Annotated in this window: 38 protein-coding genes (1 of these 38 running past the window's edge); 27 read left to right on the top strand and 11 right to left on the bottom strand. The window is 48.9% G+C overall.

The features are described from left to right. Window positions 1–292: 292 nt before the first annotated feature. The 3 genes from RYZ26_RS16430 to RYZ26_RS16440 form a co-directional block, all read right to left on the bottom strand. Window positions 293–490 (bottom strand): GIY-YIG nuclease family protein, encoded by a 198-nt coding sequence (locus tag RYZ26_RS16430; RefSeq protein WP_317684332.1) that lies wholly within the window; start codon window positions 488–490, stop codon window positions 293–295. A gap of 98 nt (window positions 491–588) precedes the next feature. Next, a complete protein-coding gene (locus RYZ26_RS16435; RefSeq protein WP_317684333.1) occupies window positions 589–1,017 on the bottom strand; it encodes a universal stress protein in 429 nt (142 codons plus the stop codon). Next, a complete protein-coding gene (locus tag RYZ26_RS16440) occupies window positions 1,010–3,622 on the bottom strand; it encodes a TRAP transporter permease (RefSeq protein ID WP_317684334.1) in 2,613 nt (870 codons plus the stop codon). The genes RYZ26_RS16435 and RYZ26_RS16440 overlap by 8 nt, the downstream gene beginning before the upstream one ends. A 235-nt stretch (window positions 3,623–3,857) precedes the next feature. On the opposite strand from RYZ26_RS16440, the gene RYZ26_RS16445 reads away from it, so the two are divergent. Beyond that, on the top strand, window positions 3,858–4,262 hold the full coding sequence (locus RYZ26_RS16445) for a hypothetical protein (RefSeq protein WP_317684335.1): 405 nt from the start codon (window positions 3,858–3,860) through the stop codon (window positions 4,260–4,262). A 141-nt stretch (window positions 4,263–4,403) separates the two neighbouring features. Beyond that, window positions 4,404–7,451 carry an EAL domain-containing protein gene (locus RYZ26_RS16450; protein ID WP_317684336.1) on the top strand — a complete coding sequence of 1,016 codons (3,048 nt, stop codon included), beginning with the start codon at window positions 4,404–4,406 and terminating at the stop codon, window positions 7,449–7,451. A 9-nt stretch (window positions 7,452–7,460) separates the two neighbouring features. Here RYZ26_RS16450 and RYZ26_RS16455 read toward each other — a convergent pair whose 3' ends face one another. Then, entirely contained in the window at window positions 7,461–7,931 is a 471-nt protein-coding gene (locus tag RYZ26_RS16455) for a DM13 domain-containing protein (protein ID WP_317684337.1), read from the bottom strand. 82 nt (window positions 7,932–8,013) lie between these two features. After that, entirely contained in the window at window positions 8,014–8,952 is a 939-nt protein-coding gene (locus RYZ26_RS16460; protein WP_317684338.1) for a LysR family transcriptional regulator, read from the bottom strand. Window positions 8,953–9,120: 168 nt separating this feature from the next. Here RYZ26_RS16460 and RYZ26_RS16465 point away from each other — a divergent pair, with 168 nt between their 5' ends. The 9 genes from RYZ26_RS16465 to RYZ26_RS16505 all read left to right on the top strand — a co-directional run bounded on the left by RYZ26_RS16465 (window position 9,121) and on the right by RYZ26_RS16505 (window position 33,664). Then, the gene (locus RYZ26_RS16465; RefSeq protein WP_317684339.1) at window positions 9,121–10,137 is read left to right on the top strand and encodes a TRAP transporter substrate-binding protein; all 1,017 of its coding nucleotides are present in this window, start codon (window positions 9,121–9,123) and stop codon (window positions 10,135–10,137) included. Between the two features lie 81 nt (window positions 10,138–10,218). Then, complete coding sequence (locus RYZ26_RS16470; RefSeq protein WP_317684340.1) at window positions 10,219–10,758, top strand: TRAP transporter small permease subunit; 540 nt, start codon at window positions 10,219–10,221, stop codon at window positions 10,756–10,758. Beyond that, entirely contained in the window at window positions 10,748–12,073 is a 1,326-nt protein-coding gene (locus RYZ26_RS16475) for a TRAP transporter large permease (protein WP_317684341.1), read from the top strand. The genes RYZ26_RS16470 and RYZ26_RS16475 overlap by 11 nt, the downstream gene beginning before the upstream one ends. A 3-nt stretch (window positions 12,074–12,076) precedes the next feature. Then, entirely contained in the window at window positions 12,077–12,526 is a 450-nt protein-coding gene (locus RYZ26_RS16480) for a universal stress protein (protein WP_317684342.1), read from the top strand. 158 nt (window positions 12,527–12,684) lie between these two features. Further along, entirely contained in the window at window positions 12,685–13,953 is a 1,269-nt protein-coding gene (gene gabT, locus RYZ26_RS16485) for a 4-aminobutyrate--2-oxoglutarate transaminase (protein ID WP_317684343.1), read from the top strand. Between the two features lie 14 nt (window positions 13,954–13,967). Then, window positions 13,968–15,422: an NAD-dependent succinate-semialdehyde dehydrogenase gene (locus tag RYZ26_RS16490; RefSeq protein ID WP_317684344.1), complete on the top strand. Its 1,455-nt coding sequence runs from the start codon at window positions 13,968–13,970 to the stop codon at window positions 15,420–15,422. Window positions 15,423–15,524: 102 nt separating this feature from the next. Continuing rightward, on the top strand, window positions 15,525–18,860 hold the full coding sequence (locus RYZ26_RS16495; RefSeq protein WP_317684345.1) for an NAD-glutamate dehydrogenase domain-containing protein: 3,336 nt from the start codon (window positions 15,525–15,527) through the stop codon (window positions 18,858–18,860). Between the two features lie 67 nt (window positions 18,861–18,927). Next, a complete protein-coding gene (locus RYZ26_RS16500) occupies window positions 18,928–21,045 on the top strand; it encodes a methyl-accepting chemotaxis protein (RefSeq protein WP_317684346.1) in 2,118 nt (705 codons plus the stop codon). 319 nt (window positions 21,046–21,364) lie between these two features. Then, window positions 21,365–33,664, top strand: a complete 12,300-nt coding sequence (locus RYZ26_RS16505; protein ID WP_317684347.1) for a cadherin-like domain-containing protein — start codon at window positions 21,365–21,367, stop codon at window positions 33,662–33,664. 54 nt (window positions 33,665–33,718) lie between these two features. Here RYZ26_RS16505 and RYZ26_RS16510 read toward each other — a convergent pair whose 3' ends face one another. The 3 genes from RYZ26_RS16510 to aspA all read right to left on the bottom strand — a co-directional run bounded on the left by RYZ26_RS16510 (window position 33,719) and on the right by aspA (window position 36,967). Further along, entirely contained in the window at window positions 33,719–34,615 is an 897-nt protein-coding gene (locus RYZ26_RS16510) for a LysR substrate-binding domain-containing protein (protein WP_317684348.1), read from the bottom strand. 15 nt (window positions 34,616–34,630) lie between these two features. Next, complete coding sequence (cuyB, locus tag RYZ26_RS16515; protein WP_317684349.1) at window positions 34,631–35,362, bottom strand: cysteate racemase; 732 nt, start codon at window positions 35,360–35,362, stop codon at window positions 34,631–34,633. 198 nt (window positions 35,363–35,560) lie between these two features. Beyond that, complete coding sequence (aspA, locus tag RYZ26_RS16520; protein WP_317684350.1) at window positions 35,561–36,967, bottom strand: aspartate ammonia-lyase; 1,407 nt, start codon at window positions 36,965–36,967, stop codon at window positions 35,561–35,563. 504 nt (window positions 36,968–37,471) lie between these two features. Between aspA and RYZ26_RS16525 the strand changes: the two genes are divergently transcribed. The 16 genes from RYZ26_RS16525 to RYZ26_RS16600 all read left to right on the top strand — a co-directional run bounded on the left by RYZ26_RS16525 (window position 37,472) and on the right by RYZ26_RS16600 (window position 55,404). Further along, window positions 37,472–38,290 carry a transporter substrate-binding domain-containing protein gene (locus tag RYZ26_RS16525; RefSeq protein ID WP_317684351.1) on the top strand — a complete coding sequence of 273 codons (819 nt, stop codon included), beginning with the start codon at window positions 37,472–37,474 and terminating at the stop codon, window positions 38,288–38,290. Between the two features lie 77 nt (window positions 38,291–38,367). After that, window positions 38,368–39,111 carry an amino acid ABC transporter permease gene (locus tag RYZ26_RS16530; protein WP_317684352.1) on the top strand — a complete coding sequence of 248 codons (744 nt, stop codon included), beginning with the start codon at window positions 38,368–38,370 and terminating at the stop codon, window positions 39,109–39,111. After that, window positions 39,108–39,980, top strand: coding sequence for an amino acid ABC transporter permease (locus tag RYZ26_RS16535; protein ID WP_317684353.1), 873 nt, complete (start codon window positions 39,108–39,110; stop codon window positions 39,978–39,980). Before RYZ26_RS16530 ends, RYZ26_RS16535 begins: the two co-directional genes overlap by 4 nt. Before the next feature lie 13 nt (window positions 39,981–39,993). Then, entirely contained in the window at window positions 39,994–40,752 is a 759-nt protein-coding gene (locus RYZ26_RS16540; protein ID WP_317684354.1) for an amino acid ABC transporter ATP-binding protein, read from the top strand. Window positions 40,753–40,818: 66 nt separating this feature from the next. Then, a complete protein-coding gene (locus RYZ26_RS16545; protein ID WP_317684355.1) occupies window positions 40,819–42,543 on the top strand; it encodes a methyl-accepting chemotaxis protein in 1,725 nt (574 codons plus the stop codon). Between the two features lie 16 nt (window positions 42,544–42,559). Then, complete coding sequence (gene hemA, locus RYZ26_RS16550) at window positions 42,560–43,765, top strand: 5-aminolevulinate synthase (RefSeq protein ID WP_317684356.1); 1,206 nt, start codon at window positions 42,560–42,562, stop codon at window positions 43,763–43,765. Between the two features lie 126 nt (window positions 43,766–43,891). Next, window positions 43,892–45,145: a dicarboxylate/amino acid:cation symporter gene (locus RYZ26_RS16555; protein ID WP_317684357.1), complete on the top strand. Its 1,254-nt coding sequence runs from the start codon at window positions 43,892–43,894 to the stop codon at window positions 45,143–45,145. Window positions 45,146–45,290: 145 nt separating this feature from the next. After that, window positions 45,291–46,055, top strand: a complete 765-nt coding sequence (locus RYZ26_RS16560; RefSeq protein ID WP_317684358.1) for a substrate-binding periplasmic protein — start codon at window positions 45,291–45,293, stop codon at window positions 46,053–46,055. A 143-nt stretch (window positions 46,056–46,198) separates the two neighbouring features. Continuing rightward, window positions 46,199–47,914, top strand: a complete 1,716-nt coding sequence (locus RYZ26_RS16565; RefSeq protein ID WP_317684359.1) for an ATP-binding protein — start codon at window positions 46,199–46,201, stop codon at window positions 47,912–47,914. A gap of 3 nt (window positions 47,915–47,917) precedes the next feature. Beyond that, window positions 47,918–49,285 carry a sigma-54-dependent transcriptional regulator gene (locus RYZ26_RS16570; RefSeq protein ID WP_317684360.1) on the top strand — a complete coding sequence of 456 codons (1,368 nt, stop codon included), beginning with the start codon at window positions 47,918–47,920 and terminating at the stop codon, window positions 49,283–49,285. After that, window positions 49,282–50,514 (top strand): ABC transporter substrate-binding protein, encoded by a 1,233-nt coding sequence (locus tag RYZ26_RS16575; RefSeq protein ID WP_317684361.1) that lies wholly within the window; start codon window positions 49,282–49,284, stop codon window positions 50,512–50,514. Before RYZ26_RS16570 ends, RYZ26_RS16575 begins: the two co-directional genes overlap by 4 nt. Before the next feature lie 247 nt (window positions 50,515–50,761). Continuing rightward, on the top strand, window positions 50,762–52,048 hold the full coding sequence (locus RYZ26_RS16580) for an ABC transporter substrate-binding protein (RefSeq protein WP_317684362.1): 1,287 nt from the start codon (window positions 50,762–50,764) through the stop codon (window positions 52,046–52,048). A gap of 100 nt (window positions 52,049–52,148) precedes the next feature. After that, on the top strand, window positions 52,149–53,045 hold the full coding sequence (locus RYZ26_RS16585) for a branched-chain amino acid ABC transporter permease (RefSeq protein ID WP_317684363.1): 897 nt from the start codon (window positions 52,149–52,151) through the stop codon (window positions 53,043–53,045). A gap of 1 nt (window position 53,046) precedes the next feature. Continuing rightward, window positions 53,047–53,988, top strand: a complete 942-nt coding sequence (locus RYZ26_RS16590; protein WP_317684364.1) for a branched-chain amino acid ABC transporter permease — start codon at window positions 53,047–53,049, stop codon at window positions 53,986–53,988. Then, the gene (locus RYZ26_RS16595; protein WP_317684365.1) at window positions 53,985–54,767 is read left to right on the top strand and encodes an ABC transporter ATP-binding protein; all 783 of its coding nucleotides are present in this window, start codon (window positions 53,985–53,987) and stop codon (window positions 54,765–54,767) included. The genes RYZ26_RS16590 and RYZ26_RS16595 overlap by 4 nt, the downstream gene beginning before the upstream one ends. Continuing rightward, window positions 54,760–55,404 (top strand): ATP-binding cassette domain-containing protein, encoded by a 645-nt coding sequence (locus RYZ26_RS16600; protein ID WP_317684366.1) that lies wholly within the window; start codon window positions 54,760–54,762, stop codon window positions 55,402–55,404. Before RYZ26_RS16595 ends, RYZ26_RS16600 begins: the two co-directional genes overlap by 8 nt. 136 nt (window positions 55,405–55,540) lie before the next feature. On the opposite strand, the gene RYZ26_RS16605 is transcribed toward RYZ26_RS16600, so the two are convergent. The 3 genes in view from RYZ26_RS16605 to RYZ26_RS16615 are tightly spaced (at most 10 nt apart) and all read right to left on the bottom strand, a layout consistent with a single transcriptional unit that may run on beyond the window. Beyond that, on the bottom strand, window positions 55,541–57,007 hold the full coding sequence (locus RYZ26_RS16605; RefSeq protein WP_317684367.1) for an NAD-dependent succinate-semialdehyde dehydrogenase: 1,467 nt from the start codon (window positions 57,005–57,007) through the stop codon (window positions 55,541–55,543). 8 nt (window positions 57,008–57,015) lie between these two features. Further along, the gene (locus RYZ26_RS16610; protein ID WP_317684368.1) at window positions 57,016–57,462 is read right to left on the bottom strand and encodes an acyl-CoA thioesterase; all 447 of its coding nucleotides are present in this window, start codon (window positions 57,460–57,462) and stop codon (window positions 57,016–57,018) included. A gap of 10 nt (window positions 57,463–57,472) precedes the next feature. After that, window positions 57,473–57,671: the 3' portion of an iron-containing alcohol dehydrogenase gene (locus RYZ26_RS16615; protein WP_317684369.1), read on the bottom strand. Its footprint extends 962 nt past the window's final position; the window shows 199 of its 1,161 coding nt (coding positions 963–1,161); the start codon falls outside the window, past its right edge; the stop codon is at window positions 57,473–57,475.

The following is a 57,671-nucleotide window of genomic DNA, read 5'->3' on the forward strand; positions in this document are numbered from 1 at the left end:
CCATTGAGCAAACCGACCAGATGCTGAGCGAGATGAAGAAAACATCTTCAGGCGTCGACTTCGCCATGCTCACCGTGATGGCCAAACAACTGCGCGACATGATCTCGCAGGGGTAAGGCTTTAAAAGGAAATCTGGGTCCCCGTTTTCACGGGGATGACGGTTTGTTTGGTAAGTGTCATTCCCGTGAAAACGGGAACCCAGCTTCTTTACCATCAAACTCACCCACCAGATCAATCCAGTTCGGATTATCTTTTTCAATCAATTCCAGCTTCCATTTGCGCCGCCATTTCTTCATGGCTTTTCCCGCGCGATAGCCTGATCCATGGATGGATATTCTTCCTGATGGACCAACATCTTCACATCATATTCATTGGTAAATCCCGCAACCAATCCGGATTTATGTTCCCCTAGCCGGCGTTCAATATCTGAGGTCACGCCAATATAAAGCGTGCCATTTCGCCTGCTCGTCAAAATATAAACATAGCCCATAAAAACATAGCTCCTTCCATCACCTGGAAAGAGCTATGCATGGATTTAACCGTTTTTTCTGGGTTCCCGCTTTTGCGAGAATGACGGGTGGTTAAAAATCAATCCCTCACCACAAACACGGAACATTTGGCGTGACGCACGACGCGCGCTGCGTTGGGGCCAAGCAGGTAGTCACCGAGTTTGGGGCGGTGAGAGGAAAGGATAATCAGGTCGATGTCGAGATTTTCTGACATGCCCAGAATTTCGTCATAGACCACCCCGTTATCGACCACACGCTGAACGTTGATGTGATCAGGGATATTTTCAGCAACAAATTCTTTCAGTTGCTTCTTCACCTCTTCAGTGGCCGTTTCCTGAAACCCTTTGGGGAAGAAGGAGCCCACGAGGGAGCTCCCGAAATCCGGAACCACAGTCATAACATGTAGACGGGTGCCAAAGGTTTCGCAGATTTGAATGGCCGAAGGCAGCGCCTTTTTCCATGAACTGGGTTCCGCCAGATCAATGGGCAGGAGGATTTCCTTATACATGTTTCAGTTCCTTATTTTGCTGAACAAGAAGATTTTGTGATGAACGACGGCGACGTTGCAGCAGATAAATCACAGCCAACAAGACAAAGGCCGGGATATAGAACAACTGCTTGGCCGGGCGGTCCGTTTTCACCCGGATACTTTCAATGGTGAAATCAGACGCGACACCAAGTTTATCTGCCGCACTGTCAAAGCGCACTGCATCCACCCAGATTTTGCCATCGCGTTTGATGACCGAAATCCCGGCGTTATCCAGACGTTCTGCCGCAGAAGCTTTCGGCCCCATAGGCAGGAAGACGGCCTTGTTGACGTCATCACCTTCAAGACTGATGCCTTCAACAATGATGGTAAGGTCGCCATTTTCTTCAATTTGTTCCACATGCTGGATCAGTTCGTTTGCGGGTTTATTTTCCAGCGGTGGGATGATCATATCCAGCCAGAAAGCAGGTCTGAACAAGGTAAAGGCGATCAGAAGCAATGCCAAAGTTTCCCACAGGCGGTTTTTCACCAGGAAGAAGCCTTGCGTCGCTGCCGCAAAGACCAGCATGGCTGCAATTGCGACTACGATCACCTGGATCAGATGAAGCGGTCCGGTAATGCCGATCATCAACAGTTCGGTGTTGAAGATAAACATAAAGGGCAGGATGGCTGTACGGATATCATACATGAACCCTTGCAGACCTGTGCGGATAGGATCACCTTGGGATATAGCAGCTGCCGCAAAGGCAGCCAGACCCACAGGCGGGGTATCATCGGCCAGAATACCGAAATAAAAGACGAACAGATGCACAGCGATGAGTGGCACCAGAAGGCCACTTGTGGTCCCCAGTTCCACAATCACAGGCGCCATCAATGATGACACAACGATATAGTTGGCTGTCGTCGGCAGCCCCATACCGAGCAAGAGGCTGATCACAGCCGTAAAGATCAGCATCAGCATGACTGAGCCACCTGAAATTAGTTCGATAAATTCTGTCATCACCAGACCGATCCCGGTCAGGGTGACCGTACCAACCACGATCCCGGCTGCAGCAGTTGCAACGCCAATGCCGATCATATTGCGTGCACCGGAGACCAGACCGTTAAACAGGTCCGTTGCCCCCTGAGACAAGGCTTCTTTTGTATCCTGGTTCTGGCGGAAAAAAGCGAGGAGCGGACGTTGGGTCACAACTACAAACATCATGAACAGGGTCGCCCAGAACGCAGAAAGACCGGGGGATAGCCGTTCAACTGTCAGACACCAGACCAGCACAACAACGGGCAACAGGAAGTAGAGACCTGACTTGACCGTTGAGCCAACGGGGGGCAGTTCGTCGATTTGATGTGATGTATCCAGTTCCGGGAACAGGGTTGCATATTTCACCAGCGCGATATAGGCCAGCACGAGGGCTGCAGCAACAACCCATCCGGTTGCAGCACCTGCATAAACTTTGACCCAGCCTAGCGTAGGCGGCAAAATCCAGACAAGGAAACCGAGGACGAGGAAGACACTTAAGGCTCCGATCAGGCTGCCCTTGATCCCCATCTTGTGCTTGCGTGGAAGGCCCTCAAGTCCTGCTTTCATGGCTTCCAGGTGCACAATGTAGACCAGTGCGATATAGGAAATCACGGCGGGCAGGAAGGCATGTTTGATCACTTCGATAAACGGCACGCCGGTATATTCCACGATCAAAAAGGCCGCAGCCCCCATGATCGGCGGGGTGAGCTGTCCGTTGGTGGAAGAGGCCACTTCAACCGCACCCGCTTTTTCAGACGAAAAACCGACCTTTTTCATCAAAGGAATGGTGAAAGTCCCGGTGGTCACCACATTTGCGATGCTTGATCCGGATATCATTCCGGTCATGGCAGAAGACACAACGGCTGCCTTGGCTGGCCCGCCTCTGAAATGGCCCATGAGGGCGAAAGAGACACGAATAAAATAGTTCCCGGCCCCTGCCTGTTCCAGCAAAGCCCCGAATAAAACAAACAGGAACACCATGGAGGTTGAAACCCCAAGGGCAACCCCAAAGACGCCTTCTGTTGTCAGCCAGTAATGGGACATGCCTTTGTTCAATGAGGCGCCACGATGTGCGATCACCTCCGGCATAATGGGACCGGCAAAGGTATAAAGCAAAAAGATACAGGCAACGATCATCAAAGGTGGGCCAAGCGCACGGCGTGTGGCTTCCAGCAACAGGATCATGCCTGTGACACCTACAGTAACATCCATTGTGGTCGGAATGCCCGGGCGGTTTGCCAGATCATCATAAAAAAGGAAAAGATAAGCCGCACAAAAGGCTGCGACACCCGCGATCATCCAATCCTGCAAAGGGATATAGCTTTTGGGAGATCTCTTGGTGGTGGGAAAAGCCGTAAAAGCCAGAAAGACTGCAAAAGCCAGGTGAATGGCGCGTGCTTCGGTATCATTGATCACGCCAAAGCCCAGCATAAACGGCAGGGGTGATGCGTACCAGATTTGAAAGACCGACCAGATAAAGGCCGTAAAAATTAAGACCTGTGCGGCAAGCCCGCTTGGCCTGCGTCCGCCCACATCGACGTCAGCCACCAGCTCTTCCGCTGATAACCTTGCCTCCTGTTCAGTGGCAGATGATGTTTTTTTGAACATGTTCTGTCTCCATGCCAGTCGTTTGTATAAGACTGTATTCGCCTGTGCGCATGAAAAATGCACAGACCTCCTGACACAGGGATATCGTAATGAGGTAGATAACTTTTTCTTAAATGTGAACACAATGTCGCGGAAATAGAGGGATTTTAAACAAGCGATCTATTGTTCAAATCCCGCAATATTTCATTCACAAGGACCCGTTACTTCTTTGGTCGATTTGCAAAAGGAGTATTTGATGAAACATCCCGATATCAACAAACTGAATGACCAGCTTATCCAGCTTTCCGTTCAGGCAATTGGCAAAATCGAATATCAAAGCGCAGGTGCCAAAGCAAATATACCCCTGCAACAGGTCAAAAAGTCCGTTGCAGCCATGGGCGCGCTTTCCTCCCTTCTGGCGCTGTGTGGTTTATACATTCATCACTATCTGCCTTATCATCGCAAATTCTCGCTGGCTGAGCTTTATGGCGCGACCGATTATCGCGAGAAAGAAAAACGCCTTTTAGAAGTGCTGGCCGATGTCTCAAGTATCAATGAACCACTGTTTATCCAGGCCACGCTTTTTGCCAAAAACATCCTGATGCTCTGTGAAATTGAACAATCGAAAATAAAAACTTCAACTGCAAATTCAACGCATTAACCCTTAATTGAGTAACTTAAGATATTCTGTACACATATCGGGATATGTTGTTCGTGATCATTGCTTAGTCTTTCACTATGACGCCTCCATCATAACAAAAATAAGGGGCGCGAACAGAGAGACACTATCAGAGTAAATGACATGATCTTCCGACTTGCGACACTTTTGCTTTTTCTTTTTCTTGGGACATTGATCCTTGTTTCCTCCTTCATTATCTGGACATCGTACCAGAACTCTCAGGAGACATTGGAGATTGAACAGTTAAAACAGGTGGGCAGAATCCATGACCTTTCTGAACAGTTTCTGGATTACAAGCTGCAAAATGAAGTATTAATTCTTGCAGATCTTTCCACCCAGCAGAGCCAGGACATTGCTTTCAACCTGTTCGACAAAGGGCTGGATCAATATCTCTGGAACTTCGCGGTCCGATTTGAACAAACCCCATCAGGTGAAACCACAAATGTCGAATATTTTGGGGAGATAAACCGCAATACTCTGCCTATTCGGGATCTGAAAAACCAATGGCAAATTCTGCCCTCTTCGCAAGGCTGGGTGCTGGTCTTTCAGAAAAAATTGCCGTTCAAGGGACTGAGCCGCAATGATCGCTTCATTCAGGGGGGCATCTATCTGGAAAATAATTCCAAACTGATCAACAGCATCATCGAAGCCAGTGGTGCCCATGCTCATGCGATTTACTATAAGGGTCAGGTTTTATCGGCAACCAAGCTTCTGGAGCCGGGTGTTGAAAAGCTGTTTGAAGAAGTCGTTCGCGATTTCAATCCCATCTTTTCAAACAGCAAAAGCGACTTTGTAGGTGACGTTCTACCCTTGCGAATCAATGATAAAATCAAAAGCAAAGGGCTTTATTTGATCACTGTGACCGTGGCTGAAGGCAGTGTCGCCTGGCGCAAAAACTTTCAGACAACCACCATCTGGAATTTGCAGTTCCTTGGCATAGTTTCAGCCTTGATCATCACGTTGGTGGTGCGCTTTATCCAGCATAAACATTTGAAACATCTGGTCAGTTTTTCATCCCGTGTTAATCAGGGGGATTATGAAACCAAATTTAAAAAAGGCATCATCAAGGAATTTAATGAAGTAGGAGAACTGATTGAAGAGATCGTTTCTCATGTGTCCAGCCAGACTAAATATCTGCAAAGCGTGGTGAAATCCACAACGTCGCCCATTATCGCGTTTGATCAAAAAGGTCAGATCACCATCTGCAATGATGCGGCCCGTAAATTCATGAAAAATGATTGCGACCATCCAGAACAGAAATCATTGAAATCCTGTTTTACCTGGGCGGATTATCCGGATTTCTTTGCTGCTGCCAATGCTTCGCTTCGTGGGATCAAGACCCCGTACCTTGAACTGGAAATGCCCATTCAGGATGAAAAACGTCAGGTTATCTGGAACATTATGCCTGTAGATTACGAAAAAAATGGCGTGGCCAGCGGGATCGCCATGGGCCAGGATGTGACGGACCGTCTGGAAACGGAAAAGCGCCTGTCGTTATCAGCCAAAGTGTTCGACAACACACAGGAAGCCATTTTGGTCACCGACACTAAAGGTAACATCGTAGAGGTCAATCGCGCCTTCACTCAGATCACCGGATATTCCCGCGATGATGTGATCGGGGCCAATCCCCGCATCATGAAATCCAACCGTCATGATGAGCAGTTTTACAAAGACATGTGGGAAAGCCTGCTGACCAACGGCTATTGGCGCGGGGAGATTTGGGACTGCAAAAAAGATGGGGAGATCTATCCCAAATGGCTGTCCATCAATGAAGTGCTGGATAAAAAAGGCAACCGCACCAATTTTGTTTCGGTCTTCACCGATATTTCACGACGTAAAGAAGATCAGGAACGTCTTGAAAAGCTCGCCCATTTTGATCCACTGACTGATCTGCCCAACAAAGTGCTGTTCTATGATCGTTTTGAAAATGCGCTTGCACGTGCCAAACGCAAATCAGAAGAACTGGCCGTGCTGTTTATTGATCTGGATAAATTCAAACAGGTCAATGACTCCATGGGGCATTTCATTGGTGATAAACTGCTGCAGGAAGTTGCTCAGCGCATCTGCACTTGTGTGCGCGAAACAGATACGGTATCACGCCTGAGCGGGGATGAATTCGCCTGTTTCATTACTGATTTTCAAAGTGAGAATTCTATTGAGACTGTGGCCTCGCGCATTGTGCAGTTACTGTCCACACCATTCTATATTGACAGCCACACCATCTATGTGTCTGCCAGTGTGGGCATCGCTGTTTATCCGATTGATGGGGAAAATCCATCTGATCTTTTGCGCCATTCCGACATTGCCATGTATCGTGCTAAAAGTCTGGGGCGTAATAATTTCCAATTCTTCACGCAAGAAATGAATGAACAGGTCCAGCTGCAATTGGAAATGGTGAACGATCTGCACCACGCCCTGACCGAAGATCAGATCATTCCGCATTATCAGCTGAAATATGATATGCGAAACGAGCAGCCTATCGGGGTAGAGGCCCTGGCACGCTGGAAAAGACCCGAGCAAGCCATGATCCCGCCGTCCAAATTTATCCCGGTGGCTGAAGAACATGGGTTGATCGTCTCATTGGGTGAATCCATCTTCCGCCAGATCTGCGCGCAGACAAAAGACTGGAATGATCTGGGGCTAAACGTTCAGAATATTGCCTTCAACCTGTCGGCCCAACAGTTCCGAGACAAAAAACTGACTGATTTTATTTCAGAGACCCTGTCCGCCCATAACTTGTCCGGTGAACAATTTGAAATCGAAGTTACGGAAAATATGATGATGGAAAATGTCGAAGAGGCCATTACCATTTTGAATAACTTCAAGAATATGGGTTTTAAAATCTCGATTGATGATTTTGGGACAGGCTATTCCTCACTGAGCTATCTGAAAAAACTGCCTGTCGATACCTTGAAGATCGATCGGTCCTTCATCCGTGACATTACTAATGATTCAGATGATTCCACCATTGTCTCCACCATCATTTCCATGGCGCAAAAGATGAAAATCTCGGTTGTGGCCGAAGGAGTAGAAACGACGGATCAGCTAAAATATCTGCAGAACCTGGGATGCGAAACTGCGCAAGGGTTCCTGTTTGGCAAACCGGAATGCGGAACGACGGTTCAGAACAGTTTTTTGATGAACCAATCGAAAAAAATAATGCATGGGTAGTCGTGTTGTTTATCGGTATTTTGCTGCTGTGATAAATTCGGAGAAACTTTCACACCAGATGACAACTGTTGTGTAATCCTCCAGATTGACGTCTTCAGGCAAATCAAGAATGAAGCCTTCAAAGGTCTTGATGTCCCCGATAACTTTGGCATCTCCTTTTATGGGCAGAAATTCTTCTTCATGTTCGACAAATTCTTTGACCAGATAAAGCTTGTAGTCCGGTCCTGGTGCAAGGCTTCCTTTATGAAGGATTTTGTCAGAGGTGAAACTGATGGTACCATCGCCCCAATGAAGAAAATCACTGCCTCTGAGGTCGCGGCTGAAGTGGGCGCTGAACTTGGCATCTGTGGACATTTGTTCAAGTTTGGTCACATCTGGTGAATTGGGCGCTGTTAAAATCGGCAGCATATAGATCCCCAAGGCAAAGCCAAAGAATAAGACCGCTGCATGTGAAATGCCGAAGAATAAGATTTTACGCATGTCTGACATAGCCCTTCGTTTTTAATGTCTGGTTCTTTTATAGAATCATCTTTTCATCGCGTGAAAGTCACATTCTTGTGAATTAGTATGGCGGTTCGTCATTTTCAACGTTATGGATAGAGCGAACGATATCAATAAATATGCTGCGCGCGCGGCTGGGCTGCGCTGTTTTGCGGGTGATCACCGCAACGCCCAGTTGGAAATGTTTCAGGTCTGTGCCAATGGCTTTCAGGAGACCTTGTTCAACATAAGGCTTGGCATATTCTTCTGGCAGGAACCCGATATATTGACCGGACAGCAGCAGGGGAATGCGTGATTCATAAAAATATGAAATGGCCGAGGTGTTCATTTCTGCCAGATGTTTATAGACTTCTTCATGGGGGTTCAGTCCTGCATGGACCAGTTTATACTGGTTAATTATCTCCGTGCTAAGGTCTTCTTCTTTGCAGGCATATAAAGGATGTTCCTGCCCGCAATAGAGATAGTTCATGTCAGTGAACAGGTGGATGTAGTTCAATCCATAAAGCTGGCGGTGATAGGGGATGATGGCGATGTTGGTTTTATTGTTCAGAACCTTTCTTTCCATCTCTGCCATATGTTCGACGTCAAACTGGATTTCCACATCCGGGGCGACTTCAGAATATTGTTTGATAATCTCAGGCAGTCTGGAACGCGTATCCGTTGCGATTGAATCGCTGATGGAAATTTTCAGGACACCGGAGGGACTGCCACATAAATCATTGACCGAGCGTCGGAATTTATCAATTTCTTCCAGCAACTGGCGGGTCTGTTCATAGACGATGGAGCCTTCTTCGGTGAGCGAAAAACCGCTGCGACCGCGCTTGCAGAGCTTCATATTCAATCGTGCTTCCAGGTCAGCAATATGGTTGCTGATGGTTGGGCGGCTGATCAGAAGTTCAGTCTCGGCTGCGGAAAATCCACCGCAATCTGTGACGGCTTTAAATATTTTTAATTGCTTTATTTCCAGGTCATTAACCTGACCGAGTAGGTTCTTCTTCATTTTTTCAAGGCTCATATGCGAAAAATGATTGGTTTGATTGTTTTAACATAAGCTCAGGTGTTACGTAAAGAAAACCAAACGTGAAAGTGGAGACCCCCGCATTTTAAAGGTCATTTCCCTGTGAGATAGTTTTGTAGTTGTAATGTTAAGTTTAATTATGAGGACAAAATGCTGACAGGGCTAAAGAAGAAATTTTTAATGTCGACCATGGCGATTGCGATGGGTGTAACTACGTTTGCTGCTGATGTATTGGCGGCTGATCACAACTGGCGTTTTAGCAATCTTTATGGGCGTGGGACTGCTTTTGGCGCCGTTTATGAAAGCCTCGCCAAAAATATTGAAGAAATGACTGATGGTCAGGTTAAAGTACAGGTGCTCTATTCTGGCGAAGGTGTTGGAACTGCAGGTCTGTTAAGTGCTGTAAAATCCGGTCTGGTCACCATGGGGGCCCCTTTCCAATCCATGCATGCCGGTGAACTGCCAGCAGGTGTTGTGGAAATCGGCCTGCCTGGGGGCACTGATGATCCGGCGAAACTGCAGGACCTGTTTCAAAATCAGGGTTGGGATAAAATCCTGACCAAAGCTTATGGTTCACAAGGCATGATGTGGCTGGAACCATACATTCAGCCTGCGGTGTACGTGCTGACCAAAAAGCCGATCAATTCCATTGCGGACTTCAAAGGTTTGAAAATTCGTGCCCCGGGTGCTTATGGTAAATTCTTGCGTAATCTGGGTGCATCACCGGTATCTCTGGCCTGGAGCGAGATTTACACAAGTCTGGCAACAGGTGTTATCGACGGTTCTATCGGCAGTAACATGATTGACCACCGCGACGGCAACCACGTTGAAGTGGCGAAATATATGTACCGCCTGCCATTGGCTGGCGCACAGGTTCTGCCAATTGTTGTGAACCGCAATGCCTGGAACAAACTGAGCGATGAACAAAAGACAGCTGTTCGAGCTGCTACGAAAAAACATGCTGAAGATCAGTTGCGTCTGTCACGTGAATGGGCAGGTGAGGCTGTGAAGGAAATGGAAGCAAAAGGCCTGAAATGGAGCCCTGAGCCGTCCGATGCAGATCGCAAAGCCTGGGCTGATGCGGGTGCTGGCCTGTGGGATGAATATGCAGAGAAAGACAAGTTCAGCAAAGAACTGATCGACGTGCTTCGTAAACAACAAATGTAAGCAGCGTTCCCTGCGTGGGCTGAGGTGTTGTTTTGTCTCCAGCATCTTGGCCCACTTTCTCTCTGAACAAGGCTAAGAAAAATGTTTTCCGAAATACTCAGAACCATCTGCCGGGCCATTGATTTTATTGTCAAAATGACAGGAAAGACAGCGGCGCTGTTGATACCTGTCATGACGGTAACCGTCGCTTTTGAAGTTTTTTCCCGATATGTGCTGAACAAGCCGACGATCTGGGCATTTGATATGTCGCTCTTTCTTTTTGGATATATTGCGGCGTTGGGCGGTGCATATGCTCAGCAGAAAAAGGCACATATCAATGTGGATATCCTTTATCTGCAGGTCTCCCACCAGGTGCGCAGTCTGTTCAATGTTGTTTCCTATCTCCTGGGCATTTTCTTTCTGATTTTGATTGTGCAGATGTGTTTCGGAAAGTTTGAAGAGTCTATCGAATTTGACTATCGCCGCTTAAGTGAATGGGCACCCCCTATGTATCATTTCTGGGTGATGGGTTGTGTTGCCGCCGGATTATTTATCGCGCAGTTAACGCGTGACCTGATTGTAGAAATTTATTTTTTAGTGAAGGGAAAAGCCCTTCTGGAGGAGGTCAGTCATGGGAATTGAGATGTTAACCCTGGTTTTGCTGGGATGCATTCTTGTCTTCTTTGCGATTGGTGCCCCGGTTGGACTGGCCCTTGGTGGCATTGCTATGGTTGTTGGCTATTTCGTGTGGGGGGATGGCATTTTTAATGTCCTGCCAACTACGCTTGAAGCAACCTATTTCAGTTTTATCCTGCTGGCCATCCCGCTTTATATCTATATGGGGCAGTTGCTGACAAAATCGGGCATTGGTGATGCGATGTTCAATTTCTCCCAGATGGTCATCGGTCGAATCAGAGGATCGCTTGCCATCAGTGTGATCGGGGTCTGTTCCATGATCGGTGCGATGGTTGGGATCATCGGGGCCGGGATTATGACCTCGGGCAGTATTGCGCTGAAGCCTATGCTTGATCGCGGTTATAACCGTCGTCTCGCCCTTGGGGTGATTATGGCGGGCGGGGGACTGGGCATTCTTATTCCACCCAGCATTCCGATGATTATGTTTGCTGCTTCGACGCAAAACTCGGTCGGTCGCATGTTTTTGGGGGCGATGATGCCTGCGCTTCTAACTGTTGTTTTGATGATGCTCTATGTGGCGCTGAGCTGTTGGTTCAAGCCAGAACGTGCCCCACTTGATAAAGAAAATGGCTTTGAAGAAAAAATCCCGACCGGGGTTGAAAAGTTCAAGATCGCCCGTGATGGTCTGTGTTCCATGCTTTTGATCGTTGCTGTTCTTGGCAGCATCATTACAGGTATCGCCACACCAACGGAATCTGGTGCAATCGGTGTTGTCGGGGCCATTATTCTTGCCATCCTGTTTAAACGCTTTAAGGTCGATATGTTTTTATCAGCCGGTTTTCAGACTGGTACGTTGGTCAGCGTGGCCATGTGGATCATCTTTGGTGCATCGGTGTTTAGCAACTTCCATCTGCTGATGGGGGTGCAGGGCATGGTTGCGGGCTTTACGGCAAGCCTTGATCTGCCACCAATCATGATCATTATCATGTTTCAGATCATTATGTTGCTGCTGGGCTTTATCATTGATGAATTTATCATTGTGTTGATGTGCGCACCTTTATTTACACCGATTGCTGTTTCGCTTGGGTTTGATCCGATCTGGTTTGGCGTTTTGATGATCATTAATATCCTGATCGCGGTTCAGACACCACCTTATGGATTTGCGCTTTTCTATCTGAAAGGGATCGCCCCGCCGGAAATCGGTATGTCGGAAATTTATAAGTCCGTTACGCCCTTTATCCTGCTGAACCTGACGGTGTTGGTCCTTTGCATGGTCTTCCCGCAAATCGTCTTGTGGCTTCCAAATCTGGTGATGGGGTAAGTGATGAATAAATTAAAGAAAGTACTGCTGCCAATTGATTTGTCTCACCCGAATCAGGTGCACTGTCTTCTGGATAGTGTTGTTGGACTAACCTGTGATCAAGAGATTGAGATTTATATGCTGTATGTGGATCAAAGTTTGGTTCATCGCGCAGGATATCCGCATCTGGATGAGAAAAACTTTGAAGATCACAGTGACAAGGCCGTTCAGCAGATCGAAACGTTTTTCTCTTACCTGCCCAAGCGGATCACAGGTATCGCCTTGTGCCGTGAAGGGGTGGCCCATGACACGATTGTGGAAGTGGCGACAGAATTGAATGTGGATGCTGTGATCCTGATGGCGCAAAAGCCTGGTTTAAGCAGTTATTTCATCGGATCGAATGCAGAACGGGTGGTGCGCCATTCCCCTTGTTCCGTCTTTGTCATTCGGGAGGATGAACCGGCCCATGCGTAATATGTTTTAAGAATGAGCGGGCGTGTCTGCCCCCTTAGTTGGCACCGCTAAGACGGTGTGAGTTTTCAAATTTTTTAAATGACTTGTCGGTATGCGAGGGATGCATATGCCCTTTCTTTGCCTGCTGTCAGACTAACCTGGAAGAGTAGAGAGATATTATGGCTTCAAATAAAGAACTGTTAGAGCGTCGCGTTGATGCGATTTCCCGTGGTGTCGGTTTCGTAACTGATTTTTTTGCATCACGTGCAGAAAATTCGGAGATTTGGGACGTTGAAGGGCGTCGTTTCATTGACTTTGGCGCGGGCATTGGCGTGTGTAACACAGGTCATCGCCACCCAAAAGTCGTGGAGGCTGTCGAAAAGCAGGTCGCGTCTTTTATGCATACCTGCCATCAGGTCACACCTTATGAAAGTTATGTTGAACTGGCAGAAAAGCTGAACAGGGCTGTTCCCGGTCCCAGCAAAAAGAAAACAGCCTTTGTGTCCACAGGTGCAGAAGCCGTTGAAAACGCGATTAAAATTGCACGTGCCTATACCGGGCGTTCTGCTGTGATTGCGGCCAATGGCGGCTTTCATGGTCGCACCTTTATGGGCATGGCCCTGACCGGGAAAGTGGTGCCATACAAAGCGGATTTCGGGAATATGATGAGTGACGTATTTCACTTCCCATACCCCAATGCGGTTCATGGTGTGACAGTTGATGATTCCATCGCAGCGTTGGAAAACCTGTTTAAATCCGATGTGGGGGCCAACCGTGTTGCGGCCATCATTTTCGAACCCACGCAGGGCGAAGGCGGATTTTACGTCGCCCCAACCGAATGGGTGCAGCGTGTGCGTAAAATCTGTGACCATCACGGTATTTTGTTAATCGCTGATGAAGTCCAGTCCGGGTTTGGTCGCACAGGCAAGTTCTTTGCCATGGAACATTACGGTGTGGAAGCGGACCTGACCACATCAGCTAAAGGCCTTGGCGGTGGTATGCCGATTTCTGCCGTGATCGGCAAAGCAGAAGTGATGGATGCCCCTAACCCGGGTGGCCTGGGTGGTACCTACGCTGGAAACGCGGTTGCGGTTGCGGCGGCAAATGCGGTTTGCGACATCATGTCTGATCCAGCTTTCCATGAACGTACAACCGCACTGGGGGAAAAACTGCGCGGTATGTTGAACGAACTGAAAGGCGATGTTCCGCAAATCGTGGATGTGCGTGGTCAGGGCCTGATGGTTGCTGTCGAATTTATGGAAGATGGCAAACCACGTGCGGATATGATCCCGTCCATTATGAAATATGCCAAGGAAAAAGGCGTGATCCTTCTGTCCTGCGGCACCTATGGCAACTGCATTCGCTTTCTGCCACCGCTGACTATTGAAGATGCGGTGTTTGATGAAGCTCTGACCATCATTGCTGATGCAATCAAGCAAGCTGTCTAAGGAAGGTATTGGAAATGCTGAATCTGAAAAATAAAAAGCTGCTTCAGAAGAAATGCTACATCGACGGCCAGTGGGTGGATGCGGATAATGGGGAATTTATGGCGGTGATGAACCCGGCAACGGGCGAGATCATCACTAATGTCCCCAAGATGTCACAAGCAGAAGCCAAGCGTGCCATTGATGCGGCTGAGATTGCACAGAAGAAGTGGAAACGTCTGGCGGGTAAAGAACGATCTGCAATTTTGCGCAAATGGTACAATCTGATCATGGCCAACCAAGAAGACCTGGCCCAGATTATCACCGCTGAAATGGGCAAGCCTCTGACCGAAGCCCGTGGTGAAATTGCCTATGGTGCCAGTTATATTGAATGGTACGCCGAAGAAGCAAAACGCATTTATGGGGAAACCATTCCAGCGCCATCTGATGACAAACGTATTATCGTGATGAAACAGCCGATTGGGGTTGTTGCCTCCATCACGCCGTGGAATTTCCCGAACGCCATGATCACCCGCAAGGTGGCACCTGCATTGGCGGTCGGCTGTGCCGTTGTGATGAAACCGGCGGAACAAACCCCGCTTTCAGCCTTGGCACTGTGTGTGCTGGCTGAAGAAGCAGGTCTTCCTAAAGGTTTGATCAACTGCGTGGTCGGTGACCCGATCGCCATCGGTGGGGAAATGACGGCCAATGACACCATTCGCAAAGTGACCTTTACCGGGTCCACGGCGGTGGGGCGTCTGTTGATGAAACAGTCATCCAGCACCATCAAAAAATTGGGGCTGGAACTGGGCGGTAATGCACCTTTCATCGTGTTTGATGACGCTGATATTGATGCTGCTGTGGAAGGGGCGATGGTGTCAAAGTTTCGCAATTCCGGCCAGACCTGCGTCTGCGCCAACCGGATTTATGTACAGGAAGGTATCTATGATGCTTTTGCTGAAAAACTGGCGGCCAAAGTCACGGCCATGAAGGTCGGCAATGGCGTTGAAGATGGCGTCATGCAAGGTCCGTTGATTGACATGAAAGCGGTTGAAAAGGTTGAAGAACATGTGGCCGATGCGGTGACCAAAGGCGGGGAAGTCATTTGTGGCGGACAACGTCATGAATTGGGCTTCAGTTTCTTTGAACCAACCATCATCAAGCATATTTCCCGCGATATGAAGGTTGCACGTGAAGAAACCTTTGGCCCGGTTGCGCCCTTGTTCAAGTTCAAGGATGTGGATGATGTGATCTCCCAGGCCAATGACACAGAATTTGGCCTGGCGTCATATTTCTATTCCAAGGATATGAGCAACATTTTCAGAGTTGCCGAAGAACTGGAATACGGGATGGTCGGTGTGAACACCGGGATCCTGTCCAATGAAGCTGCCCCGTTTGGCGGGATCAAGCAATCCGGCCTGGGGCGCGAAGGCTCCAAATTCGGATTGGATGATTACCTGGAGCTTAAATACGTTTGCCTGTCTGAGATCTAGGTGAACGTCGGATGGCCCTGCAATCACGGGACGCAGGGCCATCCACCTTTAATAATGAATTCAGCCAGCAAGCTGAAGGTCCGCCTTGAAAAGGAGAAGAGATTGTTTTCTTCAGATTTAAATAAAATCGCCAATATCCTGGGACAACTTTTTACCTCTGCCACAAAGCTTGAAGACGTACAGGCGACATCCAAGGGCATGGAAATCAATTTTGATTTTGGGGACACATCTGTTGTTTCTATCCTGGAAATGGTCAAAGATCATGGTCCGTTTGTAGGCTGTTATCAGGCGGATGAAGCCTGTGATCATTTTGGGATTGTGATTTTCAACCCCGCAGGTGCGGTTGCGTTGTCTCAATTGGTGCCGATTTTAGAAAGTGCCGGGCTTTATGTGCTGGCGGAAAAGCCTGTGGCGATTTCTTTTCAGGGGGATGAGCCTGCCCGGATTGCGCATGATTTGGAAGTTTCCGCTCCAAAAGGTGCAATCGTTGATTTTGAACAAACCAGGCAGAACCTGGTAGCAGCCATTGTAGGCAGTCTTTCCGGGCAGTTGAGTGTGGATGGGTTCAACAAGCTGCTGTCCTGCGGGAAGTTAAGCTATCGCCAGATCGATCTGGTCAGAACCTATTTTAAATATATGAAACAACTTGGCGTTCCATACACGCAGCAGCATGTGGAACGCGTCATTCTGGAACATCATGAATTTGCATATGGGCTGATCCGTTTTTTCGAGGCGAAGTTTGATCCTGCGATGCAATCGGGTGATACGAAAGCGGAGGAGAACAAGCATTATAACATGCTGATGGCTTATGCTTCTCAGGTCGATAGTCTGGATGATGAAAAGATTTTAACCATCTTTTTGAATTTGGTTTCAGCTTCCCTTCGGACCAATTTCTTTCAGAAAGAAACAGACGGGGCGGCCAAGAAATATATTTCTATCAAATTTGACTGTGCTGGCATTGATGTGATGCCTTTGCCACGGCCCAAATTTGAAATTTTCGTCTTTTCCAACAAGGTGGAAGGCGTACATATACGGGGTGGCAAAGTGGCGCGTGGCGGTTTGCGCTGGTCTGACCGTGTGGATGATTACAGAACGGAAATTCTTGGCCTGGTTAAGGCGCAGATGGTTAAAAATGCGGTGATTGTGCCCGAAGGTGCAAAAGGTGGTTTTGTTATTAAGACATCGACAACGTCTGCCAAGGAAAGACAGGCCGCAGGTATTGAGGGATATCGTACTTTCATTTCTGCACTACTGGACATCACGGATAATATTGAAAAAGGAAAAACTGTGCGCCCCTGTGATGTTGTGCGTCATGACGAAGACGATCCTTATCTGGTTGTGGCAGCAGATAAAGGCACCGCGACATTTTCGGATATCGCCAATGAGATTTCACAAACTTACGGCTTTTGGCTGGATGATGCTTTTGCGTCCGGCGGGTCCAACGGTTATGACCACAAGAAAATGGGCATAACCGCAAAGGGGGCGTGGGAAGCGGTCAAGCGCCATTTTCGCGAAATCGGCATTGATACGCAAAGTGATGAATTTACGGTTTGTGGTGTTGGCGATATGGGTGGGGATGTGTTTGGCAACGGCATGTTGCTTTCAAACAAAATCCGCCTGATAGCAGCCTTTAACCACAAATATATTTTCATTGATCCTACCCCGGATGCCAAGAGCTGTTGGGCGGAGCGCAAACGTCTGTTTGAGGCTGATAAATCCGATTGGTCTGAATATGATGAGACCTTGCTGTCTAAAGGCGGTGGGATTTATGATCGCAGCCAGAAAACTATTACTGTTTCGAAAGAGGCTTGCAAGGCGTTGTCTCTGGAAACAGAAACGCTTTCTCCGGCTGATCTGATCAAGGCGATTTTACGCGCCTCTGTTGATCTGATGTGGTTTGGCGGGATTGGCACCTATGTGCGCGCCACATCTGAAGATAACCGAACCGTCGGGGATACGGCCAATGATCTGTTACGCGTCAGTGCTGATGAACTGAAATGCAAAGTTATCGGCGAAGGGGCGAACCTGGCGCTGACACAACAGGCCCGAATTGAATATGCTTTGGCTAAGGGGCGCATCAACACAGATGCCATTGATAATGCCGCTGGGGTTAATTGTTCGGACCATGAGGTCAATATCAAAATCCTTTTGCAGATGGCTGTGGAAGAAGGTTTGCTTTCGAAGTCAGAACGCAACCAATTGCTGGAAGAAATGACGCCGGATGTGGAACGTCTTGTCCTGCGCGATAACTATCTGCAGACACAGGCTGTTACGGTATCGCAGACAAATGCGCTTGATCGACTGGATCGCCACAAACGTTTGATGCAGGTTCTGGCAAAAGGGGAACGCGGGGTTTATCTGGATCGCATGATTGAAGCCTTGCCCGATGACGAGGAATTGACCAGACGTCAGGCTGCAGGCCAGGGGCTGGTGCGCCCGGAAATTGCAGTGTTGCTGTCCTATACCAAAATGGCGGTTTTTAACGAACTGATTAAAACCGACTTCCCTGACCAGCTGATTTTTGAGCGCACGCTGCAAAGCTATTTCCCAATCGCTCTTCAGGAAGGTTTTGCCGATCTGATCAAAAAGCATCCTTTGCGCCGTGAAATCATCACCAACAAGGTGGTGAACAGTATGGTCAACCGGGTGGGCAGTGGTTTTATCAATGATATGCAGGACTATGTCGGCTGTGATGATCGAGAAGTCGCAACGGCCTATGCGTTGATCTGCAAGGTGTTTGATCTGTTTATCCTGTGGGGGAAGGTGGAAGCGCTTGATTTACAAGTCACCTTCGAGGTCCAGCAGAAAATGCTGAACCGGATCAGCTATCTGGTTGAACAAGGCACCCACTATTTGCTGCGCAGACCAAATCTGGCAAGCGATGCCGCTTTCTTTACCTGGCTGGAAGGTCAGAATATTGAAAGCTTCCTTGCGACGTCCGTTGATCAACTGGATGATGCGGAAAAGGCACTTTTTGAAACCGAAGTCGCAAGTTATTGCGACGCCGGTGTACCGATGGATTTGGCAAATCGTGTTGCGACCAGTCGTTTTCTGCTGTTTCTCTTCCCGATTGCGGAAATTGCGCGGAAACTGGAACGCCCGACGGGTGAAATTTCTGAAGTCTTTTATCAAATCGGCCAGGAATTCTCTCTTACCCACCTTGCGAAAACTGCGACCGAACTGGCGGTTGGCAAGGGGCGGTGGGAACGCAGTGCCCTTCATGCCTTAAGCGCGGATTTCTTAAGCTTCCAGTCGGACCTTAGTGTCGCTGTTTTGAAAGATCCCAAGCGCCTGGAAGAAAACACAAAACGTATTCAGGACAGGTTATTGGAACTTACTGCCATGCAATCGCTGGACTTGGCGACCTTGTCTGTCGCTGCGGGGACATTTCGACAAATGGTCTCTCTGAATCCTAAGTGTCTCTCCCTAGACACTTAGAACTTACCCTTCACCTTATCTCCCAAAGGTGAAGGGGATTTTTTATCGTTCGCCCGAGGAAAATGACATGAAACTTAAATATAAAGTACCAATTGTTGCTGTAATATTCTGTGCGCTTTCCAGTATTGCAATCGGAACTCTGTCTTATATTCAAAGCCGGGATGCGTTGATTGACAGTACGTTTGAACGCTTAAAGCTAAGCGCGGATGCGCGCAGCCAGTTACTTTCACGCAATATGGAAAATGCCGTCAAAAGCCTGCAGGGGCTGGTCAATAGTCAGACGATTTATGATGCGGTGAAAAATCTGGATGGAGCTTTGCAGGTCACGGAAAAAGACGAAATTTTAAACGAGTTTGTCTCTGGAAATGAAACGCCGGAAGAACGTGCCCGTATTCTGGGCGAAGCACAAACCAATCTTTACATGTGGCGTCATTCCACCTTGCATCCTTCCTTTCAGGCGATTTGGGAGAATACCGGGATCACGGATGCCTATATCGTCACCCAGAAAGGCGATGTCATTTATACCATCACCAAGTCGGAAGGTTTTCTCGGCAATGTAAAAGAGATGGGGGTCAGCAAGTTTACAGAGGTCGTGAAAGAGGGCTTTTCCCTGAAGAAAGGAAGCTTGTCCTTCCATGATTTTTCCCTGAAGGGGGAGGGGGCAACGGGGGTGCAGGCGGCTTATTGGGTCAGTCCGCTTTTTTCTGCCTTTGCTGCTGACGATGCCACACCAGAAGCGGTGATTATCTTTCGTTTGTCCTCACGCAATCTCGCGAAACTGATCAAGGATCAGGGGGAGCAGGATAGTTTCATTATTGGACATGATGGGGTGATCCGGTCTGATCGTATTTTGGTTGATGGGAAGAACCTGGCAGGTACCCGTCTGGACGCCAGTGCCATGGTTCAGATTGGCAAAGGAAATTCCAACACCATTGAATTTGACGAAGTGAAAATCGGCAGAGAAATTGCGGCCTTTAGCGAAATCGAAATCCTGCACGAACGTTATTACCTTTTGGTCGCACAAAAAAAGGAAACCGCCCTGCAACCGGTTCAGGACATGGGGATTGCCATGCTTTTAACGGGCGGGGCGGTGATGATCATTGTCATGATGATTATGATTTATCTGGGGCTGAAACTGACCAGACCCATTGAAGATTTATCTGTGGTGACGCGCAAGTTGGCAAAGAATGATCTGGATGTGATGGTGCCCGGGATTGATCGACGTGACGAGATCGCAAAGATCGCCAAATCGGTCAATGTATTCAAGGAAAATGCCCTGCGTATGCGGGCAATGGAAAAAGAACAGGAAGAGCTGAAACAAAAGGCCGAAACGGACAAGCGACAGGAAATGCAGCGCCTGGCTGATGGCTTTAAAAGTACAGTTGGTCAATTGATCACGGCTGTTTCGCATGAGATCGAAAATGTGCAGTCCCAGGTCGATGTTATTTCCAAGGAAAGTCTGGGCGTGCAGTCTCAGGCGCTGGAAGCCAGTTCAAGCGCGGACAGTTCCAGTGAGAATGTCTCGCTGATTTCTGCAGCTATGGAAGAATTGGTGGCATCGGTAAATGAAATCTCCCATCAGGTGACCATGGCGTCTGAGATGGCGCAAACCACCAATGGGGCATCCAAGGAAGGTCAAAACCGGGTTCAGAAATTGGCGCAGATAACGTCTGAGATCACCAGTGTGGTGACGTTGATCCAGGATGTGGCGGAACAGACAAACCTGTTGGCCCTAAACGCAACAATTGAAGCGCAACGTGCGGGTGAGTCTGGTAAAGGTTTTGCTGTGGTTGCGGCCGAAGTCAAAAAACTGGCGGGCCAAACGGCACAGGCGACCAATGATATCAGCAGGCAGATCAATGAAATTCAGCATGTCAGCAACGAAGTGGTTGATGTGATTTCTTCGATCACCGGGTCCATCAATACACTGGAAGAAATGAACAATGCCGTTGCCTCTGCAGTGACCCAGCAGGAAGCCACGATGAACGAGCTTTCGAAAAACACGCAGGAAGCCAATGTGGATGTTCAGGACGTGCGCAGCCGGATTGAATATGTCAGTGAAAGCACGGCCAAAACAACTGATAGCGTTGGCAGTGTCCTGAATAAATGCGCCGAAATTTCCATGGCCTCGCGGGAACTGGATGCGGAAGTGAACAAGTTCCTCAATAATATTGAATATTCATGAGCCTTGAAGATAGAGAGATGAGTGTTGCAACAAAATTTACCCCGTCAGGCCAGTGGCGAAATCGAAACGGCACATCCATGGAGACCTTGCAAGATAGTAAATAAATCTGGCAGGAAAAATCCGTAGGCTGAACCCGACCTGACAGTCGCCGCCTCAAAGCGGGTTTTGTCAGATCAAATCGGGACTACTACACCTTATTATACCTTGCTAGAATGTATCTGAAAATAGTATAATCGCCTTATTACGACAGACGTCATGAAGAACATATCGACACATCTGTGAGGTTGGTTTGGCGAGGCAGGTAAAAGACTCGCATGGCTTGGATTTTGGGGATCGGGATAATTTCGATTTTGTCCTGACCCATTCTGCTGCCTCAGATGCAGTGCTGTCCCTTGAAAGTGAAAGCCCACCGCGACTTTTCCAGAAGCTTGGTTCTGATCTTGTCATCATTCTGCAAGACGGCACAAACGTTCTGATACAGGATTATTTCCGGGCGGGCGAGATGCCTGATCTGACCTTTGGTCATCAGCACTGGGCAGCCGCCTGGGTAAAGAAACTCGCCCTTGCCCAGAACAATCCGCAATACGCCCAAACCGGGGCAACCGATGCGTTGGGAGAACCCATTGGGCAGGTCGATACCCTTTACGGGAATGTAACCGCTGTTCGTGCGGATGGGCAACGCGTCACCCTTGAAGCGGGTGATCCTGTTTTTCAGGGGGATTTGCTTGAAACGGGTGCAGAAGGGGCTGTCGGGATCACGCTGGCAGATAACTCGGTTTTCTCTGTTGGGGAAGATGCTTCGCTGTTGCTGGATGAAATGGTCTATGATCCGGGCACAGAACAGGGCAAGGCCGTTTTCTCTCTGCTGGATGGGGCGGCTACTTTTGTTTCGGGGCAAATCGCCAAGATTGACCCGGATGCCATGGTCATCCAAACCCCTGTTGCCACCATCGGGATCAGGGGGACCAAAGCGCATTTAAAGGTAGATGGAAACGACTTTCAGGCCATTAACCTGCCGGAAACCACATTGAATGGCGAAGTGCCAGGCGAAATCGTCGTCTCGGACCAACAAGGCAATGTTATTGCGGTTATCAACGAAGCCTATACGCAGACCTCCTTCAATTCTGTAACTGGTCAGAGCCAAAGCCAGACCATAACCCCGCAGCAGGCCGAACAAGCGACGCGTTCCACCCAACGTGCCTTGCCTCAAACCCGTGAAGAACGCGCTGTTGAAGCACGAGGTAAAGCAGAAGAAGCCAAACAGCAGGTGGAAAAGGCCCAGCAGGAACTGGATGCAGCCCAGCAGGAAGTCGAACAGCTGGAAGAACAGGTCGATGCCCTTGAAGCAGAATTGGCAGAAGGTGAACTAACGGCAGAAGAAATCGCTGCTCTGGAAGCTGAAGCTGCGGAACTTGCAAGACTTGCTGAACAGGCTGCATTGGAAGCTCAGGAACTGGAGTTGAATGCGCAGGAGTTAGAGCAGGAAGCGTTGGTTCTGGAAAACCAAGCGACAGAAGCCGTTGAAGAAGCCACATCAAATGTGGGTTTTGCAGTGAACACGGCAGCAATTTATGAAGAGCAGAGTGATACTCAAGGTGATGATCCGATTGAGGTCAAAGAAGAGCTTGTAGAAGAACCTGTTGAGGAAGGTTCGACAGAGGAAGGGCCAGGTGATGAAACACCTGTTGACGGAGATCCCATCGATGGAGACCCTATTGACACAGAGCAGCTTGGAGAAACACCAGAAGACCCGGGAACCGTTGAAATTGTCACACTTGGACCTGATACCGAGGTTGAACTGAATTCCACCACCACAACAACGTTTAATGTGCTGGATACAACAGGGGATACGGGCAGTTCGGGCACAAATACGACTGACAACCAGACGACAACGACAGAGACGAAAAAAGACTCACCACGAGACGACAATACGCAGGTCAATATCAACGAAAACGTAGCCCCAATTGTTTCCAACAGCAGCACGCAAATTTCCAGTCAGACTACCACACTGACCGAAAGTATGTTGTCTCTCAACGATTCTGATGGGAATGCGGATACATTGGTGATCCGTATTACTGATGCGCCGACTAACGGGACTTTGCGGATCGATGATGGTTTGGGGGGATGGACGACCCTGACGCCAAATTCAAATAATGATAATTTTACCTATGCCGATGTCAAAGCGGGTAAAGTTCAATATTATCAATCCAATGCGACGGATGCGGATAGTTTCCAGTTTACTGTGTCTGATGGGCAAGCCACGGTTTCAAGTTCATTTACTGTAGAAGGTCCGGGGGCCATATCGGTTTCAGGCTCTGCCATTGACGGTTACATTGCAGGCGCACAAGTCTTTGTTGATGTGGACGGGGATAGAGTGCGCGACCTGAAAGATGAAGACGAAAACAATAATGGTATTTTGGATCCAGGCGAAGACCAAGATGGGGATGGTAATCTTGATGTTGAAGAGGATGGAACGACTACCGATGAAAATGGCAGTTATTCGCTGAGTTCCAACCAGACAGGAGACATTGTTGTTAGTGGCGGAAGAGATATCAAGGCGAATTTGGATTTTACAGGCTATTTTTCAGCACCTCGGGATAGTTCATCATCCGGATCTACAACTTTTCACGTTACGCCTATTACTACACTTGTTCAGCAGGAAATGGCAAATAATAGTGTGGATGCGGCAACGGCGCAAGCCTCGATCAAACAGGCTCTGGGGCTGACAGCCAGTGCCAATATTGATCTACTGAATTTTGACCCTCTGGCTGAAATGTCAGGAAGTGATGCCAGTGCTGCGGCAGAGCTTTTTAAGGTCGGTATGATGGTTGCGACGACTTTAGAAGTGGCTTCGTCCGCTTTTACAGGCTCTTCTGGAAATAGTTCTGATGCTGACATTGCAAATGCACGTGCCGCTGTTTTATCGGCATTAGTTGATCAAATGAGGACAGACAACAGTTTTGATATCACTCAAAGTTCAAGCCTTTCATCAGTGCTGACTACCGCTCAGTCAAATTTCTCGGGTAGTACTGCATCGTTGAATTTTAATGAATTAAGCAACGCTTTGAGTGTTTCGAATTTAGATGCAGATGCAATTGTTTTTAATCCAAGTGACCCTGATGGCTTCCAAAACCGTATGGTTCAAAATCAGACAGTTGCGCAAGGTGTGATGGCTGACAAACTCAAAAATGGTGAGTCGGTTGTAGCGTTCACAAATTCGGCGAATTTTTCCAATGCTGTTGGCTTGATCGGCGATGACAATGACAATGATATTTCTGGTACAGCTTCAGCTGATACACTTCATGGGCAAGGGGGGAATGATACGCTTAAAGGCGCGGGGGGAGATGACGAACTACACGGTGATCCAGGCACGGATATGGCGATCTACGACGGAATATATTCTGATTTTGCAATATCTTTTGGTCAGGTCACAAAACGGGGTAAAGTACAAACTGCCCTTTATATAGAAGATACAAATTCCGGGAATGAAGGCAGCGATACATTGCTGGGGATTGAGCGTATCCAGTTTGGTGATGTCACCCTGAATGTTGATGGGCAAACCTTGACCGGGTCAGGCACCATTGATGGCGGGCTGTCCAATGATGTGTTGACGGGGACAAATGATGCCAACACACCCGATATCCTGCGTGGCTTTGATGGTAATGACAGTCTGGATGGGGCTGGCGGGGCGGATGTGCTGGAAGGCGGCAGTGGTAATGACACGTTGGTCTATCGCGATGGCCTGCAATCCGTTGATGGCGGGACAGGCATTGATACGCTGCGGATTGTGGACAATGAAACACTGGATTTATCAACCTTCACCAACCTAAGTTCCATTGAAAGCTTTAGTCTGGGTTCAGGTGCAGACTTGCTTAATATCAGCGAGGCTGATCTGGATGGCAGCAAAATCGCGAACCAAATCCATATTTACGGGGACAGCACCAACACCATTTCCACCTCTGATGGATATGACTGGACGGTGGTGGGCTATAGCGGTCCTTCCAATCAATTCCTGCAACTGACCAATAATGGCAAAATAATCCATGTGGACCGGGACATTGTTCTGGATAATTTCAACGCAGCCCCGCTTGCCTCGCAAACAGCTGCGATCACCGAACAGGATCAAAGCATCAATATTCAAAACCTGTTTACGGATGCCAATGATGCCCCCAGTGTAACGACGTCTATTACGCAAAATGGTCAGTATGGTTCGGTCTCGGTTGTAGATGGGGAGATTGTTTATACGCCAAATGCAGGATTTGCGGGCACAGACACCATCGCTTATCGCGTAACCGATTCATATGGGGCAACAAGCCAATCTACCATTACGGTGACCGTCAATGATGCCCCGGATGTGACAACCAATGAAACGTTGGTGGCGGGTGGCGGGACGACCACGGCCCTTGGCACGTCATTTTTAAATATCACCGACAGTGATACGGCGGCTTCACAAGTGGTCATTACCCTGACCAGCAACGTGCAATATGGTGATTTGCAGGTTGAGGCAAGCCGGGGCGGATATGTTTCTGTTGGTGCAGGATTCCCGGTGTCGTCATTTACGCTTGCAGATGTGCAAAATGGCAGTGTTCGTTACGTTCACAATGGTGCGCCGACGAATGACAGCTTTGAATTTACTGTATCTGATGGTACATCAACCACGGCGGCAACGACCTTTAATATCGCAAATTCTGCCACACAATTGGGTGAAATTACGCTGACAGGGACTGCCTTTGACGGATATCTGTCCGGGGCGACGGTCTTCGTTGACCTGGACGGAGATAAGGTACGTGATGCGGGGGAAGATTTCACAACAACCGACAGCAGCGGTGCCTTTAGTCTGAGCACCGAACAAAACGGTGACATTGTGGCAACAGGCGGTACGGACGTTGATACGGGTCTTGCGTTTGATGGATATTTTACGCTGAATACCCAATATACTACAGGCACGGTTGCCATCAGCCCGCTTACAACATTGATCACCGAATTGATGCGCGCCAACAATATCGGGGAAGTTCAGGCCGAAAATGTTGTCAAGACGGCCTTGGGTTTGAATATCGATTTTCTGGATTTGACCAGCTTTGACCCCTACAGTTATTTGTCCAGCGAGCTATCCGGCATTGCTGCCCCGGTTGCAAGGCATGGGGTCATGATTGCCAATGTCATTGAAACAACGGTTGCAGCTTTCAAGGCTGCGGGGGCTTCAGAAACCGAAGCGCGCGGGGCGATCATTGATGCCCTGGCTGACCAGTTCCAGATCAAGGCCAATGCCTCAACGGTGTTTAATTTTACAAGTTCCGCTGATGTGCAGTCCTTTATTTCTGCTGCTGAGGCTGAATATGTCGCCCTTCAGCAAGGCGGGGCGTTAAATGGGCAAAATCTGGATTCAGCTGGACTGCAAAGTCTGATTAATGCAGCTGCATCGCAGATCAATACGATTGATCTATCCAGTGGCGTCACGGCCTTTAGCGATGCGTTGCGCTCACACGCGCTTATCCTTCAACGCGACGCTGTTGAACTTCTGGAAAACGGCAGCAGTGTTGCTGCCTTTGACACATTATCCGAACTGAATGCTCGTCTTGCCATGATGGGGACGGATGGCAATGATTATCTTTCTGGCAGCGGTCTGGATGATCGTCTTGATGGCTTTGACGGGAACGACACGCTGATCGGCAATGCGGGCGATGATGTCATACGTGGTGGCCTTGGTGGGGATACGCTTATCGGATCACAAGGCGATGATATCCTGTTTGGCGGGGATGGAAGTGATGTTGCGACTTATACCTCCGACTATAATGAATTTACGGTTTCTTCTACCAATCAAGGTGTCTACACGCTGACGGATATGGTTGGCGGTGGCGAACTTGGCATATTGGAAGGCACAGATACCCTTCACGATATTGAAACCGTGCAGTTTGGCGACATCACCTTGTCCACGCAGGCACAAATCCTGTCCGGTTCAGGCACATTGAGTGGCGGACTTGCAGGGGATACGATTTTTGGGTCCGGCGGATCTGATACGCTGATCGGTTATGCCGGTGACGATACCTTTGATGGCACAGGTGGTGTCGATGATTTTGATGGCGGGGCGGGTGATGATACGGTTGTCCTGTCCAATGGATCGGATCTGGATGTTTCTGATACCTCATCAAGCTTTACATCCATTGAAAATTTCACGCTTTCCGCCAATTCTGACCTCACTGGACTGACATCTGCTTTTGTCAGCAATACAAGTTCGACGAACATTCTGACCATTGATGGGGATGCGACCAACACCATTGCCAAATCTGCGCAGTCATCGGATTGGCAGTATGATGGCATTCAAAGTGCCTATTATCGCTTTACGCTGGATGGGGCAACCATCCTTGTGGATCGTGATATTGATATCACCAACTTTAATGCAGCCCCTGTTGCCAGTGGGGCAACCACCAGCACGAATGAAGATCAGGCTGTCACCCTGACGAACCTGTTTACGGATGCCAACGGCACGACGGGCGTTACCATTGATAACAGCTATACCATAACGGCTAGCAACGGGACTGTGGCGCAATCGGGGCAAAATCTGATCTATACACCAAATCAGGATTTCTCTGGTTCAGACAGCTTTACCTATCAGGTCACAGATTCCCTTGGGCTGACAAGTCAGGCAAGTGTCAGTGTCACGGTCAACAGCACCAACGATCTGCCAACACTCATCAACAATAACGGGATGAGTGCAAACACCGGGACAGTGACCAGTCTGACATCCAGCATGTTATCGGCAACGGACCCGGACAACACCAATGCGGAAATTTATTTTACCATGGTCAATAATCCGGCCAATGGTACTTTGCAGGTCTATGATACGGATAATTGGTATGCGATCAGTGCCTTGCAGGGATCAGACTATACCGATTTCACCATGGCTGATGTTGTGGCAGGCCATGTGCGTTATGTGCATGGTGGCGGTCAGGATGTGGATCATTTTGATTTCTCCATCACCGATAATTCTGGTCAGCCTGTTCAAAACGGGCAATCCCCCTATACCTTTAACATCACCACACAGGCGATCACCAGCTGGGAAGGCGACGGCGGGGATAATTCCTGGCATGAAGGGACCAACTGGGCCAGCGGGATTGTGCCCTCTGGTGGACTGGATGCCTTTATCTTCAGCGGGACATCAAATTATTCAACGGGTGTCACGGATATCGGCACCCTGACCTTTACGGGTGGCACGCTTAATGTTTCTGGCGGTACCTTGAATATTGGACAAATATCCGATTTTGAAGCAGGTTCCACTTTTGGGTTATCAGGCGGCACATTAAATGCCAATGGTGCGCTTGATATTGATGGAACGTTTAATTGGTCAGGTGGTGGTACCCTTGGCGGCAGCGCGGGCATTGATCTGGATGGGACCTATAATTTCACGAATGCCAGTGCAAAGACGCTGGATACGACATTAACGTTTAACGCCAATGGCACGCTTACAGCGCAATCCATTAGCGGCAGCGGTGCCATTGTCAATGCAGCAGATTTAACCATGCATTCTTCTGGCACCTATAACGTTGGCTTTACAAACCAAGCCAGCCACACACTTCGTTTGACCGGGACCAATACGGCCACTATGAATTTTGGGGCCAATGTCATTAACCAGGGCATTTTGGCGATGGACAATACCTATAATTATTATGGGAATGGCGCCAACACCTTTATGAATTTGTCCACCAATACTTTGACGAATACCGGAACGATTGAATTTCTGAATTCCACTAATCGAGCCTCAGGAACACGCTATATTTCAGGGAATCTTGACAACACCAACGGTACGATCAATGCAAATTGGCATGGTCGCCTAAATGTCGATACGTCTTTTGAAAACCGTAACGGCACGATTGATTTTGGCACATCTGGTGCGGATTTGAGCCTTAATGGCGGTACGATTTATTTTGATGACACAACGAATCTTCTGGGGACAGGCAGCCTTTCCTTTGTGGGGGACCAGTCGCTGAATATTGCTGATGGTTTTACCTATGATAACTCCAATGTTCGTTTCTATATGACGAACAATTCAGCCACCACAACTATCGACGGAACAGGTGACTTCGTTATTGATGGCGCCAACTTCATCTTCAATGGGGGGGATGATCAGTTCAATGTGGATGTCGTCGTCCAGAATGATGCCACGCTGACACTGACCCATAACAACGCAACAACGGCCTTGTTTAATCAGAACCTTACCAATCAGGGGCGGATTGTTCTTGATAACACCTACAGCTATTATGGTAACGGGTCCTACACTGACCTGAATGTATCAAACGGAATACTGACCAACACAGGTACAATCAATTTCGCAAATTCAACCAACCGAGCGTCTGGTGGACGTGAAATTATTGGAGCTATCGATAATACGGGTGGCATTCTGGAAATGGATTGGCATGGTCAGATCACCAATACCGGTAAAACCTTTGAAAATAGAAATGGCACCATTGATTTTGATGCAAATGTCACCTTGTCCATTTCGGGTGGCACCATCAACTTTGGACCTAATACGACCATTACAGGGGCGGGCACCATTGATTTCGCAGGTGATCAATCATTGAATATCGGCACGGGTTTTACGTTCGATAACAATGACCTTACTTTCTATATGCGGGGCACAAATGATACGACCACTATTGATGGCACAGGGGATTTCACCATCGATGGGGCAAACTTTGTCTTTAGAGGTGGGGATGATCAATTTAATGTGGATGTTGTCACAACCAATGACGGCACCCTGACCCTGACCCATAACAATACGATGACTGCTCTTGTGAACGCGAATGTCACCAATGTTGGCACCATCGTTATGGATAATACCTATAACTATTATAGCAATGGCGCGACAACCACATTGGAAATCGGTGACAATACCCTGACCAATACAGGGACAATCAACTTCATTAATTCCATCGGAACCGTTTCCGGCAATCGGACCATTAGCGGGAATGTGGATAACACAAATGGCTTGATTGACCTGGACTGGCATGGATATATCAGCAATATCGGTCATACGTTTGAAACCCGAAACGGTACCATCGACTTTGGGGCGAACAACCGCACTTTCAGTTTGCATGGCGGGACCATCAACTTCGGGCCCAATACCACCATTCTGGGATCAGGAACGATCAATTTTGATTATGACCAGACATTGGATATTGGAACGGGCTTTACCTACAATAATTCCAACGTCGATTTCTATATGAGTGGGTCTGGTGACAAGACGACCATCAATGGGACAGGTGACTTTACCATCGATGGTGCAGATTTCGTCTTCCGTGGTGGTGATGATGAATTCAATGTAGATATGGTCATTGAAGATGATGCGTCGATGAAAGTGACCTACACAACCACGACCAACGCGTTGTTTAATCAGAATATCGACAACCGTGGCCTGATCACCATGGATAATACTCGTAACTATTATGGCAACGGGGCAGAAACGACGATCACGTTATCCAGTGGTACATTGATCAATACGGGTACTATCCAGATGATCAATTCTGTCGGGACAAGTAACGGGCTTCGCACCATTTCAGGCGCGGTTGACAACACCAATGGTACCATTGATGTGGATTGGCATGGTCAGATCGTTAACACCGGTGCAACCTTTGAAACTTCCAATGGCACCATCGATTTTGGGAATCTGGGCCGGACCCTGTATCTCTATGGGGGGACCATCAATGTTGGTGCAAACACATCTTTGCTTGGAACCGGGACGCTTAATTTCTCGAATGACCAATCCCTGAACATCGGGACCGGCTTTACCTACGATAATTCCAATGTCGATTTCTGGATGTCTTCGTCCGGTGATAAAACGACAATTGACGGAACCGGGGACTTCACCGTTGATGGCGCGACCTATGTCTTTAGGGGTGGCGATGATGAATTTAATGTGGATTTGATTACCACTAATGATGGGACCTTAAAGGTCACATATACATCTTCAACAAATGCGCTCTTCAACGAGAATATCATCAACCAGGGCACTATGATCCTGGATAACACCCGTAATTATTACGGCGGCGGTGCTGATACCACTGTGTCATTGTTAGCTGGAAAAGCGATTACCAATACCGGGACCATTCAGTTTGTAAACCCGACGGGGACATCAACGGGGCTTCGTATCCTCAATGCAACAGTGGATAACACCAACGGCATATTGGATGTTGATTGGCATGCGCAGATCACCAATAGCAATCGAACGTTCGAAAATTCCAACGGTACCATTGATTTTGGTAACTTGAACCGTACCCTTTATCTTCATGGCGGAACGATTAACTTTGGGGCGGGTACAGCATTGTTGGGGACCGGGATACTTAATTTCTCTGATGATCAGTCCCTGAATATTGGCAACGGGTATACCTATGATAATTCCAACGTTGATTTCTATATGTCCGGCAGTGGGGATCGAACGACGATTGATGGCACCGGGGATTTCACCATTGACGGGGCGAACTTCCTGTTCCGCGGCGGGGATGATGTTTTCAATGTGGATGTGGTAACCACAAATGACGGGACGCTGACTATTGCGCCAACTTCTTCTTCCAGTGCGTATTTCAATCAGGATATCATTAACAATGGCACATTGGTGCTGAACAATACCCGCAACTATTATGGCGGTGGCGGTAATACAACGCTTGATATCGAAGGGACGGTGACCAACAATGGGACCCTGCATTCCACCAACTCGCTTGGGACATCTTCCTGGGCGAACTATATCAATGGGGATGTAAACAACCTTGGTACTGTTGATGTGGATTGGCACCTTTATTTCAATGGCGCTGGCAGTACCTTTACCAACGCGGGTATGCTGGATATTGCAAGTGCCAGAACCTTTGGATTGACCAGCACGGTTGCGGCAACCAACACCGCCAACGGTACCATTCAGGGCTTTGGCACTCTTTCTGTTGGTGGGTCGGCAAGCCTGACCAACCAGGGGACCATAACGCCCGGCAATGATAGCGCTTATGGAACCCTGACACTGAACGGGGTCTGGACCCAAGCAGACAGCGGAACCATTTTAATTGATGTGGGCAGTGATGGTCAGAGCACGACGTACAATGACCGCCTTACCCTGAATACTGCTTTTAATCTGAACGGAACCCTGGAAATTCAGGAATTGGCAAATGCGGCCCAGATCGGCAATGGGGACAGTATGACCATCCTGTCCGGTCCGACTTTAAGTGGCGCGTTTGATAACATTACCGGACTGGATATCAGTGAAAGTCTTATTCTTGATATCGAATTGAATTCGACCAGCGTTCAGGTCACGGGGCGCACAGTGGATAGCGGTAATACGGGCAGTTATCTGCGTGGTACGGATAATGCAGAAACACTTACAGGTGATGGCAGTACGGACAGTCTTGATGATGTGATCTTCGCGCGTGGCGGGGATGACACCATCAAGATTTCTTCAATGGCCTTCAACTTTATTGATGGCGGGGCGGGGACTGATATTCTGGATGTGTCTGCCGCGCTGGACTTGACAGCGATCCGGGACGATATCTTGCAACGTATCGAAGTTATCAAGATGGATGACAACCTCTTGACCCTGACGTCCAGCGATGTGCTGGGTATGACCGAAGGCACCAATGCCTGGACGGGACAAGCAGATTCAATTGTCATCATGGGCGATGGGACGGGTCTGCCAAATTATTCCTTTAACAGCGAAAGTGGATGGGACAGTGGAACGTCTGGTCAATCCATCCTGCAAGGTCCGCGCGGCGTTACCTATACCCTGTTCACCCACACATCAGGGGCCAAAGTCTATCTGCATGAAGGTGGCGCGCTGGAGCCTGCCATCGTTGGCACGTCCGGTGCCGATACATTAAACGGCACATCCGGGCAGGACTATCTGTTTGGTGATAGCGGGAATGATGAAATCAACGGTGGTAATCATATCGACACCGTGATGTATGACGGCTCGCAAAGTGATTTCACCATCACCGAAAATCAGGATGGCAGTATCACGGTGACGGACAACAACACATCTGATGGTAATGAAGGAACAGATACCCTGACAGGGATCGAAATCCTGACATTTGATGGAGACAGTTCTGATTATTCACCGACTTTTGATGTGACGGGTACATCTGCAAACGAATTTCTCTCCGGTGGGATTAATGCCGATACTCTTGATGGCGGCAGTGGGTCTGATATTCTTCGCGGCTATAACGACAATGATGTGTTGATGTATAATGGCGATGGCATTGATACGTACGACGGCGGTAATGGCACAGATACATTGCGCTTTGATGGAGGGCAGGGTAGTGCCACTGTGGACCTGTCCAGCGGCGTCCACACATTCTCTAATTTGGAAATACTAGACTTTACCACTGGTGACTGGACTGTCTATATCAACTCGGCCTTTGTTGGAAGTGCAAGTGACAGCAGCAATGACCTTTATATAATGGGGGACAGTGCAGATAGCCTCCAAAGTTTTGATCTGACATGGAATAATGACAATTCCTCACAAACCATTGACCTGGGCAACGGCTCCCAACAGTATGATTCTTATACCCATAGTTCATCTGGCTACACGATTTACGTTGATAGCGATATTAATGTTGGAAACTTGAACAACCCGGGCGGGCTGGACTAAAACATCTGAACTGGTGACATCGCGCACGGCCTTATGTCACTTGGGTAACATTTGTTAGTTACTTACCCATTTCCAGAATTCCTCAACGATGGGGCGTTTTCTTTGTTGGGATCGGTAAAGTCGAATTTCTATTTCCGGGGTCCAGGCTTCATCGGCGGCAATCACAAGGTTTTCATATTGCAGGTCCTGTTTGATCAGGTTTTCCGGAATCCAGGTGAAGCCAAAGCCGTTAATCGCCATGCCTTTCAGAGCACTTGCCATGGAGTTTTCGTAGACCGTATCCAGTTTTTTCAGGTTCTCGTCTCTGGTCAGCAGGTTGAGCATGAGTTTGCCGAGGAAGCAGTTTTCGGTGTAGGACAGGAAGGGGACTTTTTCCTCTTCCCCCATCGGCAGGGTGAATTTTGGGGTGCCGTCTTCGCGCGGGGCTGAGACGGGCAGGAACCTTTCGTGGCCAACACGGATGGACGGATATTCCGTCGGGTCCAGCAGCATGGGCGAAGATTCATGGGCGTAACAGAGCATGAAGTCACAATCTCCATTGCGCAGAATTTCCACACAGTCATGCAGGTCCATGCCTTTTACCCGGGTGGTGACCTTCTGGTTTTCCTCTTCCGTTGTGGCAAGCCAGGAGGGAAAGAAGGAGGTTGCAAGCGTATGAAGCGCGCAGAAGCTGAGCGACAGCTGGGAATGTTTGCGGGTTTCGCTGAAAGTATCGCGCGCGGTATATAAAAGCCGCAGGGTCTCTTCGGCGGTTTCTTTAAAGGCGATGCCTTCTTTGGTCAGCGTTGTGGGGTAGGTGCTGCGATCAATCAGGTCAACACCTGCCCACATTTCAAGGGATTTGATCCGCCGGCTGAAAGCAGGCTGGGTGACATTTCGCATGTCGGCGGAACGTGAAAAATTGCCTGTGCTGGCCAAGCTCAGGAAATCTTCTAACCATTTAATTTCCACGTTCGCCTCCGCAATTTAATTGATCGTGTGGTTGAGCGTTTCTTTATGATCAAGGTACCATTTAACCGTCCCTTTTGCCAATTCATTGGTGGCATCCAACAGGACGGTGCCCGATGGGGCCTCTGTCTGTTGCAGGACGATGGGGATTTCGGTACAGCCGAGAATAATGGCTTTGCAGCCCTGATCTTTCAGTTTTTCTGCCGCTTGGCTTAACAAGGATTTCCCCAACATCAAATCACCCTGTTTCACCGCATGAATGCCGGCAAGGACCAGTTTTTCTTGCACGGTTTCATCCGGCACAATGCAATGGTAACCAGCCTCTTTCAGGCGATTTTGATAGATATGGGCCTTGATTGTGCCGTTGGTGGCAAGGATACCGACGTTGCAGTGATTGAGCTTTTGATCCTGCAGGGCATGCACCACTGTATCAGCGATATGCAACAGCTGGGTATCTTCTTTCTGACATAGGCGATCATACCAATAGTGCGCGGTGTTACAGGGAATAACGATACATTTCGCGCCCATGCTTTCAAGTGCCTTGATGCCTTGCTGCATTTCCTGCAAAGGGGCGTCATTGCCCGATAGAATGCTGGTGCTGCGATCCGGAATTTGCGGGACGGAATAGGCAACGATGGGCAGATGGTCCTGATCTTTTTTGGCAGGGGTCGCATTTGTAATTTTCTTCATGAAATCAACTGTGGCGAGAGGCCCCATGCCGCCCAATATTCCAATAACATCATGCATCATATTGCTCCGGATAAAACGAGGATTTGTTCTATTTTATTTTCATAAGTTATTGATAACAAATGCCTATATTTCATCGTTCATGCGTTTTTTGCATCACCCTTTTTAAAAAAGAGCAGTGTTCTTCGAGAGACAAAAACACTGCTCAGTTGTTTCATTAATCTAGGGAGTTAATGAAATCAGTGGGTGAATTTTTTGTAATTATACGTTGGGCCTGGTCATGTTTTCAGGCTTGAGGATTTCGTCCAGCTGTTCTTTGGATAAAAGCTCTTCCTTCAGGATCAGACTGGCGATGCTCTGGTTTGTGGTCAGGGCCAGTTGCGCAATGCGGGTGGAGTTTTCATAACCGATATGCGGGTTCAGTGCCGTGATGATACCAATGCTGTTTTCAATCAGCTTTTTGCAATGTTCTTCATTGGCGGTAATGCCGGAAACACATTTTTCTGACAGCACATTCATGGCACGGGTCAGGATGCGCATGGATTGCAGGATGTTGAAGATAATGACGGGCTCGAAAGCATTAAGCTGCAACTGTCCGGATTCACAAGCCAATGTGACGGTCAGATCATTGCCGATCACCTGATAAGCAACCTGATTGACCACTTCCGGGATCACGGGGTTGACCTTGCCGGGCATGATGGAAGAACCGGGCTGCATGGGCGGCAGGTTAATCTCCCCAATCCCGGTGCGCGGGCCACTTGAAAGGAGACGCAGGTCGTTACATATTTTCGATGTCTTGACCGCAACCCGTTTTAAGACGCTTGAAAAGGTTACAAAGGCCCCGGTATCAAAGGTGGCTTCTACAAGGTTGGCCGCCAGCACAAAAGGAATGCCCGTGATGTCGGCCAGTTTGGTCACTGCGCAGTTGGCATAGCCGGGTTGGGTGTTGATACCTGTGCCGATGGCTGTAGCCCCCAGATTGACTTCGCGAAACAGTTTGGACAGATCGTTGATCCGGTCAATATCTTCTGAAAGGTTATCGCGGAAAGCCCCGAATTCCTGCCCCAAGGTCATGGGCACCGCATCTTGTAACTGGGTGCGGCCCATCTTGACGATATGTTCAAACTGCACAGATTTTTCATCAAAGGCATCAATCAGATTGCGCATAGACTGGGTCAGCTCATCAATGCTGAGAAGGATGGCGACACGCAGGGCAGTGGGATAGGCATCGTTGGTGGATTGCGCCAGGTTCACATGGTTATTGGGATGCACGATCTCATAGCGGCCCTTGGGTTGACCCAGCAGTTCCAGAGCCCGGTTGGCGATCACTTCATTGACATTCATGTTGCTGGACGTCCCGGCGCCTCCCTGGATCATATCGACGCAGAACTCACCGTGCAGCTGACCGTCAATGATTTCATCACAGGCCTGAAAAATGGCGGTTGCGACCCTCGCATCCAGTGACCCCATTTCATGGTTGGCAACGGCGCAGGCCTTTTTCACAACGGCCAAAGCCTGAATAAGTTTGGGGAAGTGATGCAGCGGGATATCGGTGATAGAGAAATTCTCCATGGCCCGTTGTGTCTGGATGCCATAATAGGCATTGCTCGGCACATCCTGGTCGCCAAGAAGGTCATGCTCATTTCTGAAATGTGTTTGATCCGGCATGGGGTTCTCCATCGCGTAAAGTTTGTCGTCTGTTAAGACGATAACTTTGCTGGGTTTGAATTTCTAATGCCGTTTTTGCCGACGTTATGCATTTTTTGCATAATTTTTTGACTTGAATCTATCAAGTATTCATTTGATGCGAGAATATACTTCTTTGGTTGCTTTTGAGGATCAAGAACGCGCTATGGTGAGAAATATTGTTGCGTATATCCTGTTGAAATAAATAATTATTTTCGCATCATTTCGTGAAAGGTCATAAATTTCAGCAGGTTGAGAGATTCTATGCAAAAAATGTATAGATGATAAAAATCATGAATTGGACAGTTTGACGATGAATATTCACACTTTAAATATCTTGAAGTTCAAGGTGAGGCTAAATCAAGAAGTCTTCATATAAGTAATGAAATGGGTATTCATCTATTTTGTCTTCTTATCAAGAAATAAAAATAAACTGAGACACTTGATTTAAAGAATAAATTTCTTTTTACAAATGCGAGACAGGTAATGAAAAAATCCATCTTATCCAAAATTGCAATCGCTGGTGTTGCAGTAAGTTCCATCCTTTCTTTGTCAGCAAAAGAGGCTGCGGCGGACGCGATTTCTGACATTAAAGAGCGCGGCAAACTGATCGTTGCAGTGAAAGCGGACTACCGTCCTTATGGTTTCCGTGACAAATCCGGCAACATCATCGGTATCGAGCCAACTCTTGCAAAAGACGTTGCGGACAAGCTGGGCGTTGACCTTCAACTGGTGCCTGTTGTTTCCTCCAACCGCATGCAGTTTTTACAGCAGGGCAAGGTTGATCTGATGATCGCCACCATGACCGACAAGCCGGATCGTCGCAAAGTCGTCTGGGCTATTGATCCCAACTATTATTCTGCGGGCACGAACGTTCTCGCTAAAAAAGATGCGGGTCTGAAAGAATGGGAAGACCTGCGTGGCAAGCCTGTTTGTGGCGTCCAGGGTGCATTCTATAACAAACGTACGGCAAAAGAATTCGGCGCAAAGATCGTTGCCTTTAAAGGCACAGCCGAAGCTTACACGGCCCTGAAACAAAACCGCTGCGTTGCTGTTGTGTTTGATGACTCTGCCCTTTACGGCCAGCTGCAAACAGAAGGCTGGGAAGACTACACTGTGCCACTGCCAACCATCGACGATGCGCCGTGGGCGCTGGCTGTTCGCCATGGTGAAGATAAATTCCACGCTTTTATGACTGATATGGTTAAAGGCTGGCACAAATCAGGCCGCATTATTGGCCTTGAAAAAGACTTTGGCATCAAAAACACGCCTTTCGCTGTGAAAATGCACAACGAATATAAATAACCCGTCGGGGCGGCGCAGCCGACTTTGCCATAACGGCCCAGGCGCTGCCCCTTTCTCTCACGTATAGGAAAGTAATCATGGAATATTTAGCGACATGGTTTCAGGAGCTCTACGAAGATACCGGGATTAACTATACAATCTTTTATGATTCGTTTGACGCCGATAGAATGTGGAATGGGTTTATCACCACGGTGGAACTCTCCATTGCCAGCCTGGTTTTTTCGGTTCTGATCGGTGTCGTCGGTGCCTGGCTTCAAGGCTCCAGGCTCGTTTGGACAAAAAGAATTGTCCAGGGCTACATCCAGATTTTTCGAAATACACCGCCGTTGGTGCAGCTGTACTTCTTCTATTTCGGTTTGAGCACCCTTTTACCGCAGGTGCAGGGCGAATATGGGCTGGAACCCATGATCGGATCCTTTGTCTGGGCGGTGATCTCCCTTTCATTCTTTGCAGGTGCTTTTAACGTGGAAATCTTCCGCGCCGGGATCGAAGCGGTGCCGGATTCAACCATCGAAGCGACAGAGGCCTTGGGTTACACCCGCCTGCAGGCTTACATCCATGTTGTTCTGCCCCTGGCTTTTCGTGTCTGTCTGCCTTCGCTCAACAACAATTTGGTCAATCTGTTGAAAACAACGACGCTGGCCTATGCCATTGCGGTGCCGGAGATGTTGTACGAAGCCAACCAGATCTGGTCAGACAATGTGAACGTGCCTGAAATGATGGTCTTCTTGTTGGTCGCCTACGTCTTCCTGGTCGGCATCCTCGTTTGGGGCATGAACCGCTGGGAAAAACAAATGAGCATTCCGGGGTACGGCACATGAGCAATCTATCACATCATAACATGCAGGTTTTGCATTCATCTGCTGAGGTTCTCCAGAAAAAGGCGGCATATGAACGCCTGATGGGAAGCCCGCTTTTAAGATTGAACAAGCAACATGGCGTTCTTCTGTTTTTCATCTTCGCCTTCAGCGTCGGTGTGGCCGAAGCTTCCAACGCGGTTGCGCAAAGTAGCGTAATCTCTATCCTGATCGACTGGACACCGCTGCTGTTTAAAGGATTTCTGTTCAACATTCTGATCAGTTTTCTCTCTATGGCAATCGGCACCGCGTTGGGTGTTGTGCTGGGCGTGATGCAGGTTTCATTGATCTTGCCCGTGCGTCACAGTTCCTGGGTTGTGACACAATTTTTCAGAAACTCCCCTTGGCTGGTACTGTTGTTTGGGACCATGTTTATGCTGCCGTTTGAATTTGTCATCGGCGAAACGCGTATTCCGTTCCCTGATTGGTTAAAGGCGGTGATCGGACTTTCCCTGCCCGTGCTTGCCAATATTTCCGAGATTGTCAGAGGTGCGATCAAATCTGTGCCCAGCACACAGTGGGAAGCCGCTGAATCGCTGGCGTTCACGCGCACGCAGATTATGTATCAGATCATTTTGCCGCAATGTTTCAAACGCATGATCCCGCCATGGATGAACATGTACTGTCTGTTGACCATGGCAACCGTTCTGGCATCCATCGTTGGTGTGAACGAGGTCATGACACTGGCAAGCCAGATATCGGCTGCGGAAAACAGCCGCAGTGACCTGCTGGCCCCGCTCTACCTTTACATCATGGTGTGGTTCTTCATCTACACATACCCACTGGCCCGCTGGACAGTGATGCTGGAACGCAAGTTCGCAGTGAAATTATAACAGGAGGTTTCTAATGATTGGCTCTCAAGACTGGACACCAGATCAACCAATTATTTCGATCCATAACGTACGTAAATCCTTTGGTGAATTGGAGGTGCTGAAAGGTGTCTCTATGGACATCAACAAAGGCGATGTGATCTGCATCATCGGGCCATCTGGGTCCGGCAAATCCACCCTGATCCGCTGCATCAATGCGTTGAATGACATTCAGGCAGGCTCCATCACCGTGGAAGGTCAGGAAGTCCATGATGACAAGCTGGACAAGCTGGATTTGCGCAAGAAAGTCGGCATGGTTTTTCAGCAATATAACCTGTTTCCCCACAAGACAGCGTTGGAAAATATCATGATGGCCCCCATTCAGGTTTTGAAACAGGATAAGGCTGTTGTCGAAAAACGTGCTTTTGAGCTGTTGAAAAAAGTCCGTCTGGAAGGGCGGGAAAATCACTATCCGGGTGAACTGTCCGGTGGTCAGCAGCAACGTGTGGCTATTGCACGATCCCTTGCCATGGAACCGGACATCATGTTGTTTGATGAAGTCACAGCCGCTCTTGACCCGGAAACGGTGAAAGAGGTTCTGGTCACCATCAAGCAACTGGCTGAAGAAGGGATGACCTGCATTCTGGTGACCCACGAGATGGGCTTTGCCCGCGAAGTGGCGGACCATATGTATTTCACCGATAAGGGCGTCATCGTTGAAGATGCCCCGCCGGAAGAATTTTTCAGCAACCCCAAAGATGCGCGGACGAAAGAGTTCCTCGCACAAATTCTATAGGAGAAAGCAAGTGCCCAGACCCATCTCGTCGAGATGAAAAAGGGGCATTCAGGAAAGGGTCGTGACATGACATATTTAGATAAATTTCTAGGCAAACTGTCTATTATGGTGAAGATCTATCTGGTGATCTTTATCTTCATCATGGCGATTGGCGTTATGGTTTTCAGCGCCAATCGAACGACCCTGACCCTTGAAGGCGAGATCAATTATTTCGCCAATGAAGTTACCAAAGAAATCCAATCTGCAATGAACGTGCGCTCTGATCTGGGGGAATTGGGTGTCAACCAGATCAATATGATCGTCGATAGCCAGACCATCTTTGGCGATGACGGCGCAGAAGTTTTAAAACCGTTTCTGGATATCCGCAAAAAACTGCTGGCCTCCATCGCGAATAAAATCGAAAAACTGAAAGCGAACGCCAATGTCGATGTAACCAAACGTATCGCTGAATTTGTGGTGACCTACGATCAATGGCTTAAACTGGATGCAGAGATCACCCATGCAGCCATCGAAGGTACGCCGGAAATTGCTTTTGCACTGGCGGCAGGCGACGCCAAAAAGTTCAGGGAAGGGGCTTTGTCCCAGATCGCAGGCCTGGTTGATGTGATCAATCAGAATGCGGATCAGAATGCCGAACGTATCCTGGCGGAGGCGGAGAAAAAACGGTCCCAGAACCTGATCTTTTCTATTTCCATGGCGGTCTTTGGTTGTCTGGTCGGGGCCATTGTCGCGATCCGTGGTATTCGCAGTCCTCTGGATGGTCTTCGCAAGGTCATGGGGGCCTTGGCAGACGGGAATGTGGATGTTCATATCTCTGCCAAAACACGCAAAGACAGCATCGGCAAGATGGCCCAGACCGTTCAGGTTTTTAAGGACAATATCCTGAAAGTTCAGCAACTGGAAAAGGAACAGGCCGAGAATGAGAAAAAGGCTGAAGCCCAACGCAAGGAAACCTTAAAACAGGTCGCACAGGAATTTGAAGCCAGTGTGGCCGGGATTTCCAGTTCTGTTACTGAAGCTTCTTCTGAAATCCATAGTTCGGCTGAATTGCTTTCTTCCAGTGTTGATAGCGCCAGTGCGGCATCGACGGCTATTTCCAACGCTTCTGGTCAGGCAGCAAGCAATGTGGACGCCGTGGCTTCTGCTGCCGGGGAGTTGTCATCTTCGATCAACGAGATCAGTGAACAGGTCGCCAATTCCAGCCAGATCGCCAATTCCGCTGTTCATCAGGCCGAAATGACATCTCAAACAGTTTCTGAACTGGTCCTGTCAGCTGAACGGATTGGGGAGGTTATAGAGATCATCAGTACGATTGCGGAACAGACCAACCTGTTGGCCCTTAACGCCACCATCGAAGCTGCGCGTGCAGGCGATGCAGGCAAAGGCTTTGCCGTTGTGGCATCCGAAGTCAAGAATCTTGCGAACCAGACAGCATCGGCCACCGATGAAATTACCCGTCAGATTTCCAATGTGCAATCTTCCACCAATGAAGCGGCGGAAGCCATTTCAGGGATCGGCAAAACCATTTCTGAAATGAATGAGGTGGCATCCGCCGTGGCCGCAGCCGTGGAAGAACAAAGTGCAGCCACACAGGAAATCGCCCAGGGTGCGGATATGGCATCACACGGCACCAACGAAGTGTCTGAAAATGTCGATAATCTGGATGCCATTGTGAAAGACACAGGTATTGCATCCCAGGGGCTGTTGAAAACATCAACTGAGCTGAGCAAGCAATCGGATTATCTGCGCACAGCGGTTGAGAAATTCCTTTCAAACATCAATGAAAATTAAGTGTTTGGGTCGTGACATGAATTACCAAAGCTATTTTGAAACAGAGATCATCAATCTTCAGAAATCCGGCAATTACCGTGTGTTTGCGGAACTGGAACGTCAGGCCGGTGTCTATCCCCGCGCCATTCGCCATAAGGAAAAATCTGAAGATGAGGTCACCATCTGGTGTTCGAACGACTATCTGGGTATGAGCCAGAATGAACATGTCATCAAAGCCATGTGCGACGTTGCCAGCAAATGCGGTGTGGGTGCAGGCGGAACACGTAATATTTCCGGGACCAATTTTTATCATGTCCGTCTGGAAGAAGCGCTGGCAGACCTCCATCAACAAGAAGCCGCCTTGCTGTTTAACTCCGGTTATATGGCGAATTTTACCGCGCTCAGTACCTTGGGAACCAAGATTGATGACCTGATCATGTTTTCAGATGCAGAAAATCACAATTCGATGATTGAAGGTATTCGTTTGGGTCGCAGTGAAAAACAGATTTTCCGGCACAACAATATGGCGGACTTGGAACGGTTGTTAAAAGCCCAGCCTGCCTCGCGCCCCAAACTGATCGTGTTTGAATCTGTTTATTCCATGGATGGGGACATTGCCCCGATTAAAGAAATTTGCGATCTGGCGGATCAATATAACGCCATGACTTATATCGATGAAGTTCACGCTGTTGGGCTTTATGGGGAACATGGTGCAGGGGTTGCCGAACGCGAAGGGCTGATGGATCGCCTGACCATCATTCAGGGCACCATGGCAAAGGGCTTTGGTGTGGTCGGTGGCTATATCACCGGGTCGCGTTATATTTGTGATTTTATCCGATCATTCGGGCAGGGATTTATCTTTTCAACCTCGATCCCGCCTTCGGTTGCGGCGGCCTGTCTGGCCTCAATAGATTATTCAAAAAATCACAATGAATTGCGCGTCCAGCATCAGGAACGGGCGCAAAAACTAAAGGAATTGTTGAAAGAAGCTGGAATTCCGGTTCTGGACAACCCAAGTCATATTGTGCCTGTCATGGTGGGTGATCCGGTTTTATGTAAGGAAGCCAGTGACATCCTGTTGGATAAATATGGCCATTACGTTCAACCCATCAATTATCCCACTGTCGCCATGGGGACAGAACGGCTGCGATTTACGCCGTCGCCGCTCCATACGGACGAAATGATGCAAGATTTGGTTTCCGCCTTGAGAGTGGTTTGGAAGACCCTCAGGCTCGCATCCTAACATGCTGAAATGACTATGCTAAACCTGCATGAGCTAAAAGAAATAAGAATTGGGTTTAGCCTTCGTATTTAGATAGGGTCCGTGAAATTCATACTCAGACTCACAAAATATAACAGGAGAGGTTATATGTTAAAAAAATGGACAGGTACCAAGCTCTGGCTTCGTATTCTTATCGGCCTTATTTTAGGCGTCGCAGTCGGTGTTGCTTTTGGGGAACAGGCCACCGCACTGAAACCCATTGGTTCCATCTTCATCAATACCATCAAGATGCTGATCGTGCCGTTGATTTTTGTTTCATTGGTTTGCGGCGTTACATCCATGAAAGACCCGGCCCGTATGGGACGCATCGGCATCAAGACCTTTGTGATCTTTCTCTGCACCACAGCCTTTGCCATTCTGATCGGTCTGGGTATGGGCACATTGTTTGAACCGGGCGTGGGTGTCTCCATCGAAGGTGCAGGCACCGTTGCCGCCAAAGAAGCCCCATCCCTGATGAATATCATCGTCAATCTTGTGCCGAAAAACCCGGTCAGTGCCTTGGCGACAGGCAATGTTCTGCAAATTATCGTCTTTGCCATCCTGCTGGGCATTGCGATCAATATGGCAGGCGATAAAGCCAAGCCTGTTGAAGCCATCTTTAATTCTCTGTCCGACATCATGATCAAACTGACCCATATCGTGATGGAATTTGCACCGATCGGTGTCTTTGCCCTGATGGCGTGGGTTGCGGGCAAATATGGTCTGGATGTTCTGTTGCCGATGGGGCAGGTGATCGTGGCTGTTTATGTGGCCTGTATTGTCCATGCCGTTCTGGTAATGGGTGGGGCTGTACGCTTTATTGCAGGGCTAAGCCCGGTCAAATTCTTCAAAGGGATTTTTGATGCGCAAGCCGTTGCCTTTACCTCCACCAGTTCGTCTGCCACACTGCCAGTAACTATTCAGTGCGCACGGGAAAATCTGGGGGCATCGAAGAATGTATCCAGTTTTGTGCTGCCGTTGGGCGCCACCATCAATATGGATGGGACAGCGATCTATCAGGGTGTGGCTGTGCTGTTTATCGCGCAAGCCTTTGGTGTTGATCTGGGTATGGCTGAATATGCCACCATCATCGTGACGGCAACCTTGGCGTCCATCGGGACAGCAGGTGTACCTGGTGCGGGTCTGATTATGTTATCCTTGGTACTGACCTCTGTTGGACTGCCACTGGAAGGGGTGGCGCTGATCGCAGGGATCGACCGTATTCTGGATATGGCACGCACCTGTCTGAATGTAACCGGTGACAGTATGGTGAACCTGATCGTTGCCAAAACCGAAGGGGAGTTGGATGAAGACATCTTCAACGCAGAAAGCGACCCGGTTGAAGAAAGCTTGAAAGCGTAAGGGTAAGAAAAAAACACCTGACTGTCAGGCTTCGCTGAAAAGTCCCCTTCGTTTTCGTGCGGTTCCACATGCGTGAATGAAGGGGACTTTTGTTTTCTTGGGTTAGGACCTAGGGAATGAGAAAACCATAAGGAGTTATTGAGCCATGTTGAAATTTATCACACTTGTGCTTTCTGCCTGGTTTGCCCTTCTGGGCGTTCACCCAAATACACATGCCCAGGAAAATCAAATCCCCATTGATATCGTTATCGATGAAAATTTTGCGCCTTATACCATCCGTTTAAGTGATGGCAGTTATGGCGGTTTGTATGTGGATATCGTGCGTGCCGCTTTAAAGGCACAGGGGATCAACTATAAAATCGTCGGGCGTCCTTGGAAGCGGGTGGTTCATCTGACCGATATGGCCGTCGTTGATGCCACCATCCCCTGGCGTGCAAAAGAGGAACGGTTTAAAAAATATCACATGGTTGGTCCCATCACCAAAGAAGGGGCGAGAACGGTCTTCTGGGCACGGATCGATTTTTCCAAACAATCCTGGGATGATCTGTCGGAATTTTCAAACTATCTGATTGGAAGTATTTCCGGCTATGCCTATCCCGATGCTTTTGAAAAAGCAGATTTCCTGCGCAAAGCGCCAGTCACAGCAGATAATGATGTGTTGGTGAAACAATTGTTGTCCGGGCGCACGGACATGATCATTGGGGATGAACATGTCTTGCGGGCCGAAGCCAGCGGTCTGGGCCTGTTGCAGCAGTTTAAACAGGTGGGCAAGCCGCTGGATGTGGTCAAACGCTATATAGCAGTGCCCAAAAGCAAGCCCATGGTCGCAGAAAAACTGCAACAGGCCATGGACGCCTTTCATCAATCAGAGGAATATGGCAAGATTCTACGACAATATCGCGGGCGATAATCGCTCCTTATAAAAATAGCTATGAGCGATAATCGATCATTTTCTCGTCTGATCAGCGCAAACGTGATAGGTTTTGAAGGTAATTAGGTTGGCAGGATACTTGCGTATTTGTTTCCCGACCTAGAGCTTCAAGATGTGATTTAATGTCCAAGACCAGAAAAATCGTCGGGAAATTTGCGCCATACAGCCGATTGGCGTCGCGTTATCTGTTGTTCTCGCTGGTTATTGCGCTGCTGCCGCTTTTTATTCTGTCATTGCTGTATGATAATTACGTTGTGGAACTGATTGAAGAAGTCACCGATCAGAAAAACACCACGCAAGTGGTCGCTTACGAAAATACCGTGCGACACTTTATCAAGGAACGTGCACAGGAACTGGATGATTTAAAAGCACAGTTTGACCGCCCGCAGTTTTATCAATCCGATCAGACCGAAGATTTGATCCCCGAACTGGAAGCTATTGTCCGGGTGTTGCTAGATAACAAATCCATCTATGGGGTGGTGTTTTATAACGCAGAAAATAAAATCGTGCGCACCTTTCCCAGTGACCTGAATTTCATTAAGAAACCGGGCAGGCTTCCTTATGTGAATTCTGATCAGTTAAAGGTCCTGGGACCCTCCACACCGGAAAATGGCTTGCCCAGCTGGTTTATCCTTAAATCGCAAGTAAACGCGGGGGAAGAAGGCATCGGCTTGGTCTTGCGCTTTGCTACCCTGACTGGGTTTATGAATGATTTCAGTGTGCCCGGCATTCGCGAAGCCTATCTTAAAACACCGGATGGGAAGTTTTATGATGCGGCGGGACGCGCGCAGGATTTACCCAATCGGGCGAAATTGCGCAATGTGATTGAGATTTTGCCCGGCTGGCAGGTTTATCTGGACCATGATACCTCGGTCACTATTCCGCAAAGTAAGCAGGTGCGTTACTTCCTGATCCTGACTGCCATCATTACGGCGTTGGTGATCCTGTATCTGAACTATAGCGTCAGTAACCGTATTAATAAACAGATCGGCCATTTGCTGCGCCGGGTGGAAAAGGTGGCGCAAGGCGATATCAATACGCCGCTGAAAGTTTCAGGCAATTGGGAAATCCATAACCTTAGTCTGTCCATTGAAAGTATGCGCAATCAGCTTCGCAAATTCATCCGCTCCAGCCTTGAGATGGAACGCAGGGCAAGTCTGGGGCAGATGGCAGCAGGTGTGGCGCATGAGGTCAGAAATCCCCTTGCGACGATCAATACTGCTGTGCAGGCGTTGAGCAAAACTGAAACCGATCAGGAAAAACTGGAACTGATGGGGATCATGAGTGATGAAATTTCGCGCACCAACACGGTGATTGAAGACCTGCTGGATTATGCCCGGCCGCGCGATCCACAGCCGGAACTGTTTGAAGTGCAGGAACTGATTGATCACACCAAGACACTGGCCGATGTGGTGGCGAAGAAGCAGCATATAACGATTTTGGCCGAGATTAAAAGTGATCCCAGCACACCGTTGACCATCTATGGCGACCCGGTCCATATGCGTCAGGTTTTACTGAATTTGGTCTTGAATGGCCTGCAGGCGATGGAAGGGATGAAAGGCGGGCATGTTCTTATCCGCGCACGCCTTCATAAGGAGGGCTGTGAGCTTGCCATCGCCGATGAAGGTGAAGGGATTGATCCAGAAAAAATAGCCCGCATTGTGGAACCATTCTTTACGACCAAAGCGCAGGGCACGGGCTTGGGACTATCTATCTGTTCCAGCCTGATCTCGCGCAATCATGGGACCATGACGTTTGAAAGTGAACCGGGCAAGGGCACCACAGTTTTATTGAATTTGCCACGTAAAGCCTGGCAGGAAGAAAATGAGAAGGGATAGAGGATGAATGATATTAAAGTCCTGGTGATTGATGATGAAAAGAACCTGGTTCACAGCATCAAATTCTCTTTGAAGCAGGAAGGGATGAGCGTGGTTGCAGGTTACACCGGAGAAGAAGGCATCTTTCTTGCAAAAAAAGAACGCCCCGACATTATCTTTCTGGATTTGAAACTGCCCGATATCAGCGGTATGGATGTGTTGCAGCGTTTTCAGGAAGAACAGATTAATATCCCGACCATCATGATCTCTGCCCATGGTGATACACGCGCAGCGGTGCAGGCGGTGAAGATGGGGGCGGTGGATTATCTGACCAAACCGTTTGAACTGGATGAACTGGTCTTGCTGGTGCAACGTAATGTTCAGCGGGTCAAACTGGAAAATGAAGTCGCCTTTCGCCGTACCCTGGATGCTCAAAGCAGTGGCATCGTGGGCGAAAGTAGCGAAGTTAAGAACCTGTCGGCCCAGATCAAACAGATCGGGGAAAGTTCCACACAGACCGTACTGGTCAGTGGCCCGTCCGGCACAGGCAAGGCGTTGGTTGCCAAGGGGCTTCATAACTTTCGCCATTCCGAAGCCTCCTTTGTGGAAGTGAACTGTGCCGCCCTGCCGGAAAGCTTGATGGAAGCTGAACTGTTTGGATCGGAAAAAGGGGCTTACACAGGGGCGGATCAAAAACGTATGGGGCTGGTGGAACTGGCCGAAGGCGGTACGCTTTTTCTGGATGAAATTGGGGAGATGTCTCTATCCCTGCAGGCCAAAATCCTGACGTTATTGGAAAGCCGTAGTTATCGCTCGGTTGGGTCAGCGCGGGAAAAGAAAGCCAATGTCTTTGTGGTGGCGGCCACCAATCGCGATTTGTTGCAGGATGTGGAAGAAAAGAAATTCCGCCGTGATCTGTTTTATCGCTTAAACGTGTTGCCCATTTCGGTCCCGGCCCTGAATGAGCGGGGCAACGATCCGTTGATCTTGCTGAATTATTTCGCTGACCATTTCGCCCGACAGGAAGGTCAGGTTCCGGTCAAAATAACGGGTACTGTGCGCGATGTATTAAACGCCTATGACTGGCCGGGCAACGTGCGCGAACTGAAAAACCTGATGGAACGGCTGACCATTCTTTATCCGGGTCAGGATATTGAGCTTGCTCAACTGCCCACAGAAATCAGTGTGACGGCTGATGCGGTTGGCGAAGGCGGCGAACTGGTCGATACGATTGAATCGTACGAGCGTAAGGTGATCGAAAAGGTTCTGTTGGAAAACAATGGGCGCAAGGGCCTCGCGGCGGAAGCCTTGGGCATTTCACGCCACGCCCTGAAACGCCGGATGCAACGTTTGAACATGACCACACCAGCCAAGGTACAGGCGGGATCATGAAACGTCTTTTATTTTTGCTTGTCACTTTATGGATGATTGCCCCGGCGCATGCCCGTGTGGAACGTGGTGTGGGGGTAGAAGAGGCAGATGTGAATGTGGGCTGCCTCTTTCCTTTAAGTGGCTATGGCATTGGCTTTGGTAATGACAGTATCATCGGTATTGAACTGGCGCTGGAAGATATCGCAAAAGATCTGCCCGATGCCCCAAAAATGCGGGTGATCATTGAAGATACCAAACTGAAAGCGTCGCGCACCATTCGTCATGTGCGTGATTTCGCCAATCAGGACAAGACCCAGTTTGTCTGTGGGATTGTTAGCTCCGGTATTGCACTGGAAGTCACCAAGATCATTGATGATCTGGGCGTGGTCTTTATCGGTACGGACAATGCATCATCGCGCCTGACAGGATCAGCACTGACGCAAAATTATTTTCGTGTCACCAATAATACTTATCAGACCATGTATGCCGGTGCGCAATATATCCGGGATTCCTTTGGTGGTATTTTGAAAAAACGCCCCTTGCGCATTGCCTTTATCGGGCCTGACTATGACTATGGTTATCAGAACTGGCTGGATTTGCAGAGTGCATTGGAAAAATTGAATATCGCATATGATCCCGTTGCCACCCTCTGGCCCAGTTTGTTTGAGGTAGATTTTTCTGCCCAGATCAGGTCTTTGCTGCGCGTAAAAGCAGACCTGATTGTGAATGAACAATGGGGTAATGACTTCATCACTTTTATGCGTCAGGTTAACGATAGTGACTTGATGGAATATTCGAAGATTGCGAACTTTGGCTCTGGTGGGGATTATGACGTGCTCGCCAAGCTGGGGAACGATTTGCCACAAGGATTGATCCTTTCAGCGCGTCATCATGTGAACTGGCCGGAAACGAAAGAGAATTCATCTTTTGTGCGTCGTTTTTATGATCGCACAGGGCATTATCCGTCTTATGTGGCGCAAGGGGCGTATTCCGGTATTCTCGCTATTGCCCTGACCCTGATTGATACGGGCGGTGGTACGGACCTTGATGATATCCGTGCGTCTTTATCCAAGATCGAAATGAAACTGCCGGAAGACCCCAACGGGTTTAAATCTTTCATGAATGCCAAAGATCATCAGATACAGCAGGTGATCTCCATTGGCGAAACCGTCATTGATCATCGTTTTCCCCCTGCCACCCGCCTGATCGGGAACTGGAAAAACTATTTCCCCATGGAAAAAACTGAATAAGAGCGCATTGCGCCCATCCCCCTTTCCTATCTTGAGCGCTATTGATCTCTATGGAATTTTATCGAATGGTGTTGATTGAATAATGTTATTAAAATCAAATGCTTAATTTGATTTTATGAACTGGCACAGCCTCTGCAATACCTCCTGACATAAGACGGAAAGGCAGAGAGTGGTTTCATATTTTTCGTTGAGATCGACACGGACTCTCTGCCTCCACTTGAAACAAAACATGTTTGGAGGCAACAGAATGCTAAAAACGATTTCAAAGATGGCCCTGGGTGGGGTCGTTGCACTGGGAGCAACTTTATCAGCAGCACAGGCTGCACAAGATTATAAACTGGGGCTGGTGACTTTCTTATCCGGTGGGGCAGCTGGTCCCTTTGGTGTCCCCGCAAAAAATGGCGCGGATTTGCTGATTGATGCGCTCAATAAAGGCGAAATGCCAGCCCCTTATAACAAGATCGGAATTAACGGTCAGAAGATCAAACCGATCTATGTAGATGAAGCAGGCGGTGCCACCAAACAAACGGCGGAATATCGCAATCTTGTGGAACGCCAGGGCGTGGATGCGGTTGTTGGTTATATCTCTTCAGGCGATTGTCTGGCCGTGCCAAGTGTTGCGGAAAAGATGAAAAAGATCACCGTTCTGTTTGATTGCGGCACGCCTCGTGTCTTTGAAGAAGCCGATTATAAATATGTGTTTCGTACCGCAGCGACGGCGACCATGGATAATGTGGGCGCGGCACGTTACATCACCGATGTGGTACAGAACCTGAAATCTGTTTCCGGCATTAATCAGAACTACGCTTTTGGTCATGACAGCTGGAATGATTTCACCGCAGCCCTTGCACAGTTCAAATCAGAAGTGGGGGTATCGACAAAACAGTTCCCGAAAATTTATGCGGGTCAGTATGGTGCTGAAGTTTCAGCTTTGATGGTCAATCCGGCAGAAGTCATCCATTCCTCTTTCTGGGGGGGCGATCTTGAAGCATTTCTGCTGCAAGGTTCAGCGCGTGGTCTGTTTGACGACCAGTCTGTTGTGCTTACGACTGGCGAAAGCGCGGTTTACAAATTTGCTGAACATTTCCCGGAAGGTGCAATTGTTGGGGCACGCGGTCCAAACGGTATTTATGCACCGGATACACCCCTGAACCGCTGGCTGAAAAACGAATATAAGGCCCGTTTTGGTACCGAGCCAAGCTACCCTGTTTACCACATGGTGCAGGCCATCATGGGGCTGAAACTGGCAACGGAAAAAGCAGCCACCAAAGAAGGCGAGCTGCCATCTGATGAAGCCATCGCAAAAGCATTTGAATATCTTGAATATGATGCTCCATCAGGCAAAGTTTCCATGGCGATTGGCAATGGTCACCAGGCCATTCAGGAAATGGTCTTTGGTCAGGTTGCCAAGCATGAAGGCAAGCTGGGCATGTCAGATGTCGTACGCTATGCGGCCAAATGCGTGAACCCGCCAAATGGTGTGAAAGCAGCTGACTGGATCAAAAGCGGCTTTCAGGGCGCTGAATGCGATTAATGCCTCTACGACTCCCTAGGCATTAACTTTGGAAAGGGTGCCTGTCCCCAATTATTGGCACCCTTTCCCTTTTTCAAATCATTTAAATTCGAGGTGAGCGATGAACTTGGCTCTTGCAGTTCTCGTGGATGGTGTCGTTTATTCTTCGTGGCTGTTTTTGATCGCCGCTGGTTTGACGCTGATCTACGGTGTTATGAAAATTCTCAATATGGCGCATGGCAGCTTTTATGCCATCGGGGCTTATAGTGGTGCGTCCCTGATCGGTGTCTATTTTGCAGGCGGCAATCCGCCCTGGGCCAGCTATCTGTTATTGATTGGTGTGGCTTTGGTTGCGGGTCTGATCGTCGGTCTGTTGATTGAACGCGGGTTTCTTCAATTTATGTATGGCCGTGATGAAGTGGTGATGATCCTTGTCACCTATGGCATCCTGTTAATTTTGGAAGATACGATCAAGCTTTTGTGGGGGGTGGATCCTTACTTTGCCTATCAACCTTACACATTGCTTGGTCGTACAAAAATCGCCGGGCTTTCTTTTGCCAATTATGACTTCATGCTGGTGACTGTCACCGCGCTGATTGCTTTGGCGCTATGGTGGTCTCTGAACAAAACCCAGAACGGCAAAATCCTGCAATCGGTCATTCATGATCGCGAAATAGCAGGTGCGCTGGGCGTGAATGTGACCAAAATTTTCACCATTACTTTTGTGATCGGTGCCTTCCTTGGTGCTTTTGCCGGGGCCTTGACTGCACCGGGCATTTCCGTGGTGCCGGGCATTGGTATTGAAGTGATCATCCTGGCCTTTGCCGTTGTGGTCATCGGTGGGCTTGGCAGTGTGGGCGGTGCCTTCGCAGGTGCGCTGATCGTTGGGATTTCGCGTGCGTTATCGGTGCATCTCTATCCCGATGTGGAACTGTTTGTGATCTATGGCGTGATGGGGCTTGTATTGGCTTTCCGTCCGCAAGGTCTGTTTGCCATTGCAACTGCGAGGAAGATTTAACATGGAACAAAAATATTCATACATGATGTTGATCGCTGCCCTGGCCGTGATGGCGCTGGGTTTGATCTTACCCTACTGGTTCAGTTTTCTTGTGACCGTTGCGCTTGCTAAAGGCTTGGTGGTTTTGGGTTTGTTGATCCTGATGCGCACCGGGTTGGTGTCGTTCGGACAAGGCCTTTATTACTGCGCAGGGGCTTATGCGGTTGGGGCCTTCAGTAACTATTTTGAAACTGACAACGTGGTTATCCTGCTGCTGGTGGCGATTGTCGCTGGTGTGGTGATTTCGTCGCTGGTGGGCCTGTTGTTGTGCCGATACCGTGATATCTTCTTTGCCATGTTCTCCATGGCCTTTTCCATGATCCTTTATGGGGTGTTGGTGAAAAGTGCAGACCTTGGCAGCTCTGACGGATTTAACGTCACCGCACCCGCTTTGTTTGGTTGGGCACCACAGGTGACAGGTGGTGGCATCCTGCCATATTGGACTGCGATTATTCTGGTTTGTCTGGCGGGCTATATCATCTGGAAATATCTGCAATCGCCCATGGGCATGGCGGGTGAAGCCATTCGTGAAAATGAAATTCGGGTGGAATATCTCGGGGTCTCCGTTCAGAAGATGATCTATTTCAAATATATCTTTGCGGCTGTTCTTGCATCCCTTGGCGGGGCGATCGTGGCGATGAGTGTGGGGCATATTGATCCGGAAATGGCTTATTGGACCACCTCGGGTGAGTTTGTCTTTATCGCACTGCTGGGCGGCATCGGCCATGTGGCGGCACCACTGCTGGGCGCGATTATTTTCGAGCTGATGCGCACCTTTGCTTTCCAGCTTTCACCTTATACCTGGCAGATGGTCCTGGGGATTGCGCTGCTTGCGATCATCATTTTCCTGCCTAAAGGCCTGTGGTCGTTGAAAAGCAAAATCGTGAAAGGAGAACAGGCATGACAGCACTCTTGAGAACCCGTGATCTCGCCAAGAACTTTGGTGCGGTCACAGCAGCAGCGGATATCAATGTAGATATCAATGCCGGGGAAATCGTCGGTGTGATCGGATCAAACGGGGCGGGTAAAACCACCTTCATCAATATGGTTACAGGCTATCTGGAACCAAGCGCAGGCGAAATCCTGTTTGATGGCATCAGTGTTATTGGCCGCAAACCGCGTGAAGTGATGCGTGCTGGCATGTGTCGGTCTTTTCAGGTGGCGCAATTGTTCCCGGAACTGACGGTTCTGGAAAATGTGATTATCGCGATTGGCATGGCGGAAAGTAAAACACTGGCTTTCTTTGCCCCGCTTAAAAACAAAGCACGTGATGCACAGGCCCGTGCCATGCTGGAAGAATATGACATCATCCAATATGTGGATGAGGTTGTTTCCACCCTGCCACAAGGAGTGCGCAAGCTTCTGGATATCGCTATGGCCATGATCAGCAAGCCGAAGATTCTGCTGCTGGATGAACCCACATCGGGTGTGGCGATTGAAGATAAGTTTGATTTGATGAACACGGTGATGGCGGCCGTTCGAAAATCCGGTGCGGCCGTTTTATTTGTTGAACACGATATGGATGTGATCGCGCGATATTCCACCCGCGTGCTGGCCTTTTATGACGGACGTGTGCTGTCAGACGGGCCGACACTGGATGTGATGCGTGATGAAAATGTCCAGAAACTGGTCATCGGCCATCATCTGGATTTGGACGAATTGGAAGGAGCAGCCTATGCTTAAGCTGGAAGATGTCTCAACCTCCATTCAGGGGACACCGATCCTGCGCAATGTGGACCTTGAGATCAAAAAAGGTCATATGGTCGGCCTGATCGGGCGCAACGGGGCGGGGAAAACCACTTTGATGCGCACCGTTATGGGTGTCTTAAAGCCTACAGGCGGCGATATCATTATTGATGGCAAGAACCTGACCAAATCCGGGGCCCATGAACGCCCGAAACTGAAGGTTGGTTACATGCCGGAAGACCGCCGTCTGATCCCGACTCTAAGCGTGGAAGAAAATATCCTGATCCCGGCCTGGGCGAACGGTGTCAATGAAGCCGAAGCCCGCTTGGCTTGGGTTTACGAGTTGATGCCCGAAGTGGAAGGGTTTGCGGATCGTAAAGCCCTGCAGCTTTCAGGCGGGCAGCAAAAACTGGTCGCACTTGCGCGTGCGATGATGAGCGGTATTCACGTTCTATTGCTGGATGAACCGTTTGAAGGAGTGGCCCCTGCGTTGTCACGTCGTCTGCTGACGGTGCTGGAAACGCTGAAGGACGAAGGGCTTTCTGTTTTGTTGTCTGAATCAGATTACACCCATTCCAAGGACCTTGTGGATGAGGTTTATATGATTGAACGCGGGGCGGTGACACAGAATTGATCTGGTTGATCAATCGCAAAAAGGGGCTGCTGGCATATCGTCAGCGGCCCCTTTTTTTGCTGGATGTAGGGCACAAAAAAAGCGGCACCCGGGAGAAGTGCCGCCAAGTTTTGTAGGGAAGGGACGTCGGGACTTGCTAGATCCCTCCCATGCAGAGGTACTTGACTTCTACATATTCATCGATGCCCTGATGGGCACCTTCACGGCCCAGGCCGCTTTCTTTGATGCCGCCAAAGGGGGCGACTTCGGTGGAAATGATACCTTCATTGATGCCAACCATGCCGCTTTCCAGTCCTTCGCTGATGCGCCAGATGCGACCGATGTCGCGGGCGTAGAAATAAGCGGCCAGTCCGAAAGGCGTGTCATTGGCCAAACGCAGGGCTTCTTCTTCATCTTTGAAGCGATAGATGGGTGCTAAGGGGCCAAAGGTTTCCTCATGCGTGACGATCATTTCTGGGGTGACATCAGTCAGAATTGTGGGTTCATAAAAGGTCCCGCCCAAATCGTGGGGCTTGCCGCCCAGGACAACTTTCGCGCCTTTTGAAACAGCATCTTCCACATGGTTCTGGACCTTATCAAGGGCGGCCTGATTGATCAGCGGGCCTTGGGTGTTGCCACCTTCAAGGCTTGGGCCGACTTTGAACTTCGAAACTTCAGCTTTCAGTCGTTCCACAAAGTCATCATAGACATTGTCCTGCACTAAAATTCGGTTGGCACAGACGCAGGTTTGACCTGTGTTTCTGTATTTGGATGCAAGCGCACCCGCAACAGCCGCATCCAGATCAGCATCATCAAAGACGATGAAAGGCGCATTGCCACCCAGTTCGAGGCTGACCTTTTTGACCGTATCACTGGATTGTTTCATCAGTAATTTGCCAACCGGGGTGGAACCTGTGAAAGAGATTTTGCGAACGATCGGACTTTCGGTCAAGGCCCCACCCACCGCAGGGGCGTTGGATTTGGAACAGGTCACCACATTCAGCAAACCAGCAGGTAAACCTGCCTGTTCGGCAAGTTCACAGAGTGCAAGGGCTGACAGCGGGGTATCTTCGGCAGGTTTGACCACGACGGCGCAGCCCGCAGCCAATGCGGGGCCGACCTTGCGGGTGATCATGGCGATGGGGAAGTTCCAGGGGGTGATGGCAGCCACAACGCCGATGGGTTGTTTGATGGTCATCAGGCGTTTATCTGACATATGGGCCGGGATAACATCACCGTAGGTGCGCTTGCCTTCCTCAGCAAACCATTCAATGAAGCTTGCGCCATAAACGACTTCGCCGCTTGCTTCCACCAGTGGCTTGCCCTGTTCTGCCGACATCAAAAGGGCGAGGTCTTCCTGATTGGCGAGGATCAGGTCGTTCCATTTCTGCAAGATGGCAGACCGTTCTTTCGCCGTCTTCTTGCGCCAGCTTGCAAAGGCGGCGTGGGCATTTTCAATCGCCTGACAGGTTTCCTCTGCCCCCATATCGGGAACGGAAGTGATCAGACTTTGATCTGCCGGGTTGGTGATGTTCAGGATTGCGCCATTCTTGGCATCAACCCATTGGCCGTTGATATAAGCCTGAGATCGTAAAAGGTTGGGATTGGATAAGGTAAGGGGCATGGTAACTGTTATTCCGTTTCTTTAAAAAGCGCGGTTACGACGCTTTGGAGTTTTTCAGGGAGGGGAGTTGGTTTCTGCGTTGCGCGTTCCACATAAACGTGGATGAAGTGGCCTTGGGCCGCAGCTTGTTCTGAACCTTCGATAAACAGGCCGATTTCATAACGCACCGAACTTTTACCGATTTTGGTCACTCGAATGCCCGCTTCCACATTTTGCGGGAAGGTGATGGAGGCAAAGTAATTACACCGGGTTTCCACCACCAGGCCGATGACCTCGCTGTTGTGGATATCTAGGGCACCTTCATCAATCAGATGTTTGTTCACGGCTGTGTCGAAATAGCTGTAATAATTCACATTATTGACGTGACCGTAGACATCGTTGTCCATCCAGCGAGTGGGAACGGTTGAAAAATGGGCGTAGTCCACACGAGCGTTTGGGGTCGGTTTGTTTGACATGATCGAGACCTCAAAACGCAGCTTGATAAAGCGAAAGCGCGTGATCTTCACTGACGTCACGCGGATTATTGACCAGCAAGCGGGTCTGTTTCATCGCTTCAGATGCCAATGTGGGAAGATCAGATTCAGAGACACCAACTTCTCGCAAGGTGCTTTCCAGACCCAGGTCCGTGCAAAGTGACGCTGTTTTGGCAATCAGTGCCTCCACC

It is taken from the genome of Terasakiella sediminum, assembly GCF_033100395.1.
GTDB lineage: Bacteria > Pseudomonadota > Alphaproteobacteria > Rhodospirillales > Terasakiellaceae > Terasakiella.

Bases quoted from the DNA above. Each gene is read 5' to 3' on its own strand.
- RYZ26_RS16445 (WP_317684335.1), top strand. From the start codon at position 3,858: ATGAAACATCCCGATATCAACAAACTGAATGACCAGCTTATCCAGCTT.
- RYZ26_RS16525 (WP_317684351.1), top strand. From the start codon at position 37,472: ATGAAAAAATCCATCTTATCCAAAATTGCAATCGCTGGTGTTGCAGTA.
- RYZ26_RS16540 (WP_317684354.1), top strand. From the start codon at position 39,994: ATGATTGGCTCTCAAGACTGGACACCAGATCAACCAATTATTTCGATC.
- cuyB (WP_317684349.1), bottom strand. From the start codon at position 35,362: ATGATGCATGATGTTATTGGAATATTGGGCGGCATGGGGCCTCTCGCC.
- RYZ26_RS16460 (WP_317684338.1), bottom strand. From the start codon at position 8,952: ATGAAGAAGAACCTACTCGGTCAGGTTAATGACCTGGAAATAAAGCAA.
- RYZ26_RS16575 (WP_317684361.1), top strand. From the start codon at position 49,282: ATGAAACGTCTTTTATTTTTGCTTGTCACTTTATGGATGATTGCCCCG.
- RYZ26_RS16570 (WP_317684360.1), top strand. From the start codon at position 47,918: ATGAATGATATTAAAGTCCTGGTGATTGATGATGAAAAGAACCTGGTT.
- RYZ26_RS16610 (WP_317684368.1), bottom strand. From the start codon at position 57,462: ATGTCAAACAAACCGACCCCAAACGCTCGTGTGGACTACGCCCATTTT.
- RYZ26_RS16595 (WP_317684365.1), top strand. From the start codon at position 53,985: ATGACAGCACTCTTGAGAACCCGTGATCTCGCCAAGAACTTTGGTGCG.
- RYZ26_RS16440 (WP_317684334.1), bottom strand. From the start codon at position 3,622: ATGTTCAAAAAAACATCATCTGCCACTGAACAGGAGGCAAGGTTATCA.
- RYZ26_RS16530 (WP_317684352.1), top strand. From the start codon at position 38,368: ATGGAATATTTAGCGACATGGTTTCAGGAGCTCTACGAAGATACCGGG.
- RYZ26_RS16450 (WP_317684336.1), top strand. From the start codon at position 4,404: ATGATCTTCCGACTTGCGACACTTTTGCTTTTTCTTTTTCTTGGGACA.
- RYZ26_RS16605 (WP_317684367.1), bottom strand. From the start codon at position 57,007: ATGCCCCTTACCTTATCCAATCCCAACCTTTTACGATCTCAGGCTTAT.
- aspA (WP_317684350.1), bottom strand. From the start codon at position 36,967: ATGCCGGATCAAACACATTTCAGAAATGAGCATGACCTTCTTGGCGAC.
- RYZ26_RS16565 (WP_317684359.1), top strand. From the start codon at position 46,199: ATGTCCAAGACCAGAAAAATCGTCGGGAAATTTGCGCCATACAGCCGA.
- RYZ26_RS16490 (WP_317684344.1), top strand. From the start codon at position 13,968: ATGCTGAATCTGAAAAATAAAAAGCTGCTTCAGAAGAAATGCTACATC.
- RYZ26_RS16555 (WP_317684357.1), top strand. From the start codon at position 43,892: ATGTTAAAAAAATGGACAGGTACCAAGCTCTGGCTTCGTATTCTTATC.
- RYZ26_RS16470 (WP_317684340.1), top strand. From the start codon at position 10,219: ATGTTTTCCGAAATACTCAGAACCATCTGCCGGGCCATTGATTTTATT.
- RYZ26_RS16465 (WP_317684339.1), top strand. From the start codon at position 9,121: ATGCTGACAGGGCTAAAGAAGAAATTTTTAATGTCGACCATGGCGATT.
- RYZ26_RS16480 (WP_317684342.1), top strand. From the start codon at position 12,077: ATGAATAAATTAAAGAAAGTACTGCTGCCAATTGATTTGTCTCACCCG.
- hemA (WP_317684356.1), top strand. From the start codon at position 42,560: ATGAATTACCAAAGCTATTTTGAAACAGAGATCATCAATCTTCAGAAA.
- RYZ26_RS16560 (WP_317684358.1), top strand. From the start codon at position 45,291: ATGTTGAAATTTATCACACTTGTGCTTTCTGCCTGGTTTGCCCTTCTG.
- RYZ26_RS16500 (WP_317684346.1), top strand. From the start codon at position 18,928: ATGAAACTTAAATATAAAGTACCAATTGTTGCTGTAATATTCTGTGCG.
- RYZ26_RS16535 (WP_317684353.1), top strand. From the start codon at position 39,108: ATGAGCAATCTATCACATCATAACATGCAGGTTTTGCATTCATCTGCT.
- RYZ26_RS16455 (WP_317684337.1), bottom strand. From the start codon at position 7,931: ATGCGTAAAATCTTATTCTTCGGCATTTCACATGCAGCGGTCTTATTC.
- RYZ26_RS16590 (WP_317684364.1), top strand. From the start codon at position 53,047: ATGGAACAAAAATATTCATACATGATGTTGATCGCTGCCCTGGCCGTG.
- RYZ26_RS16435 (WP_317684333.1), bottom strand. From the start codon at position 1,017: ATGTATAAGGAAATCCTCCTGCCCATTGATCTGGCGGAACCCAGTTCA.
- RYZ26_RS16430 (WP_317684332.1), bottom strand. From the start codon at position 490: ATGGGCTATGTTTATATTTTGACGAGCAGGCGAAATGGCACGCTTTAT.
- RYZ26_RS16585 (WP_317684363.1), top strand. From the start codon at position 52,149: ATGAACTTGGCTCTTGCAGTTCTCGTGGATGGTGTCGTTTATTCTTCG.
- RYZ26_RS16580 (WP_317684362.1), top strand. From the start codon at position 50,762: ATGCTAAAAACGATTTCAAAGATGGCCCTGGGTGGGGTCGTTGCACTG.
- RYZ26_RS16545 (WP_317684355.1), top strand. From the start codon at position 40,819: ATGACATATTTAGATAAATTTCTAGGCAAACTGTCTATTATGGTGAAG.
- gabT (WP_317684343.1), top strand. From the start codon at position 12,685: ATGGCTTCAAATAAAGAACTGTTAGAGCGTCGCGTTGATGCGATTTCC.
- RYZ26_RS16600 (WP_317684366.1), top strand. From the start codon at position 54,760: ATGCTTAAGCTGGAAGATGTCTCAACCTCCATTCAGGGGACACCGATC.
- RYZ26_RS16475 (WP_317684341.1), top strand. From the start codon at position 10,748: ATGGGAATTGAGATGTTAACCCTGGTTTTGCTGGGATGCATTCTTGTC.